Here is a 56,419-nt window from a genome sequence, read left to right on the forward strand (position 1 = left end):
AACGGGAATCAGAATCCCGGCAGCGGTAACGGTAACCAGGGAAATGGTGGCGGTAACCAGGGCAACAACGGGAATCAGAATCCCGGCAGCGGTAACGGTAACCAGGGAAATGGTGGCGGTAACCAGGGCAACAACGGGAATCAGAATCCCGGCAGCGGTAACGGCAATCAGGGAAATGGTGGCGGAAACCAGGGCAGCAACCCGAACCCCGGCAATGCACCCGAACCGCAGGCGCTTGTCCCGAAATCAGCTCCCGAAGCCCCGGCGCCCCGTGCAACCACCGAGTCCGAGAGTGCCCAGCCCGACACCGCCGAACCCGGTGGTGCACCGGGCAGCGACTCGCCGGGCGGTGGCGGCGCCGCACCGCCGACCGGATCAGCTCCCAATGGCGCCGGAGAGTCACCCCGGTCACCGGCCCCCGCCGGAGCAGGGGATCCACCCGCCGTGCCCACACCCGGCGGCGGTGCGGCGGTTCCCGCCCACGAGGTCCGACCCACCAGCGACACGGGGATCCTCCCCGAGCCGAATCTTCTCTCGGTGATCGGTGGCCTCATCGCTTTGGGGCTCGCCGGCGGCGGATCGGCCGTGGTCAGTTTTCAAGGCGCCGCCCAGGCGCAGGCACGTATCGCGGCCGCCCGAGCCGAGTTCTTCGGACCGCGAGCGTGATCGTGGGCATCGCCTTCGGCCCGCTTAATCGGCTGACTCGGTCGCGAGCGGCGGCTGATCTGGACTGAGAGGCGTTGCCGCCGTACCGGATCCGATGCGGACCGCTGCGGTTACTCGAGTTCGCCGATGTTGCCGATCACCCGGTTCAGTTGGACCCTGCCCTCGGACAGGTTGTAGGTGACACACGCGATGGCGAGTTTTCCGGCCTGGATCTTCTCGGCGATCGTGCTCGACCGTTGCGTCAGCAACAGGCCGGTCTCCTCCACGTGCCGTGCTTCGAGTTCGTCGACGGAGCTCAGTCCTTCGCGGCGGCCCAGCAGGATCGACGGGGTGACCCGTTCGACGACGCTTCGAATGAATCCGCCGGGCACGGCGCCGGAATCGAGGGCGTCGATCGTGGCGCGGACCGCACCACAGCTGTCGTGCCCCAGGACGACGATCAATGGCACATCCAGGACCGCGACACCGTATTCGATCGATCCGAGCACGGAGCCGTCGACGACGTGGCCGGCTGTGCGCACGACGAACATGTCGCCGAGGCCGCGGTCGAAGATGATCTCGGCGGCGACTCGGGAGTCGCCGCACCCGAACAGGATCGCGGACGGATGCTGCCCGGTGGTGAGTTCGGTTCGGTTCGCTGCGCCTTGGTTGGGATGCTGCAGTCGTCCTTCGACGAAGCGATCGTTTCCCTCGCGGAGGGTCTTCCAGGCGGCAACAGGACTCGTATGCGGCATATGTCCAGTTCTAACATGCGCTTGGATCGCGACCCGCGGGGTGGTCGGCTCCTTGGCTGTCGGTCGCGGACCGCTCACCCGGCGGACCCCGGTTTGCGACCGAGTAGAGGACGGATCGACGAACGCGCTCCACCGCACCCCGGCAAGGCCATTGCGAGCGGCCGGCCCGACCCCGCAGCGACGTATGCTGGTCGCGATCGGCGCCCAGGGCACCTTCGAGTACTTTCCGCCTCGAACCGGCTACGTGCCCACTGACAAGCGAGAAGGTCGTGTCGAAAAGCCCGAATGTGCGGTGGTTCTGGTCCGTCCTCACGCTCGTGACGTGTGGAGCGCTCTTGTGGGGGTGTGCCGCCTCCGTTGTCATGCCGAAACTGGACAAGGATCTGTCCGCCGAGGAGGCGCGACGGGTCATGGAACGGCGGAGTGTCTGGATACCCGACTCGTTCGAGTTGGTCAGCATGCGGCGGTTCGGGTGCCCGCCATTGGCGGGTATGTGCGGCTACGCAGGCAGCTATGTCGCACCAGCGGAACACTTCCCTGACTATCGGGCGATGTACACCGATTCGACGTATACCCAACCGCTGCAGAAGATTACCTGCGCCGAGCTGACCAAGCGGCTGGGATTCGAGCCGACGACCGAACGCACAGACTGGAACTTCGATTGCGCGAACGCGATCGAATTGTTCGCCAGCTCGCCCTATGGCGACATCAGAGCCGACTACCCCCAGGTGACGATCGTTCGGGACTCTCGGTTCGCCACAATCCACTTCTATTCACGTCCGAGCTGACGTGACCGGGGCTCTGACCAACTCGCCGATCAGATCGCGGGCTGGGCGCCGTCGTCGGTGCGGCCGCGGCGGCTTCCGGTGTAGGCGTTTTCGCGCAGCCAGTTCACCACTCGCGGCATCAATGTGACGTCGGCAGGATGGTTGAGGATCGGATCGAAGAAGTCGGTGCGGTATTCGCCCGGCTCGGCTCGCCGTAGGTCGAGTTCGCCGACGGTTTCGGGTGGGCGGCCGATGCCATCGGCGGTGATCGAGAACCGGATCACCCGGTCGTCGAGGTGATCGTCGAGGGCACGCAGGGACGCGGTATTCGGCAGGTCGTCGGTGTCGAGCGGTTCGGCGAAAAGCCAGACCGGTGGGGCGTCGGCGAATCGGTAGGGCAGCAGCGTGCCGAAACGGGCCGATGCCCAGGTACGAGCGGGGGTGATGACGAACCGGCCCATCGCACTGCGCCCGGTGGTCGCCAGCGCGAAGTCCCAGGGCCGTTCGTCGCGATCGAGTACCCGGAAAGCCAGCCCGAGTACGTCGGGCACGCCGCCGGGGCTGCCGATGCCTTTCGACTGCCGGGCGATGACCGCTCGGTCGCCGGGTCCGAACCAGGGCTCGTAGGCGCTGGTGGCACGGAATCGGCCCGCGAGGCGGACGCCGCGCGGGTGGAACACCCGTGCATGCCGCAACCGGGCCCCGGTCTGAAAGGTGGTGCGGACAACGGTGTTCGGCAGTTCGGCGACACGGTGCATATCGATCATCGGCGCTGGTCTCCTGTCACGGTGGTGGTCGTCGCCCGGGGCGCCGGCAGGCAGCCGCGGGCGATGATGCTCAGTCAGCCGTCCGCGTTGACGGCGTGGTCCATAGGGTGCGCCTACCCCCGGCGACGGAGCCCAATCGCTGTTCGGCGATCGGAAGTCGCCGATCCGCAGAGAAGAGTGTCGTCACCGCCGCGCTTGTTTCGAGCTCCAGCCTCGAACGTCAGCGATAGCTCAGGTATCGCCGGCCGCCACAATCGGGGCACCGGCGGAAACGAAATTCATTGCGGTGAAATCGAAACTGTTGGCATTGTCGACTCCTTAACATCGGCGATTCAGTCTGCTTGAATAGATATATGTGCAGATGGATGGCGTACGCGGGGGAGCCGATTCTCGCGGAAGAATTGTTGTTCACGCCGCGGCACTCGTTGATCGACCAGAGTTTGCATTCCCGACTCGGAGCCACGACGACCAATGGTGACGGTTTCGGCATCGGCTGGTATGGGAAGGGTGCAGAACCCGCGGTGTTCAAGAGTATCGAACCGGCGTGGAACGACCGAAATCTGCGTGAGGTCTCCGGTCAGATCCGCACGCCGTTGTTGTTCGCCCATATCCGCGCGTCGACCGGGACGCCGGTACAGCGCAGTAACTGCCATCCGTTTCGGCACGGTCGGTGGCTGTGGATGCACAACGGAGCACTGCGTGGCTTTCGCGAGGTCCGGCGCGACCTGGTCACCGCGATCGATCCGGCATTGTTTCCCGACCTCGAAGGATCGACGGATTCGGAAACCCTGTTCTATCTGGCGTTGACCTTCGGTCTCACCGAAGATCCACTCGGCGCGGTCGCCCGCGCGGTCGGATTCGTCGAAGACGTAGGCCGTGCGCACCAGGTGGAGAATCCGGTCCAGATGACGGTAGCGACGACCGATGGACAGTCGCTGTGGGTTTTCCGCTACTCCAGTGAACGTCAGTCGAGATCGCTGTTCTTCTCGACGAGGATCGCTCAGCTGCGCGCGCTGTACCCCGAGGTGGAAGTGCTGCACCGCCTCGGCGACCACACCCGTTTCGTGGTTTCCGAACCGTTGCGCGACCTTCCCGGCGCGTGGAGCGAAGTTCCCGAATCGTGTGCCGGAATCGTGCGGGCCGGGGCGGATGAACTCCTGGGGTTCGAGCCCGTTTCACCGGTCTGAGTCGGCGGATCGAGATCCGTGAAACCTCGCTAGATCGTAGCCATCGCCTCGGCGCTGTGCGGGTCCTCGCCGGTGACCTCGATCGGGTAGGCGCCGACAGTTTGCGCAGCGGCCTTCTCGACCAGCAGCGGAACGAAATCGCGGACACGGGCGTCGGCGAAGCGCTCGTGAATACGGCGAACCAGGAGCTCTATCCCCGCCGGTGGCTCTGCCGGAAAACGGGCGATCAAGCGTTCGATCACCTGATCGATCTGTACAGCTTCATTGTCGTCGCGCATCATCCACCCGCCTGCTCGCTCATAACTCGCTGGTCGTTGTCATCTGCTCCGCTGGGAATTGCCGATTTCGCACCCTTCGACGGTCAGTCGTGCGAGCACAGCGAAGACGTTCGCCGGGCCGCCTTCCCGTAGTGCACTGCGTTGCCGGACGGCACCGTTACCGCTGGTGAGCACTGCCGCCAGCGCGTCGCGGGTGAATTCGTAGTCACCGGATTCCTCCAGGGCGGAACGGACATGGCAGAGCAATTGGGCCAGGGCGTGGCGGCTATCCCGCCGACCCGCGATGGTCGTGGGGAATCGAGTGCTGGAGATCCCGTTGCGGGCGGCGTAGCGGCATGCTGAGCGCAGGTGCGTCCGGGTGATCGGATCGGCGAGGTGCCCACGGCCGATGGCGGCGACCGAGGTGATGACCAGGGCCCGCACCAGACTCGCCAACAGTGTCGTTTCCACGACGGTCGCGGGCACGTCGCTGATCCGGATCTCGATCGTCGGCAGGTGAGCCGACAATCGCACATCCCAATAGACCATCGCCGGGTCGAGAATCTGTCCGTCTTCGGCGAGTCCCGCGACGATGTCGTCGTAGTGCGCTGCCGAGCGGAAATACGGTGGTGGGCCCGAACTGGGCCACCGCGCCCACACCGTGTGGCGCCAACTGGCGTGCCCCGTATCGATGCCCTCGGCGATCGGGGAATTCGCTGTCAACGCCAACAGCGCGGGCAGCCAACGACGCAGGTGATTGCTGACCTGCACCGCGAGGTCGCGCTCGGGGACACAGACATGGACATGGCAACCGCAGGTCACCTGGTCGGCCAGTGCCTCGAAGTGTTCGGCTATGCGCTGGTATCTCGGCGTGTCGGTGATGGAACCTGCGGGCGGCCCCCAGATCGGTACCCCCACCGCCAGCGGAAGCGAGCCCGAGCGAGCCGCGGCGTCAACGATGGTGACTCTGGCTCGTCGAACCTCGCGGTGCACCGCCGCGATGCTCGCGCAGACGGGGGTGCAGGTTTCGATCTGGCACTGCGAGAGTTCCAGCTGCAATGCGCTGTCGGTTCCGGCTGCCGCGACGGTGGTGTTGGTCAGGCAAGGGCGCCCGGTGGCGGGGTCGATCAGCACGAACTCTTCCTCGACGCCGACGGTGAACGCACGCAGATCGTTGCGGTGTGACCGATCGCGTCGGTCGATCGACAGGGACGCCATCGTTCCTCCTGGTCGGCGTCGCGCCCACCGGTAGACGAGCTATCGGGGAGAGATCCGACGAGGACTCAGCGTTCGGGTCGCCAGGTGGAGACAGCCCAGATGATCACGACGCTCAGCGCGATGATCACGATGGACCATGCCGGGTAGTACGGCAGGGACATGAAGTTCGCGACGATGACCAGTGCGGCGATTCCCATCGCGCCGTACCGGCCCCACGTCGATCCGATCGCGAGGCCGACGCCACAGATCAAAGCGAGGGCGCCCAGCACGACATGAATCCAGCCCCACGTCGTGGTGTCGAACTCGTAGACGTATTCGATTCCGGCGACATACAACTTGTCGTCCGCGATCGCGGAGATGCCCTGCAGAATGGAGACCGCCGCCAAAATGACAAGCATGAACGCGGCGGCGATGGATATCCCCTCGGCGACCGCCTCGCGCTGGAAGGGCTCTTCCTCTGGGACGTTGTATACCGGTGACGGGTTGCCGGTCATGATCGACTCCTCGGTGATACTGAGGACCGCCCACCCGACGCCGTTGAATGGAAGCAGGTCCTGTCGGAAACTTCTACTTTTCGAATCGTCTGTCCGTGGACCACGCGTGGTGGCTATCATCGCGGTGAGGGGGGCTATTGGTGCGCGACGTTCTGCTCGGTGTCGCGGTGCATCATCGAGGATCGCATGCCCAGCGAAATTGTCTGCGGGAGTGCAGTATCCGCATTCCGTGGGTTGCTCAGAGTTTACCGGAGTGGATTCCTCTTAACAAGATGCGGCTGGACGAGATGCGGCAATCGGCATTCACTCGCAATAATTGCGGTCGCGGGTCAGGCGCGGGGAGCAAGCACTTCGTACGGTCGCTGTCGAACCATGCCAGCAGGGGCCGAACGGACGTCAGACCGCACCCGCCGGCTTGGGTACCTTGACGATGAACAGGCTGATCAGCAGGGCCGCTGCCGTGAAGATCACGGCAGCGATCACCGCGCTGGCCATGCCGTGCGCGAGGATGTCCTTGGTTCCGGTGTTCTCCTGGGCCCGCTCGGCGCGGGAGGACTGATAGATGGTGGTCAGAATGGCCACGCCCAATGAAAGTCCGAGCTGCTGGGTCGCTTGGAGCAGCCCGGACGCGGCGCCCATGTCGCGAGGCTCGAGTCCGCCGAGCACGGTCATGTTCAACGTGACGAAGGCCAGGCTCAGACCGGCGCCGAGCAGGATGAAGGGGCCGAGAACGCCGGTGAAGTAGTTGGTCGACGCATGGGTGGTGGTCAGCCAGATCGCCTCCAGCATCATCAGGACCACCCCGGTGAGCAATACCTGTTTGCGGCCGAATCGGGCGATCAGTCTCGGCGCCGACTTCGCCATGGCGAACTGGACCGAAGCCAGGGGGAGGAAGGCGATTCCGGCGATCAGCGGGCTGAAACCGAGTGCTTCCTGAATGTAGAGCGAGAGCAGGATGTAGGTGCCCGCCATGGCGGCCATCAGCAGGATGAATGTGAGGTAGGCGCCGGCCCGAACCGGATCGGCGAGCAGGCGCAACGGCATGATCGGGTGATCGGCGCGCCGTTCGACGCAGACGAATGCCGCGATGAGCACGATGCCGACAACGGTCGGTATCACGGTGGCCGGCGCGGCCCAGCCCTCGGACCCGCGAGTCAGCCCGTAGACGACGCCGACCATGCCGAGCGTGGACAAGATCGCCCCGAGGAGATCGAATGTGCCTGTGTGGCGCTCGGTTTCGGTCAGGTAGCGCAGCGCGAGAACGATGGTGAGCACGCCGATCGGCACATTGATGAAGAACACCAGACGCCAACTCAGGGTGGTGAGGATGCCGCCGAGGATCAGGCCGAGCGTGATACCGAATCCGGTGACCATGGAGAACACCCCGAGCGCACGCGTGCGCTCGGGCCCATCGGCGAACGTGGCGGCGATCATCGACAGGGCGGCGGGGCTCGCGAAGGCGAAGCCGACGCCTTGCAGTGCACGCGCGGCGATCAGCAAGCTCTCGTCGGGTGCGACGCCGCCGAGAATCGAGGCGGCGACGACAAGGCCGAGTCCCCAGATGAACATCCGGCGCCTGCCGAGAAGGTCGCCGGCCCGGCCGCCCAGAAGCAGCAGGCCACCGTAGGCCAGTGAGTAGGCACTGAACACCCAGGCGAGTGCCGGTCCGGACATGTCGAGTCCGGACCGGATTTCGGGCAGGGCGATATTGACGACATTGCTGTCGACCGCGACCATGAGCTGGCAGGTCACGATAATGCCCAACACGAACGACAGGCGGCGGTTGCGCCTGCCCGCGGTCTGCGTGGTCTCGTCGTGAGCTCGGGTGGCGGGCTGGGTATCTCGGCTGGTCATCGACATCCGTTCGAAGAATTCGGGGGAGAGGTCGAGCTGCTGCGCGGCACTGCGCGTCTGCTCTACGCTTGTAGGCTGAGATCAGCATAGGCACGGCCGCCTATTTCGTCTACAGATGTTGAGCGAGGTTGCGATGACAGGGCAGGAACTCGACGCGGCGACCGCGCCCGTCAGCCGGGCCGAGCGGCGCAGTCAGACCCGGCAGGTGATCCTGGACGCGGCGCGCGAGCTCTTCGCCGAGCGTGGTTACCTCGAGACCACGATTCGGGCCGTCGCGCAGCGCGCCGACGTCGATCCGGCGCTGGTGATGCAGCATTTCGGCGCCAAGAACGCGCTGTTCGATGCGGTCTCGGGCATTCCGATCACCCTCGACGACGCGTTGGAAGGCCCGCCGGAGGAACTCGGTGAACGCCTGCTTCGGCACGCCTTGGCGGATGTGGACCGCAAGGACGACCGAACGATGCCGGTACTGAGGTCGATGCTCACCCATCCGGAGGCGGCCCACGCCGTGCGCTGCGCGATCGTGAATCCGGAGACGAGTCCGTGGACGCGCGTGCTGGTCGGCCCGGATGCTGATCGGCGGTCCGCGCTGATCGGCACGCTGGTGCTCGGCGTGCTGGTCGCGCGTTACATGGTGCACATTCCCGGGGTGTCCGATGCACCGGCGGAGCGGTTGGTCGAGTTGGTCGGACCGTGCCTGCGCCCACTGGTGATGGATGGTGTGCCGCCGGAGCCGAAAGAGCCGTGCACGGCATTGGCGGCGCTGGCCGAAGCGGATGCCACGCGCCGGGCCGCTGCTGAACGGGTCGACGAGTGCGCCAGGATGGCGCTTGCCGCAGGCGCGTCCTACGGTGAGGTGGGTCGGCTGGTCGGGATCAGTCGACAGGCGGCCCGCAAGCGGTGGCCGACCGCCCCGGCCGTTGACAACTAAAGTTGTCACTTCGGCGCGACTTCGGCGAGGTAGGTTCAGTCCTCCCTGGATGACAACTTGAGTTGTCATGGTGGCTGTCCTGGAGGCACTCTGTGCTGGTTGCTCTCCGATGGTGTATCCGAGTCTCACGCACATTGCCGGCCGCCAGGCCCGACTTCTCGGCGTTGTCAGCCCAAACCGTGTTGTGTGCGTGGCGATCCGAAGTGGAGACGACTCGAGACTTGCTCTCTATGGTGGATCGATGGTGTCGGTAAAACAGATCCAGGTCACCTTCGACTGCGCGGAGCCTGAGCGTGTTGCTCGTTTCTGGTCCGAGGTGCTGGGGTACGAGCACAGGGGCTCGGCGTGCGTCGATCCCTCAGGTGTGGGCCCGCGCCTGTATTTCCAGCGCGTGCCCGAGGGGAAGGTCGTGAAGAACAGACTTCACATCGACGTGCGGGTCGGCACCGGGCTCGTGGGTGAGGAGCGCGTCGCCGCACTCGAAGCCGAATGCGCACGGCTGATCCCGCTCGGCGCGGTACGCCTGCGACTACTGCGTGCCGATGGCGTCAATGAATCGTGTCTGGTGATGCAGGACGTCGAGGGCAACGAGTTCTGTCTCGACTGAGTAGCTGAGACCGCCGCTCCCGGCGACTGACGCCTCTCTTCGAATGTCCGCACCGTAGAGCTATGAACGGCAAACGATGGTATCGATGGCAGGACGTCGACTCCCGCGTCAGGCTGGGGTCACAGGTAGGGAGAGCCATGACCGCGATAGCCAGGTTCGGTGCGATCGCCCTCGACAGCCGGGACGCCCGACACCTCGCCCAGTTCTACCGGGCGTTGCTGGATTTCGAAATCCGTTACGAGTCCGACGATTTGGTGGTGCTGCGCGGATCGGGGGTGACGCTGACGATCGAACGAGTGGCGGACCACATACCGCCGGAGTGGCCCGGCAATCGGGTACCCAAGCAGATGCACCTGGATCTGTTCGTGACTGATCTCGATGTCTCCGAGGCTGCGGCGATCGGCTGCGGTGCGGTAAAGGCACAGTTCCAGCCCGCACCGGATCGCTGGCGCGTTCTGCTCGACCCGGCGGGACATCCGTTCTGCCTCACGATGCCGCCCAATCCTGACTAGGCACATCAGCTTGTCCCGCCCGTGTTCTCGCTGATCAGGCCGGGTATCAGTCGGTGCGGAGTCGGGCGTGCAGGTGCATGTCGTGGCGGCCGTCACTGTGGCGGCCGGCGCCACGCAGCGTGCCCTCGAAGGGGAATCCGCATTTGGCTGCGACCCGGCACGATGGCAGATTGTGGACCGAGTGGGTGAGCTCGATCCGGTCGAATCCGACGTCGTGAAAAGCCCAACGGGTCAGCATGTTTGCGGCGCGAGGCGCGATGTGGTGCCCGCGCCGGGCGGGCAGGGTCCAGTAGGCGAGTTCGGTGACGCTCTCGGTGAGGTCCGACTGCCGCAATCCGATGCGTCCGGCGACCTCTCCGTTGCTGGTGACGGCCCATTGACCGTTGCCGCTGGACCAAGCCGAGCGCCATTGGTGAATCCATTGGCGAACCTGCTCGATGGACTCGGCCGTCCGAACATGCCACTGCCGGATCGCGGGGTCTTGGAATGCCGCGTAGACGGTGGGCGCATCGGCGACGGTCCAAGGCCGCAGCGTCAGCCCATCGGCCGCGGTGAGCGTGGGCTGATCGGTGGCGAACGCAGCGGGATCGACCACTGCCGACATCAACTCGGGCATTCCAGCATTGTCCCCGTCGAGTCCGGCGAAGATGGGCTGTTGGAACCAGCCAGGCTGAATCAGTTCTGCCGGTGTAACAATGGCGGCCTCGATGTCGCGAATCCGACTTCGGAACTTCTGTATGACACGAGGCCGACACCGTGCGGCGGAACAGCCCAGCGACCTGTCCTCTGTCGCGCCTTCCGCGAACCATCAGTTTGCTCGGCGGGTGTAGCAGTCAGCGGCTGGCAAGTGCCGAGCGGCCAGGTGGGTTGAGCGTGAGTGTTCCACTGTCGGTGTCGAGTTCGGCGAAAGTACCGAGAGGTATCGCGTGCGGATCTGGTCCGTGACCGAATTCCAGGCCTCCGAGGATCGGTTTGCCGAGGGGGACAAGGCGGTCGCGCAGGACGTCGATGAGGTTCCAGCCGCGGTCGGTGTAGTCCTCGAACCCGTGGAACCTTCCCAGGGCGAACGCTCGGATACCGTCGAAGGCTCCGGATCGGATCAGCTGGGTGAGTTGGCGGTCGATCTGTCCGAGCCCGATTTGGCGTTGGGCTTCGATGAGGACTATGGAGTCGGTGAGGTCGGGCAGGCCTGCACCGACCATGCCTGCCATGGCCGCCAGCGAACCTCCCATCGCGAATCCCTGCGCGCGCCCGGCTGATTCGACCGCGACCGACATCAGTTTCGAGTTGCGCTCGAGCACGTATGGTCGCGGGCTGGTCAATAGATGGTGAACGGTTTCGGTCGATCGGCGGCCTGCGAGGCAGCCATGGACGCCTGGGACGCGGCAGTTCTGCCAGATCGCCAGATGTAGGTAGGTGATGTCGCTGAATCCGACAAGGGGTTTCGGGTCGGCGCGGATAGCGTCGTAGTCGAGTCCGTCGAGGAGACGGTAGGCGCCTGCCCCGCCTCGCGTTGTGATGATCGCTCGAACATCGGGATCGGTGTAGGCGGTGTTGAGGTCTGCGAGTCGGTCGGCGTCTCGCCCTGCCATATAACCGTGCTGGTCCAACGCGTGGTCTCCGACTTCGACCCGAAGACCTCGATCCTGCAGGGTCTGGGTCAGTTGCAGGATCGAGGAAGCTTCGTCGGGGAAACTGGCCGGTGAGACCAGGCGAACGGTGTCACCCGAACGAAGACGCGGCCACGACCGTACGGCGAGTTCGTGCGATCGGCTCATAGGCCAGCGACTGTAGCGCCGCGGTCCGTTCCTTCCGGTCAGAAACGCTCGAGGCCGTAGAGTTCGGTCCCGGACGAATCGAAAACGGAGGCGTGCTCGGCATCTGTGAACTCGACGCGGTATTTCGCTCGATTGGGGCTCTGCGTCACTATCAGCGTGTACCGGCCGTCCGCATCGGGTTTGCTGGAGATCGAGCATGTCATCGGTCCGCCGATGTCGAGCGGTTCGCCGTTGTTGTAGAAGAATCCGTCGCATCGGCCACCGTCGGAACCGAAGGTTTTTGTTCCGGTACCGTCGGATGCTGTCCACGTGCCTGCCATGGCCTCTGCGCCACCACCCGGCTGTGGACCGGAGCTCGGATCGCTCATCAACCGGTCGGCGGAGAAGCCGAGCAGCGCAACCGCACCGACGACGACGAACGTCGCGAGGACCGGGTGGCGCTTGGCCTGATGCACGATCTTGCTCTTCACAGTGACCGGGCCGGTGGCGCTGATATCGCCCATCACACCGGCGAAAGTGCCGGAGTTGTTGTACCGCGACCCGGAACCGGCCGGGGCAGGTGGCGGAGTCGGCGGTGCGGTCAGCCGGTCGAGTTCGGCACTGAAGCCGCTGTCGCCGGCGACCGCTACCGAAAGGGACCGTTCGGCGGCGACCTGCGTGGCCGAGGACACCGCACCACGGGTCGCGCGGGCCTCGTTCAGCAGCTGCTGGACGGCCGGGTCGCCACCGAGTTTGGCAACCACCGCGTTGCGTACTCGATTCACCGCGAGGTCCAGCGCTTCGTCGGTGAGTCCATTGATGGGTTTCCCGACCCGGTTGGCCTTGCCGACCGCCCAAGCGATCAACATGGCGACGGCAATTTCCACGGTCATTGCGTATTCACCTTTCCCGAAATGCGGATCCGGCCGCGGTGGTCCGCGGCCGGCGGGTTCAGCCCCATGTTCCGGAGTCCCAGTCGACGGCGTCGTCGATCGACTCCGCGCCGTTGCGGCCTGCCTTGCCGCCGGTGTCCTTGCTGAATCCGAAGGTGCCGCAGTAGGAATCCACTTCTCTGCGCACACCGATGGTGTTGGCGGTGGACAGAGTCTGCAGATCATGGTCGGCCAGAAGGTCGTCGAGGGTGTCGTTCTGGTCCTCGTAGCTCATCGCGGCGAACTCCGAACAGGTCACATCCTTGGGGTCCTGCCCGCACGAGACGAGTGTCAGAGCCGAGAGGATGCCTGCGGTCACCGGAAGAATGCGTCGGAATGTCATGTGTGGTCCGCTCCCTGTCAACGATTGAGGCCGGCGAAGAGGACGAGCCCACCGACGATGGGGAGCGCGTAGAACCAATCCGTCATGAAATAGCTGCCACGCGAGAACGCGATATATCCGCCGTACCCGACCGATAGCAGACCCAGGGCGATCAGCACGATCGCGCCGGAACCGTAGAAATTGAATCCGGCTACACAGAGCATGATTCCGAAAACCGCTACGAACAATGCGTTGACAAATCGCATTCGATATCCTCTTATCCGTTTTCCGATGGGCGGAGGTGCGCCGATTCGAGCGCACCCCGCCCGGCGCCCGAATCGGCGGGCCTTCTCGTGACGACGCCTTGGGCGTTGCCGAATCGAGGATGCACGGCCGCGGCGGCGTTCCGGCGCGTGGCGTGGAAACGCTGAAAAACGCTGAACGCCACTGGAAAAGGAGAGGTCGGCCTCAGGCGAACAGCGTGGGGTTTCCCCAGGCCAGAGCCGGTAGTTTGCTGGGGCGCCCGACAGCGGCACCCAAGCCTGCCAGCATCGGATTGGCGACCGTGTCAGGCCGATAGGCGACCAGGCGCAACCGCAGGACATCGCTCACGTCGTAGCGAATCCGCGCCGGTTCACCATGGGCCACCTCGACCTGTTTCTGCGCCTCGCCGTCGAGGAAGACCTGGAAGTAGCCGATCTGCCGCGCGTCCACGGCGTCGTCGAGGACGCCGACCACGGTTTCGAACTCCCGAAACGACCGGCGCAGGTTGTACTCGATCGGGCTGCGTGGGTCGCCACAGAAGTTCGCGCAGCGGTGAACAATGCTGTTGCCGTAGTGGATTCCGTTGAGATCGGCTCCGGTGATCTGCAGATCCGGGCCTCGCGTGATCGGGTCGAAAGCGTCGGTCAGCAGCTGTGCCTTGCGTTTACGCGGTGCGTCGGCACCCTGCGGTTCGGTGCGGCGACTACCCCACTGCGGGCCGACCCATGTGCCGCGACGCGGGGCAGGGTGTTCGGTGACTCCGCTGAACGCCGCGAGCAGATCGTTGATGCCCTCGGTGGTGAATTCGCTGATCTCGTAGTGGGTGGTGGAATGGGCGGCCAGGAACACCGGGACATCGTCGACCGAGCGGCCCGGGAGAATGACCGGCAGGATCCGTCGGGTTTCCCCGCGCAGATCTCTGGTGAGGCCGTTGCGGATGATCGCCGCCTCGAACTGCGCGCCTCGACCCTCGTCCGCGGCGGCAGTGCCGTCCGCGCGACGTTTGTAGGCGGGGGAGGCGATGACGAGGACGAAGTCCGCGTTGGTCAGTTGCTCGATGGCCCACAGCGACCAGTCGCGGCGCTCGTAGTCGTCCCAGGCGTCGAGCCGGACGTCGACGCCCGCCTCGCTGCGCAGGAATGTGCTGAACTCGCGCACCAGTTCCTTGTGCTGGGGTGAGTCGTGCGAATAGGAGACGAACACCCGGGGAGCCACGCTGTCGGAAGCCGCCGGGGTGGTCGCGTCCTGCTCGGTACTCACTGGAGCGCGGTAGGCTGCTCAGCAGCCCGTGCCGGTGCCATCGTTGTCCTGTTCTTCATTTCTTCCCTTCTGATAGACGTCCCGAATACGTTCTGCCCGAGCGGAATACGATTCACAGACACCACGATCTCCACCCGTCCGAAACCGGTGACGGCCCAGAATGGTAGGCGACCGGGACCGTGTTCCGGGCCGCATCGCGACAGGAATTCACCACACCGGATCCGGCGCGGCGTGTAGCGCCCGCGCCAACCGGGATTCCGCCGGAACGGTCAGGTCCCAGGTGAGGGGCAGCGGGAGTATGCGGTGGTGTCGGTGGTCGATACCGAAGCGATCCAGCAATGTCGACCTGCCACTGTCGAATTCGTCGGTGCGCTCGGCTAGCACAATCGGCGCCTGTGTCGGATACAGCAGCGGGAACAGCAGCGTCAACTCCAGTCCCGCCGTGCGCATCACCACCGTGACATGGACGACTCCCTCGACATCGACAGTCCTCGGTGTGGAGGCCGAGGTGCCGAGTGCTGTCGCGAGACTGGTGCAGTCGCGACCGACCGGCAGGATCTGAACTCGGGCGGGACGGACCTCGACCGTCCCCAGCGGGGTCGGCACCGAGACGAAGACCGACAGGAGGCCGTTGGGCAGCAGCACCTGGTGGTCGCTCGTGCGCTGATTCTGGTGCGTGACAATCGGAGTGACGTACCTTCCGAGCCAGGGGGTCAGGCGGAGGCAATCGGTGAAGGCCGCCAGGTCGTCGACCGAGGGATGTTCCGCGCCCTTGGCGTGCGAGTGCACGATTCCCTTGAGTTCGAGGTCGGGCTCGGTTTCTTCTATTCGGTTGAGTGCCCGCCGGAACGCGGGCGAGATGCGGAAGGTCGTCGCGGTCGAGATCGCGTCCGGGTCCGGAAGGAACGCCGTGATCACGGGCAGCCCCAACGGGCCGAGCAGTCCGCCGCCACGTTCCGGCGGGTGGGCGGCGACGTGCCGGTCGATCGAGGTGAGGACGGAGTCGACGAGCGAGACGTGGCGAAACACCCCGCTCACGCGCCCCGGTGGACATCGCGCCGGGACCTGTTGCGGTCCACGGGTAGTCGATGTCGCGCCATCGCGGTCGCCGCGTCGAACGTCTCGGTGGTGACCTGCGAGAACTGGCGGTCGAAGAGTTCTTCTGTTCTGTCCACCAGCAGAATTCGCCCGTCGGTGTCCAGCACCAGACCGTACGGATGGGACGGAGCGGCACTCGCCCCCGCCGTGGTGTCGTCGAAGGGGATGTGTTCCAGGGATTTCGGTCGACTCATCGCATCGGACACGGTCGTCTCCTTCGGTAGACTGAGCCGTCATGCCAGCACGATCGAGGTGCGAGGCGCCTGGGGTTCTGGAAAGCTCTCGAAAACCCTGAGCGGTGCTGTGCGGTCCGAGCAGGAGGCTGACGATGGGCGGCAGGGAGAGAACGCCGGAGATGGAACGATTCGCCGGTGAGCTGAAAGCCGCCGCACTGCGAGCCGAGAAGACGCACGGTCGAGTGGAATGCTCGCGAATAGCCAAGCAGCTCAACGTTTCTACGAGCAGTGTGTATGCCTACCTGAAGGGAAACACGCTGCCGAGCACTGGGCGTCTCGACATACTGCTGGCGGCACTGCACATCTCGGGGGCCGATGCCAAGCGGCTGACCGATCTGCGCGACACGCTCGAGATCGAGCGGCGCGGCGAGTCCGGCGATATCACGAGAACCGCCGATGACGGTCGCGAGCCCGAGACCGAGCCCTCGGCACGGGTAGTGAACCATCACACCCACCTGCCACGCGACATCGCGGTTCTGCACGGTCGCGAACGCGAACTCGACCAGGTGATCGCGATAGCGGGTGCCGGTAGCGCGGTCTGTGTGCTGTCGGGTCTCGCAGGTGTGGGCAAGACCGCCCTCGCGGTTCGCGCAGCCCGACGTTTGCTGCCCCGATTCCCCGACGGCTGCCTGTTTCTCGACCTGCACGGTTACGCCGCAGGGCCGGTCGTGGCAGCGGAAGTGGCCGCGGGAGCGCTGCTGCGCCAGCTGGGTCTCGCTCCTGAATCGGTGCCCGCTCAACCGGATTCGCGGATCTCGCTGCTGCGGGAGATGCTCGCCGCGGGGCAGTATCTCGTCCTGCTCGACAATGTTCTGGACGCGGCCCATGTAGCGCCGCTGCTGCCGGGAACGGGCGCCTCCGCGATCCTGGTCACCGGCCGCGGGACGCTCAACGGACTCGACGAGGTGGACCGAGTGCCGATCGGACGGCTGGCGGACGCGGATTCGGTAGCGCTGCTCGATCGCCTCACGGGCGGGCTGCCCGCTGAGCGCACACCGACTCCTCAGCAGAGCGCCGCGATCGCACGGCAGTGCCACGGTCTGCCGGTGGCTGTGCGGATCGCCGCGGCGATCTTGCGTAGCGAGATGTGGCCGACATCCGCGGAAGGGGGCGCCGAGCCCCGGGTCGAACTGGAGATGCTGCACGACGGCGATCGCGATGTCGAGACTTTGTTCGAGTACTCCGTGGCTCGCCTGCCAGCGGATTCGGCGCGCGCGTTCACGGTGCTCGGCCTGCACCCGGGAACGAGTTTCGATCTCGGGAGCGGCGCGGCGCTGATGGGCGTGGAGCCCTCGGCGATGTGGCGGCACCTGCGCCTGCTGGTCGAGGTGAGTCTGCTCGAACCCGACGCGCGCGGGCGATACCGATTCCACGATCTGTTGCGCGACTTCGCGCGTCGTCGCGCCGCCGCGTACTTCGACGATGTCACCACGCGGGCAGCCGTCACTCGCCTCGTCGACCGGTACACCGTGTTCGCCGATGGCATGGACCGGATCCTGACCCCGTCTCGGCACCGCGCGCAGATGGCGCCCAGCTCGCCCTGCGTCGACGCGACGGTGTCGACCTACCCCGAGGCCATGCAGGCGATGACCGCCGAACGCGACAACGTGGCCGCCGTGGCACGTGCCGCGACCCGGCACGGGCTCGACGAGCAGTGCTGGCAGCTCGCCTTCGCGGTGCGTGGGTTCGCGTTCATCACCAAGGACATCGAGTTGTGGACCGAGACCCATCGGCTGGCCGTGGCCGCTGCGGTCCGGGCCGGCAATCACTACGCGGAAGCTGTGACCTGCAACAATCTCGGTCTCGCCGCGATGACCGCCGGTGACGACGTGGCCGCCGCGGCGCTGTACGAGCGAGCCCGGCTGCGGTTCGTGCGTCTCGGTGATCGGCACGGCGAACACACCGCTGTGGCCCACCAGGCATGGGTGCACGTGCGCAGGCGGGATTTCGCGGAGGCGCTGGAGCTCAGCCTCCGCGCACTCGCGTTCGTCGACGTGCACGGCACTCCGCGCAACAGGGCCATCCTGTTGCGTGATACCGCCCTCATAGAGGTGAACCTCGGCCGATTTCTCGACGCCGTGCCGAGGCTGCTGAACGCGTCGGAGATGTTCCGGACGTTCAACCTGTTCGTCGACGAGGCCATGACCTCGAATGTGCTCGGCGACGCCTATCTGGCGCTGGACGATCTCGCGGACGCGTGGGAGGCCTTCGACCGCGCTGTCGCGCTCGGGCGCATGGCGGGCAGTGCCGTCGAGCAGGCTCGTGGCCACGACGGGCTCGGGAAGGTCGCGGTCGCCCGGGGTGAACCGGCGGTCGCGCGACAACACTGGCGCATCGCGATCGATCTGTGCACCCAGGTTCGTGACACTGCTCGGGTCGCGGAGATCGCGGCCCGGGCCGAGAAGCTCGAGTCTCGTTCAGCGGGGGCGACTCCTGTCGAAAGTCGGCTGGAAAACTCTGTAATCGCCTGAACAGCAGCACTATCCCGCTTCGGCCTCGTCGTCACTACGGTGAAATCCGTGAACATGGTCGCCACTCTCATCACGGCCGTGACGACCGTCGCGGTCGCCGGACTCGCCTACCTGCTCAACCAGCGCGGCCAGCTCGCGCAGGAACGCCGACAGGCGCGATTGCTCAGGATCAGCAGGCAGATTCGTGAGCTGTACGGTCCGCTGCACGTCATGGTCGACATCAACGAGCGCATCTGGGAGAAGCTGCGTGAATCGCAGTTGCCCGCCGCGTCCCACCGCCGTCCCGACCTCGCCACCGACAACTGGCGTCGGTGGCGCGACCACGCGTTGATGCCGGTGAACCGGGCAATGCGTGATCTGATCATCGAACACGCCGATCTCGTACCGGATTACCAAGTTCCGGAACCGCTGCTGACGTTCTGTTCGCATGTCGCGTCCGTCGAAGTGCAACTGGCCGCCGAATCCGACGGCGTGCACGTTCGGTCCCTGGTGCCGCACCCGGGTGCGACCTACGTGCGCTATGTGCGCGACACCTACGGACAACTCAAAACCGAACAACAGAAGCTGGTTCGCGCGGTGGATTGACCCGACCGACCGGAATTCAATTCCGAACGGTATCGATTCGGGCGGTCCGATTTCGCCGATCAGGTTGCGGCAGAACAAATAGTGACGTATTTATCTACCCGGTGAGTGTGCTGTCGGCAACGCTGCCGCGAACAGTGCCACCACTGTCATGAATCTGGACTGGAGCATGTCGTGAGTTTCATCAAAGCGAGGCGATCGCGATGGCTGGCCGCCACGACGGTGTCGGCCTTGGCAGTCGCAGCTCTCGCGAATGCCGAAGGCGCGTTGTCGTTTCTGGAGCGACTCACCTCGGCGACCTCGGCATCGCCGGACCCGACGTCGACGGACGAGCGCACTCTGCCCACCGCCGCGCCGACGCTCACCACGTCCGTCACTCCCACGTCGAAACTCGTGTCCCCGACGGTTGCGCCCTCCGCCGGGTGGTACGAGCTGACCTCGTACCGATCCGTTACCTGGAACAACGGATTCGACCCGGTCGATCCTGTTCGGATCGGTTCGGCGAGCTTCCCGAGCAGCATTGTCGGGTACTACCCGTCCACGACGTCGGACCCGATGAACCGCGCGATATGGACGGTGGGCGGCAAGTGCGATCGCTTCTCGGTCTGGATCGGCAAGGACGCCGATTCCGCGTCGTCCGACGGTGTGGGCCGTTTCGTTGTGCAGACCGATGATCGAGAGGCCTTCGCGGGCGAGATGTCGATGGCGGACGCCGCCCGCGAGGTCGACCTCGACATCTCCGGTGTCGTCCGGCTGACGTTGCTCGACACGAGGCGATCCCAGGATGCCAAGAACGCGTGGGGAAAGCCCCGGGTGCACTGCACTGAGCCACCCGGTCGCAAGCGCTGAGCAGGCGTCGGCGAGGTAATTCTTTTCGTCAAAGTTACTACTTCAGCAAACTATCGGCTGAGTGTGGATTTCCCGCACTCCGTACATCGGAAGAGAAAATGACTTCACGGATCGGAACAGTCGAAAAGGATCGCGCTCTGGCGCTTCTCAACGAGCATCAGGCGGCCGGTCGCATCGATCTCCGGGAATTCGATATGCGGGCTCAACAGATCACCTCCGCGGTCACCCAAGCGGACCTGGACGCCATCTTCGCGGACCTGCCGTCGCCCGCGGACGACCGACGCAACCCGTGGCTGGTCGCCACCGTCGCGTTGGGGATCACGTGTGTCCTGCTGATCGGCGCGGTGGTGGTACTGGCCACGCAGCGCTCGTCCGCCACGACGAGCGAAGTAGCGGCGCCTGTTTCCACGACCACGTCGCGGGCGAGTGTCGTTGCCGCCGCTCCGACCTCGTCTCGATCTGCTACGGCCACTTCGACTTCGACGACGACCTCGAGTTCCACTTCGGGCGCCCTGTCGGATGTGAGCACCGATGCGGTGCAGTACGTGATGGATTTCAAAGCACTGTCGGGAGGAAAGTACTCGGATCTCGATGTCGGGCCGAGCCAGGTGTCGGGGACCTCCTACAGTCGCTCTGTCCTGCTCGAGCCCTACCGCGAGCAGCTGGCGTTCGTCGAGTACGACCTGGGACGCAAGTTCACCCGGCTCGACGGAGTGCTGGGCATTCAGGACGATTCGACGCCCAGCGACATCGCTGTTCAGTTCCAGATCTACGCCGACGGAGCGCTGCTCACCGATGTGGTGGTGAAACTGGGTGCCACGGTGCCGGTCCATCTCGAATTCGACAAGCCGCTGCGCCTACGGCTTCAAGTGACCGATACGACCGGCGGTAACTGCGTCGGGGTCTTCGGAGATCTGCGCGCCACCCGATAGTCGTCGTCGGTAGTGTCAGCACTACCGCGTATCGGGGAGTCGGCAGGCTTCTCGTGGCAGGGCGTTCTCCCTAGTTTCATGGGATGCGGATGAAACTTGCGATGCTGGGGATGACGGTCTCGATAGCCACGTCGTGCGGCGTGGACACTTCGCCCGGTGCCACGGAAACGGGCCGGGCGGAGATCACCGCCGTGCTGAACAGCGCGGTGCGCCAAGGCTATCCGGGAGCTCAGGCGGTGATCACCGACAAAAGTCATACCTGGACAGTCACCGCAGGTGTGGCCGACGTGGCCACCGGCAGGTCGTTTTCCGACGATGATCGGCTCCGGATTGCCAGCAACACCAAGCCGTTCGTCGCCACCGTGATGCTGCAGTTGGTGGCCGAGGGCAAGGTCGAGCTGGATGCGCCGGTGGAACGGTATCTGCCGGGCGTGGTGCATGGGCCGGGTATCGACGGCAATCGGATCACGATCCGAAACCTGTTGCAGCACACCAGTGGACTGCCCGAGTATGCGGCCGAGTTCGGGGCGCCGCCCAAGCCTGGCCAGGTCGCGGGCCTCACCGAGCAAGTCCGCTGGGGGATAACGGATATCGCCCAAGTGGTCCGCAACGCGCTCACCGCGCCAGCCGATTTCGAGCCCGGTGCGCAATGGGCATACTCCAACACCAACTACGCCATCGCCGGGATGGTGATCGAGCAGATCACCGGAAACCCGGTAGGCACTGAGGTCACCCGTCGCATCATCGAGCCCCTCGGCTTGCGCAACACCTACTACCCGAGTCCTGATGAAGTCGACATCCGCGGCCCACATCCGAAGGGGTACACCGAGATCGGTGGCGTACAAGTCGACTACACCAGCCAGAACGTCTCGTGGGCCGGCGCGGCCGGTGCGATGGTCGCCTCCGGCGCGGACCTGAACCATTTCTTCCTCGCCCTGTTGGATGGAGAGCTGCTCCCGTCCGCGCAATTGGCGGAGATGAAGAATGTCCGGCCTACCGGAGTGGACAGCACATGGGCCTACGGTCTCGGCCTGGCGCGAATCACGATGTCGTGCGGCAACGAGCTCTGGGGTCATACCGGCGGTCTGTCGGGCACCGTGACCTATGACGGCGTAGTCCTCACCACAGGCCGTGCCGTCACCATCGCCCTCAACCAGGACCTGATGGATGACCGCTACCAGGAAGGTTCGCGCGCTTTGGACGCTGCTGCCTGCTCGGCACCCTAGGGCCTGTGTCGAAGTCCTCTCCGGCCGGGTGCGGGACGGTCTGCTGTGGGCACCGGCACGAGATGCCCACAGCAGCACCATCACTCAGGCATCGACGGACACGGTGGCCGACCGGAGGTCGGGCAGGCCGAGGTTGTCTCGCAGGGTGGTTCCGGTGTACTCGGTGCGGAGGGCGCCGCGGTCTTGGAGCAGCGGGACCACGCGGTCGACGAATTCGTCCAGGCCGGTCGGGACGAGGTGGGAACCGAGGATGAAACCATCGGAGCCGTCGCTGCTGACGAAATCGTCGATCTTCTCCGCGACCCGGGCCGGTGTTCCGACGATCGGACCGCGCTCGAACTGGTCGATCACCGTTTCGCGCAGGGTCAGCTTCTTGGCCTCGGAGACCTCGCGCAACCGTTTGACCGTGGCGAAACGGTCCTGGTGGAGGAAGGCGCGGCCCTGGATGAACGGCGCCGCGTCGGGATCGGGCTCGATATCGGGGATCGGGCCCTCCGGGTCGTAGCCGGACAGGTCCCGGTTCCAGATCTGTTCGAGCAGGATCAGCGCGGTCTGTCCGGTGACCTGTTCGTTGCGGATGGCGTGGTACTTCTCGATCGCCTCGGCTTCGGTGTCGCCGAGGACGAAACTCGCCGACGGCAGGATCTTGATGTCGTCGGGTGAGCGCCCGGCCGCTACCGCGCGAGCCTTGATGTCGCGATAGAAGTCCGCGGCCTCGGGAAGCTTGCCGTAGGGGGAGAAGATGGCGTCGGCATTGGCCGCGGCGAAATCGCGTCCCTGTGGTGAGACGCCGGCTTGCAGGATCACCGGCCTGCCCTGCGGGCTACGCGGCACCGTGAACCGGCCGGAGATGTCGAACTGCCGGCCACGGAACTCGAACGCACCGGCATCGGGCCGGGCCAGGAATCGCCCGCTGTCCTTATCGGCGACGATATCGTCGACGTTCCACGAATCCCACAGGGCTCGAACAGCATTCAATGTCTCCTCGGCCCGCACGTACCGGTCGGCCGGGTCGAGGAAGCCGCCACGCCGGAAGTTCTGTCCGGTGAACGCGTCGAAGGACGTGACCACGTTCCAGGCGGCGCGTCCGCCGGAGAGGTGATCGAGAGTGGCGAACTGCCGAGCGAGTTCGTAGGGCTCGTTGAACGTGGCGTTGATGGTGCCCGCGAGGCCGAGGTGCTCGGTGACCGAGGCGATGGCGGCCAGCACGCCGAAGGTGTCGGGACGGCCGATGATGTCCTGGTCGAAGATCTGGCCCGCACGTTCACGCAGGATGAGACCTTCGGCGAGGAAGAAGAAGTCGAACTTGCCGCGTTCGGCGGTGCGCGCGGTGTGTTCGAAGGAGCTGAAATCGATCTGGCTGCCCGCCTGCGGGTGCCACCAGGCGGTGTGATGGTTGACGCCGCCGAGGTAGGCGCCGAGGATGACCTGCTTGCGGGGTGTACTCATCGGTGGGACCTCACACTCTGGCGTAACGGTTGGGCACGGTGGTCGACAGACCGAGCAGTCCGCGCAGGGAACCCTCGGGATAGCTGGTGCGGAACAATCCGCGATGCTGCAGGGCGGGCACGAGTCGGCCCGCGATCGCGGCCAGGTCATCGACCGCGACACCGGGACGCAGCCGGAACCCGTCGACACCCTGGGCGTCCCAGTCGGCGAGCAGATCGGCGAGCTCCTCGGCGCTGCCGGTGAAAATGGCCGCGTCGGAGGAGAATTCGGCACCGGACTGGTCGTTGAGCCGGGCCAGGCGTTGCGCGCCGGTGTCCTCGTCGGAGTCGAGGAAGACGACCAGGTCGGCGTAGACCCGCAGCGGTTCGCCCACCCTGGTCGCGGCGGCGGTCGCGACCTGTCGCAGAATCTCGGCCGGTCCGTGCTCGCGTGTGGGTGTGACGAAGACGAGATCGGCTGCCGCGGCGGCGAATTCGTAGACGCGGGTGGCGTGGCCGAGTGCTGTGACCACCGGCTGACCTTGCGGTGGGCGCGGGGTGATGGCGGGACCGCGGACGCTGAAGAAGCGGCCTTCGAAGTCGATGTAGTGCAGTTTGTCGCGGTCGATGAAGCGGCGGGCGGCGACGTCGCGGATCTCGGCGCCGTCCTCCCAGCTGTCCCACAGGCGCCGCACCACCTCGACGGCGTCGGTGGCCTCTTCGAACAGTGCTTCGGCGTGTTCGGGGAGCGTGCCGGTCGCGATGATGTCGGCGAACTCGGCGGGCGTGGGGTCGGTGACCTCGCGGCGCCCGAAGTGCTGGGCTTCCTCGGCGCCTGCCGAGACTCGGACCTGCCAGCCCGCGCGGCCGCGGGAGGTGTAGTCGAGGGTGGCGATGGCGGTGGAGACGTGGAACGGCTCGGTGTGGGTGGTCGTCACCGTGGGGATGAGACCGAGGTGGCGGGTGATCGGGGCGAGCGTCGCGGCGATGAGATGCGCGTCGAGCCGGGCGCGGACCTGGTCTACGGCATCGTCGTCGCGGGTGTGCAGCGGACCGGGCACACGCAGGCTGTCCTCGATCGTGACGAAGTCGAGCAGACCACGCTCGGCGGTGCCGACCAGGTCGGCCCAGTATCGGGCGCTGAACAATTCGGTGGGCCGCGAGTTCGGTGCTCGCCAGGCGGCCGGGTGCCAGCCCGCGCCGTCGAGCGCGACACCCAGGTGCAGTGGGTTCGGTGCCATCGTCTGCCATTTCTGTTCGGTGAACGGTGCCTGGTGCAACGCCCGATGCCGGGCACCGGGTTGTCGGCCGGATCCGAGCGGCGCGGTCGCAGTACGGGGCGCAGCGATGTCGGCAACGATCACCGGTGGTCAGCGGGGCGGCTGGGTGAATACGACCCGTCCGCTGCGGCGACGTCAACCATTGAATTCAGCCCGATCGACAGGAAATAGGCTGTCGCCCTGCGGATCGCTGATCGCCGCGCACCGATCGCGCGAGGATGGAGGAATGCCGCATCGTTGCCCGCGGCGGTGTCCACCGGCAGATCCTTGTTTGCTGACGCGTCGCACAGACTTCTCGCTCTGCGGGAATTTATCTCCGCTTGCCTCCTGTCCGCGCAGGTAGAGGCCGGTGCTGCTCGGTACACAGCGGGGGTAGACACAGGCATTCGCTCGCTGTGCGGGTCGATACTTTCGACGTGAACGCAGCGCACGACAACGCGAACGACGAATTCCTCGTCCGAGTGCGCGACTACGCCGAGCAGGTGTTGCGACCCGCCGCACTGTCGACGGACCGCACCGGGGTGCTCGCGGAGCGGATCGACGAACTGGGCGGCCTCGGGCTGCTCAATCATCTCGCGCCCACAGAATTCGGTGGTCTCGCGATCGACCGCGACACCGACCGTCGCGTGCACGAGATCATCGCGGGCGCCTGCTTCAACACCTGGCTGGTCTGGGCACAGCACGCGCCGCTGGCCGGGCGCATCGCCGCGGCAGGTGCCCCGGTATCGGCGCTGGCCGCACAGATTCTGCGCGGTGAGCTGCTGCTCGGTGCCGGAGTCAGCGATGTGCGGCGGTTCCCCGATCACTATGTCGTGGCACGTAAGGCTGCCGATGGCTGGACCTTCGACGGCACCCTGTCCTGGGTCAGCGGGTGGGGCCTCAACTCGGCGCTGACGGTGGCCGCCGTGGAACCCGACACCGAAACCGTGGTCACCGCGCTCGTTCCGGTCGGGCCACGAACCCGCAGCACCGGACCGCTGGCACTCGGTGCGGTCGCGGGCAGCCGAACGGCCCGCGTGCACCTGGACGAAGTCTTCGTCCCCGACGAAAACGTTCTCACCACACTGAGTCTCGACCAAGCGCGCATCGACGACACCGGCACCGCGAGCGACGCGCGCGCCCACCACTTCGGCCTCGCCGAGACGATCCTGACCGAGCTGGAGCGCAGCACGGTGCCGCTGGCCGCCGATGTCGCGGCGACCTGGCGCCCACGCGTCGCCGAAATCCGTTCCACCGCGTACGCGCTCGCTGACGAAGCCACGGCCGCAGGCACCGGACCGCATCGCCTCGATGAGCGCCTGGCCACCAAAGTTGCCAGCGGAGAGGCACTCTCGGCGATCAGCCGCGCGCTGCTCATCGCCAGATCCGGCCGTGGCCTCAGCGGCGACGACACCGCGCAACTACACGCCCGCTCCGTCCTCTTCGTCCTGGTCCAGGGCCAGACCACCGATGTCCGTCGCGCCCAGCTCGCTGCGCTGGCCCGCTGATCACCACCGAACGGAACCACCGAACATGAGTCTCGAATTCCTCTGGTACATCCCCAATCAGGTCACGCCGGGTCACCGCGGCGAGCCCGTGGCCGCCGACCACAACAGCCTGGACACCTTGACCACGCAGGCGAAGGCGCTGGAGGCACACGGTTGGAAGGGCGCGCTGGTCGGTACCGGCTGGGGCCGCCCCGACACGCTCACCGTCGCCGCGGCGCTGGCGGCGCGGACCGAGTCCTTCGAGCCCCTCATCGCGATCCGGCCCGGCTATTGGCGCCCAGCGAACTTCGCCTCCGCCGCGGCCACCCTCGATCACCTCTCCGGTGGTCGGGTGCGGGTGAACATCGTCTCCGGCAAGGACGATCTGGCCGCGTACGGTGACAGCGAGGGCGACCAGGCCGACCGCTACGCCCGCACCAAGGAGTTCCTCCAGCTCGTCCGCAAGCTGTGGACCGAGGAGAACGTCACCTACCGCGGCGAGCACTTCCAGGTCACCGACTCCACGGTGGTGCCCCGCATCGAGCCGCGAGGCGACCGCCGTCATCCGACCCTGTACTTCGGTGGCGCTTCCGAGGCCGCGGAACGGGTCGCCGCGACCGAGGCAGATGTCCAGTTGTTCTGGGGTGAGCCGCTGGAAGGAGTGCGTGAGCGCATCGAACGATTGCGCGCGCTGAGCGCCGAACTGGGCCGGGAGCACGCGCCGCTCGAATTCGGCTTGCGCATCACGACTTTCGTCCGCGACACCACCGAGCAGGCGTGGGCCGATGCCGAGGCGAAGGTCGCGGAGATGGCGAAGAACAGCCAGAGTAGGTCGAATCCGCACCGTCGCACTGCCGTCGGTCAACAGCGTCTGCTCGACCTCGCCGCGCGCGGCGAGGTGCTCGACGACAATCTCTACACCGCGCCGGGCAAATACGGTGGGGGAGGCGCGGGTACCACCTGGTTGGTCGGTTCCGCCGAGGATGTCGCCAAGTCGCTGCGCAAATACCGCGATCTCGGCATCACCCACTTCGTGCTGTCCGACACCCCGTACCTTCGCGAGATCGAGCGTCAGGGTTCCCAGCTGCTGCCGTTGCTCGGGGAGTGAGTGCCGCCGCCGTCCTGACCGTCGACCCGGTGCGCAGTCGACGGTTCCGGCTCATCGCGGTCTTCGCGGTGACCCAGACCGTCGGCTACGGCGCGATGATCCAGGCCTTCACCGTGCTGCTGGTCCCGATGTCGCAGGCCCTGGCGGTCTCACGCACCGAAATCGCGGCCGCTGCCACCATTTCCACGTTGATCGGGGCGTTGGCCGCGGTGCCGGTGGGTAATCTGCTCGACCGCTACGGTGGTCGGGCCTTGATGACGGCGGGCTCGGCACTCGGTGTCGGCGCGGTTCTGCTGTGGTCGCAGGCGCAGAGCCTGGCCCAGCTGTACGCGGCGTTCACACTGATCGGGTTGGCACTGGCCACCTCCACCTACGAGGCCGCGTTCGCCGTTCTCGTGGTGGCCACCGAACCCGAACACCGGGATTCGGCGATCGTCGCGGTGACCACGGTCGTCGGACTGGCCACGAGCCTGTACTACTTCTTCGCGGGCTGGCTCGAAACGCAACTCGGTTGGCGCACAACACTGGTGGTGCTGGCGATCGGTTTCGCGGTGATCGTGGTGCCCGCGCACCTGTGGGCGGTGCCGGGCCGGGCAGCGCACACCAGCCGGGTCGCGCAACGCACCGGCGTCCGCCTCGGTGACGCGCTCCGTGACCGCAAATTCTGGTTGCTGGTGGTCTCTTTCGTCGCCCAGAGCGGGTCCACCTCGGCCTTTCTGCTGATGATGGTCACCTACTTCCGCGACATCGGCTATTCGCCCGTGTCCGCCGCCGCCCTCCCGATCGCCGTCGGCGTCACCCAGATCGCCGCCCGCCTGGCCCTGGCCCCGTTGGCTCGCCGCTTCGGGATGACCAGCGTGACAGGGGTTTCCTTCGCCCTCCAGGGGGCGGGATTGCTGGCTCTACCGCTGGCAGGCACCTCACTGCCGCTCACGCTGGCCTGCATCGTCGCCTTCAGCACCGGCTACGGCACCAGCGTGATCGCGCGCCCGTCGATCGTCGCCGACAGTTTCGGCGTCCCCCAGTTCGCCGGGATCCTGGCCGTGATGACGGTCCCGATCGCGCTGTCGCGTGCGGGCGCTCCCTTGGCCGCCACCTGGCTCGGTGACTGGCGATTCCTGGTAGCCATCGGGCTCGCCGCCCTCCTCGCCGCGATCGCGCTGATTCCGCTGTCGCGCACACCGCCGGTAGACCACCCACCGGTTCCGCCTCAGGACGCGGTCACCGGACCCAACTGCGGTGCGACCCCGTAACGGACCGGCAGCGAAACGGCCGCCCCGCTCGAAGGTGAGTGGGCGGCCGTTGGACTGCAGTGATTACGCGGGCAGGCTTTCCGCCGCGCGGTCCCCCGGGACGGGGAGACCGAAGCGGGCGCGCAATGTCGGTGCGGAGTAATCCTTTTGGAACAGCCCACGCTCCTGAAGGATCGGCACCACCAGGGTCGCGAAATTCTCCAGGTCGACGGCGGTCTCGGCGGGCATGATGGTGAAGCCGTCGGCGGTGCCCGCGTCGAACCAGGACGAGAGATCGTCGGCGACCTGCTCGGCCGAGCCGACCAGGAGGCGGTGGCCGGAGCCGCCGGCGCCCTGCTGGATCAACTCGCGCGGAGTACGCGGTCCCTCCGCGATGAGCGCGCGGGTGGAGATGCTGAACCCCGTCGAGAACGCACCGGCCGGAACGGCATCGGGAAGATCGTCGACGCCGATCGGATCATCGGGGCCGAAAGAGTCCGCGGGCAGGCCGAGGTTACCCAGCAGTGCGGCAGTGAGCCGCTCGATCGGCAGCAGATCGTAGAGCTCCTGCTCGCGCCGACGCGCCTCGTCCTCAGTCGCCGCGACCAGCACCACCACGCCGAGCGAGATCTTCACATCGTCGCGATGACGACCGGCCGCGGCCGCGCGCTGCCGGATGTCGTTGCGGAACGCGACCGCCTTGGCCTTGGTCTGGGCGACGGTGAACACGACATCGGCGAAGTCACCCGCCAACTTGAGTCCGCCCTCGGACCCGCCGGCCTGCACGACCACCGGTCGACCCTGTGGGCCCGGAGCCACCGGCAGCGGCCCGGCGACCGAGAAGAACTCGCCCTCGTGATCGATGCGATGGATCTTGCCGGTGTCGGCGTAGCGACCGGTCGACTTGTCCGCGATCAGCCAGTCCGGCTCCCAGCTGTCCCACAGCCGGGTGACCACGTCGAGGAATTCCCAGGCCCGCCGGTACCTGGTCTCCTTCTCCGGATGATCGGTCAGGCCGAAATTCGCTGCGGCTGCCGGTGTTCCGGTGGTCACGATGTTGACCGCCGCCCGCCCCTTCGTCACGTGATCGAGCGCCTGGAACCGCCGCGCGAGGTTGTAGGGGGAGTTGTAGGTGGTCGACGAGGTGATCACGACACCGAGACGCTCGGTCACCGCCGCGACGCTGCCGAGCAGGACGAGCGGATCGATCCCGGTGCCGGGCGCCTCCTCGATCTCCCCGCGCAGGGCAGGACCGTCACCGAGGAAGACCGCGTCGATCTTGGCGGCCTCGGCGATCTTCGCCAGACGCTGGAAGTAGTCGATGTCGAGGTAGGCGAGCGGGTCGGCATGATCGAGTCGCCAAGCCTGACGGAAGTGTCCCGGTGTCATCAGGGACAGGTTCAAGTGGAATCCGGACATGGTCGGTGCCTTCTGGTGCGGTCGGTGAGACAGGAGACGCCGATGACGTGAGCGGTTCTCGGCCACGTCATCGGCGTCGTGTTCGGGCAGGAATCAGAGCTTCAGGCCGGTGCCGTGGACACCGTGCTCCTCGATGAGGGCGAGCTCCTCGGCGGTGAAGTCGGGGAAGTCCAGTGCGGCGGTGTTGTGGTCGAGCTGGGCCACCGAACTCGCCCCGATCAGTGCCGAGGTGACTTCGGGACGGCGCAGCACCCACTGCAGGGCCAGCTGGGCCAGCGACTGCCCGCGCGCGGCGGCGATCTTGTTCAGCTCGGCGGTGCGCTGCCGGTAGGTCTCGTCGATGACATCGGGGGACAGGAACGTGCTGTTCTGCGCTCGAGCACCCTCGGGAATGGTCTCGAGGTACTTGTCGGTGAGCAGGCCCTGGGCCAGCGGCGAGTAGACGATCACGCCGAACCCGTCCTGGGTCGCGGTGTCGAGCAGACCGTTCTGCTCGGGGCGGCGATCGTAGATCGAGTAGCGGGCCTGGTGGATCAGCAGCGGGACACCGGCGGCGCGCAGCTGCTCGGCGATCTCGTGGGTGCGGTCGGGCAGGTAGTTGGAGATGCCGACGTAGAGCGCCTTGCCCTGCTGAACCGCGCTGACCAGCGCGCCCACGGTCTCCTCGAGCGGAGTGTCGAGGTCGGGGCTGTGGTGGTAGAAGATGTCGACGTAGTCGGTGCCGAGATCGCGCAGGCTGTGCTCGAGGGAGTTCAGGATCGACTTGCGCGAGCCGCCGCGCAGGTACGGGCTCGGCCCGATCGCGTTGCCCGCCTTGGTGGACAGCACGATCTCGTCGCGGTACGGCGCGAGGTCCTTGGCGAGCACCCGGCCGAAGTTCTTCTGGGCGGCGCGGTGCGGTGGGCCGTAGCGGTCGGCGTTGTCGAAGTGGGTGATGCCCAGATCGAAGGCGTGCAGGATGATCTCGCGCTGGGTGGCGAAGGCGTAATCGGTGCCGAACTTCTGCCACAGCCCGAAGGAGAACGCGGGCAGGTCGAGGCCGGAGGTACCGGTTCGCCGGTACGGGACCTTCTCGTAGCGGTCTTCCGCGGCGGTGTAGGTGCGGTCGAAGGGGCCGTAGCTCATCAGGGATCTTTCTCTCGGTGGATCAGAACAGACCGGTGGTCGGGGGTTGTTCGCCCGTCAAGTGAAACGCGCCTGCGACGGCTTGCTTCCATTGGCGGGGGTTGTGGTTGGCGGCGGTGCGGGCATTGCGCCAGTGCCGGTCGAAGCCGAGGGCGCGGTCGGTGATCGACCCGCCACCCACGTCGAAGACGAGTTCGGCTGCGGCGAGCGCGGATTCGATGGCGATCACGCCCGCCTGGGCCACCTCGACCGCCGCCGCCGCACCCGCGGCTCTGGCATCGTCGCCGGTGCGCCCGCGCACGCCCTCGAGGGTTTCGGCGGCCAGCAGGACCACCGCGCGCGCCGCCTGGGCGCGGGCGGCGATCTCGCCGACGGTCTGGCGGACATAGGGATCGTCGAGGCTGCTGGTAGCGGTGCTGTGTTTGATCGGGCGGGCCTTCTCCCGCACGTAGGCGACGGCGTCGTCACGGGCTCGCGCGGCGATACCCGCCTGCACGGCGGCCAGATACAGCTGGGCGTAGGAGCCCTGCCACGGATTGTCGGGTTCGGTCTCCGGCGCCGGGGTGATCTCGTCGGCGCTCACTCGCACCCCGGTGAACCGGGTGGTCCCGCTGGCGGTGAGGCGCTGGCCGACCGCGTCGAAGTCGTCGAGTCGTCGCACCCCCGCGCGATCCACCGGCACGGTGAACCGCAGCACGGTCCCGTCCTCGGTCTGTGCCTGCGTGGAGAACCAGTTCGCGTACAGCCCACCGGTCGAGTAGTACTTCTCGCCGTCGATCACCCAGTCCACGCCGTCAGGGCGGGCGGTCGCGTTGACCTGCCCGCTGGCACCGCCCGTGCGTTCATTGCTGGTACCCGCGAACAGGTCTCGGTCGCGTAGCCGTTGCAGCGTTTGCTCCCGGTGCGGCAGGTCAGGTCTGCCCGCCACCTGGTTCGCGGTCAGAAAACTGCTCCGCAATGCCTGCGCCACACTGGAATCGGCCCGCGCGATCTCGATCACCAGGTCGGTGACCTCGCGCAGCGACCCGCCCGCCCCGCCCTCTGCAGTGGCGATGCCGGTCAAGGCGATCCCTGTCTCGGCGAGCGCGCGCACCTGTGCGAAGGCGTAGTCGCGGTCGATCTCGCGTTGCCGCGCCGTGTCGGCGAGCTGCCGCAGGATCGGCGCCGCGGCGGCTCGGATGCCCGCCACCGTGAGCGGATGGTCGGGCCTTGCCGACGGGGAACGCTGTGGTGTCCCTGCGATTTCGGTATCCGGCGCGGTGCCCTGAGTCGGGCCGATCGGCAGGCTACCGCTGCTGATACCCGGCACGGCGTCGAGTGCCGCGAGAGAGGACGCGGCCGGTGCTGAACCGGTCGCGCCGGGTTCGAACAGGGGTGCCGACTGGTCGACGGCGGTCATCGCGCGCCGTTCTGCGCGGCATCGGCTGCCGCGGTCGCCTCGCCGTTGGTCGCGGCCACAGTGGCGTCCGGTGTGACCACCGAGGGGCGCTGCCGGTAGTAGCCCGGCACCGGCGCGTTGCCGTTGACAAGGAAGTCGCCGAGCACGCGGGGTTTGTAGATGACCGGGTTGTGCGAGGCGAGGGTGCGGGCATTGCGCCAATGCCGGTCCAGATGCACGCTGTTGCGGATCGTGGAGGACCCGCCCGCGTCGAAAGCCCTTGTCGCGGCATCGAGTACGGCCTCGATCACCGCGATCTGCGCGGCGGAGGCATCGAGGTAGGCCCGGGTGTAGGCGGCCTCGTCCCCGGCGGCGTGCGCGGCCTCGAGCTGCTCGGCGGCATGCCGCAGCAGGGTTTCGGCGGTGAGCCTGCGGGCTTCGAGAAGGCCGATCACCGACAGGATGTCGGGATCTTCGGTGGCGTGCTGGGTGAGCGCGTGCAGACTGGTGCGGGTGCGACCGCGCACGATCTCCGCCGTCTCGGCGACGATGCTGCGCGCGATCCCGGTCAGATTCGCCAGGTGCACGATCTGGACGAAGGAATCCAGACCGCGCAAGGACTCCTTGTACCGGCCGATATCGCCGTGCTCCTCGACCGGCACATCCTCGAAATAGGTGGTGCCGCTGCCGGTTTGACGCTGACCGATGCCGTCCCAGTCGTCGGCGTGGGTGACGCCGGGGTGCCGGGCCGTGATCACCACGAAACCGCGGGTGCCCTCATCGTCGACCACGGCCGCGCGGATGTAGTCGGCGAATCGCGCGCCTGTCGAGTAGAACTTGGTGCCCGAGACCACGCGCACGCCGTCCTCGCCCACCCGGGCGCGCGTGGTGGTCACGCCCCAGCCCGCGGATTCGCCCACCGCTTCGGCGACCAGTGCCGAGGGCTCGGACTGCGCGTTGCCGAACACCGCGCCCGCACCGATCGCCCGGAACCAGTGCTCGCGCACCACCGGATCGGTCTCGGCGCGCAGGATCTCGGTGGTGGTGAAATGCCCGCGCCAGATCTGCGGAATATTGGAATCGGCCTGCCCCGCCTCGGCCAGCAGTCCGAACAGCGTCGGCAGGTCGACGTCGAAACCGCCGTACTCCACCGGCACCCGCAATCGGCCGAAGCCCGCGTCGGCCAGCGCCTGGATCAGCGCGTCGGGGTGCTCGAAGGCGAGGTCGCGCTCGCCCGTGCCGGGGACGAACTCGGTCAGGACGGACCGGATGCGGGGGAGTGCCTCGGCCAGGGTGGCGGGCGCGATGGTAGTGGTCATGACAGTCCTCCGATGAGGTCGCGGCCGGCGATCGCGTCGAGCAGACGCACGGTGTAATCGTCGGTGGGAGAGGAGAAGACCTGGTCCACGGTGCCTTGTTCGACGATGCGGCCTTCGCGCATCACCGCGACGCGATCGGAGATCGCGCGCACCACGGCCAGGTCGTGAGAGATGAAGACGTAGGTGAGCCCGCGTTCTTCCTGCAGGCCGCGCAGCAGGTCGAGGATCTGCGCAGCGACCGAGACGTCCAGCGCCGAGATGGGCTCGTCGAGCACGATCACCTTCGGCTCGAGCACCAGCGCGCGAGCGATGGCCACCCGCTGACGTTGCCCGCCCGACAATTCGCGCGGATGCCGGTCGACGAAATCGGCGGGCAGGGCGGCGGCCTCGAGCGCGGCCACCACCCGATCCCGATTCGGCCTGCCGCGGCGCAGCCCACGGCGCGGCTCGAACGAGCGCAGCGGCTCGTCCACCACGTCGTAGACGTCGAAGCGCGGATCGAACGAGGAATACGGGTTCTGGTACACGATCTGCACGTCGCGGCGCAGTGGACGGAACTCCCGGCGGCTCAGCCGGGTGATGTCGGTACCGAGCAGCGCGACGCGACCCGAGTCCGCTTCGGTGAGCCCGGTCAGTACCCGCGCCGTCGTCGACTTCCCGCTGCCGGATTCGCCCACGATGGAAAAGGTTTCGCCGCGTTGCACCCGGAACGAGATGCCGTCGACGGCGGGTATGCCGCCGTAGTCCTTGCGCAGCTCGTCGACCTCGATGACCGTTTCGGTGCCGACCGCGACCGGTGTGCGGTCGCGGACCCACGGCCGCCGCGACGGCACGCTGTCGAGCAGTCGCCGGGTGTAGGCGTGCTGCGGGTCGGCGACCAGCTGCGCGGTCGGCCCGAACTCGACCAGCTCGCCCTGGTGCAGCACGCCGATCAGGTCGGAGCGATCGGCGGCCACGCCGAGATCGTGGGTCACCAGCACCACGCTGGTCCCCGTGCGCAGCCGGACCTCGTCGAGCAGGTCGAGCACCTGCTTCTGCACCGTCGCGTCCAGCGCCGAGGTCGGCTCGTCGGCGATGATCAGATCCGGTTCGGCCGCGACCGCGGCGGCGATGAGCACCCGCTGGCGCATCCCGCCCGAGAGTTCGTGCGGGTACTGGCGATAGCGGCGCTCGACATCGGTGAAGCCGACCAGTTCGAACAGTTCGTGCACGCGTTCGCGGCGAGCGTCGGCATCGAGCTCGGTGTGCAGCCGCAGCACATCCTCGACCTGGTGTCCGACCCGGCGCACCGGGTCGAGCGAGACCGTCGGATCCTGGGGGATCAGGCTGATCGCGCGTCCCCGGATCGAGCGCCAGCCTTTCGCGCTCAGCTCGGTGAGGACTTGGTCGCGGAAGGTGATGGTGCCGCCGGTGACCTCGCCGTTGCCGGGCAGCAGCCCGAGCACGGCGTGGGCGGTGGTGGTCTTGCCCGAACCGGACTCGCCGACCAGCGCCAGCACGGTGCCGGGCGGGACGTCGAAGGAGACGTCGCGCACCACCGGGGAGACCCGGTCGTCCACCCGGTAGCCCACGCGCAGGTTCGCTACGCGCAGCACCGGCCGCACCTCGACTTCTTGTGTAGGCGTTGATAGTTCGTGGACGACGCTCATACGGAGCCCCTCCTGGAGAGATGACGGGACAGGTGATTGGTCGCCAGCACCATCACCACGATGGTGAGCCCCGGCCACAGCGTCAGCCAGCCGCGTGTGGCGATGTAGTTGCGCCCGTCGGAGACCAGCCGGCCCCATTCCGGGTCCGGCGGCTGCGCACCGAGCCCGAGGAAGCTCAGCGAGGCGATCCAGATGATCGCGATGCCGAACTGCACGGTGACCAGCGAGACGGTCGGCGCGATCGAATTGGGGATCACGTGTCGCAGGAGAATCGCGCCGGTCGAGGCCCCGCTGGTGGTGGCCGCCTCGACGTAGGTGCTGGTGCGGGCCTTGACCACCTCCGAGCGGATGAGTCGCGCGAAGGTCGCCGACGAGGTGAGCCCGACCGCGATCCCCGCCTGCCACACTCCGAAACCGAGCAGCACCACGATGGTGATGGCCAGCAGGAAGCCAGGAATCGACAGCACCACGTCGATGAGCCGCATCACCGCGCTGTCGGGGAACCCGGCGAACCAGCCCGCGACCGCGCCGAGCAGGGAGCCGACGAGCACACCGACACCGACGGCGATCGCCGAGCCCAACAGTGAGGCCCGCGCGCCGTAGACGATGCGCGCGTAGAGATCCCGGCCGAGCTGATCGGTGCCGAACCAGTGTTCGCCCGAGGGCGGCTTCAGCTTCTGGGCCGGATTCACCGCGAGCGGGTCGTAGCCGGTGAACAGCTGCGGCACGATCGCCCACGCCAGGATGGTGACGACCACCAGCAATGCCAGCGCGACCGTCCAGTGCCGACGGGTCCATCGCAGCGCGGACCATGCCCGAACCGTAGGTTTCGTCGAATCAGACTGGGCCGGAACAGCTTCGATCTTGTCGAGTGTCGTCATGGCATCGCCACCTCGGCAGGCAGTCGACGCGGCACCGCCGCGACGACCGGAACGGAGACGGTGGCCTGCTTGCGTACTGCCGACCGCGAGCGCGTGACCCGGTGCGTGCGCCCGTCCACCAGCACCCGCGGATCGATGAACGGATAGGCCAGGTCCACCGCGAGATTCACCAGCACATAGGCCAGCGTCGAGAGCAACACCACGCCCTGCACCACCGGCAGGTCCTGGGTGTCGACCGCGCCGACGGTGAGCTGGCCGATGCCCTGGCGCGCGTACACCGACTCGGTCACCACCGCACCGGCGATCAGCTCACCGAAGGCCAGCCCGAGCAGCGTGAGCACCGGCAGCGACGAATTGCGCAGCACATCCTTGCGGAAGATGTAGCCCTCACCCGCGCCCCTGGCCGCCACCACGTGCACGAACGGTCGCTGCCGGGTCGTGCGCACCGAGGTGGCGAACACCTGGGCCAGCGGCGCGGCCACGATCAGCCCCAACGTCGCGGCAGGTGCGATGAGCGCGAGCACCGTGCCGTCGTCGACCGAGGGGATCAGGTGCCAGCGGAACGAAAGATATTGCAGCACCAGCACACCGACCACGAAGGTGGGAACCGAGGCGAACAGCGCGGGCGCGGAATCGAAGACGCCGCGCAGCCACGTCCACGGCGCGTAGTTGGCTGCCACCGCGACGACACCGGCGAAGACCAGCCCGAACACCAGGCCGAGTCCGGTCAGGGTCAGTGTCGAGGGCAGCGCCTCGGTGACCGCGTGCGTCACCGGCCTTCCCGAGGTGAGCGAGAAACCGAGGTCACCGTGCAGCAGGGCCCACAGCGCGTGCAGGTACTGCTCCCAGACCGGCCGGTCGAGCCCGTAGAACTCGAGCATCAACCGGCCCGCCTCCGGCGTGATCTGCGCCTCCGGGTTCTGGATGCGGTTGTTCACCGAATCCCCGGGCAGCGCGCTGAGCAAGATGAACGACAGGGTGTAGGCGGCCCAGAGGACCAGTACCGCCTGTACCAGCCGCCGCAGAACGTAGATGCGCATCGCCGGCTCCTACCCGGTGATCCAGGTGTCGTAGAGCCAGGTGCGGGCCGTGGACTCGGTGGTGAAACCGTGCACGGTCGGCGCCAGGCCGAACACCTGAGTCTCGTCGTAGAGCGGAATGGCGTAGCCCTCGCCGAAGACCCGGTCCTCGACCGCCTGGATGGCCTTCGTCCGCGCGGCCGGGTCGAACTCGAAGGCCTGCGCGCGCACCAACTCGTCGAGCTTCGCGTCCGGCACGGGCGCGAAGAACTCGTTCTGTGCGGTGCTGTCGAACGCGGTGCGCAGGACGTCGGCCTCGGCGCGCGAGGTCTGGCCCTGCACCAGCGCCCAGTTGTCGGGACGGGAATTGCGGATCGACTCGTATTCGGTCTGCGACACGGTGTGGATCACCAGATCGACGCCTGCCTTCTTCCACTGGGACTGCAGTAGTTCCAGCACCGGCTGCGACACCTGGTAGAACGGTGCCACCCAGACCTCGAACTGCAGGCGCTTGCCGTCCTTGGCCCGGATGCCGTCGCCACCCTTCTTCCAGCCCGCGCCCTCGAGCAGCGAGTTGGCCTTGTTCAGGTCGTAGCCGAGGTACTTGCTCGCGTCGCCGCGGTTGGGAGTGTCCTTGACCAGGATGCTGTTCGGGATCGGGTAGCTCGGCGAGAGCACTGTCTCGTTGATCTCCTTGCGATCGGTGGCGGCCTGCAACGCCAGGCGCACGTCCTTCTCCACGATCGGCGTGGCCGAATCCAGTTGCACCGACAGCTTGTTGGTCTGGCCCTGCACTGCGAACGCCTCGATCCGGCCACCGTTGGCGGTCACCGTCTCCTCGTCGTAGGGGCTGATGTTGCGCGCGATGTGCGCCTCACCCGACTGCAGCGCACCGACCCTGGTCCCGGCTTCCGGCACGGTCTTGAAGACCACCCGCTCCAGGTAGGCCTTGCCCTGATGGCCCGAACCCGTCGGCGCCCAGTTGTAGTCCTCGCGCCGCTTCAGGGTGATGCCGGTGTTGCCGGTGACCGACTCCACCACGAACGGACCGGACCCGATCCAGTTCTTGGCCTGACTCTGACCGTTGAGATCCCGCTCCAGGAACGGCTTCGCCAGAATGGACCCGGCCCGGTAGAACGAAGCCACCTGCAGGAAACCGGCATTGGGCTTGGTGAAGGCCACCTCGACGGTCAGCGGATCGATCACGGTCGAGGCCCGGTAGTCGGAGAAGAACCGGTCCGGCGGAATGCCGAGCGCCTTGTCGCCGAGCGCGTGCTGGTCGTAGTTGGCTTTCACGACCGCCGCATCGAGCGGGTCGCCGTTGCTGAACGTGACTCCCGCGCGCAAGCGGAAGGTGTACTTCAGCTTGTCGGGGCTGACCTCCCACGACGTGGCCAGCCAGGGCTTGATCTCCCCGGTGTCGGGATCCTGCCAGGTCAGGCGCTCGGCGAGATTGTTGGCGACCTGACTGTTGGACCAGATCGAGTTGACCGGCGTCCACGCTGTGTACTCGATGGGATCGTAGAAGTTCAGCGTGCCACCGAAAACCGGGTCGCCTGCCGCCTCGTTCTGCGACGACGGCCCACCACACGCGGCCAGCACGGTGGCGAGGGCGATGGCCGCGGTGCCGGTGGCCAGGAGTCGACGGAATCGAATATTCCTCATGTGGTCGTGGGTCTTTCGTCGGAGCGGACTGTGTTGCTTACACTCCGGAGGTTAAGTCCGCGACCGTCACATTCCGCGATTTCGGATCGCCAAGAATGCCTACACCATTATTCAAGTTTCGCTTCACGATCGGGTGGCGTGCTCGATTCACTAAAACTGAACAAATCACGAAGTGCAACTTGGTTGTTCGCGGACTTGTCGTTGTGCAGACTTCGCGAAATGTCATCGAAAAGATTCTCCGCGGCGACGGCGCTCGTGGCCGTCACCCTTGTCGCCTCCGTGCTGACGGGCTGCGCTGCCTCGGGTAACCGGGTCGCGGGCAGCGACGACGCGGGCCCGCCGGTCGCCGGTGGGACCTTGCGTTTCGCCGTGCTCGACGCACCCGCCAACCTCGACCCGCATTCGGGCAGCTCGTATCCGGAGTCGCTCATCACGAGCAACATCACCGACAAATTGACCTACCAGAATCCCGAAACCGGGGCCATCGAACCGTGGCTGGCCAAATCCTGGGATATCAACCCGGAACTGACCGAATTCACCTTCCGGCTCCGCGACGACGTCACCTTCACCGACGGTTCGAAATTCACCGCCGATTCGGTGAAAGAGAATTTCGACCTGCTCGGATTCGGTGACAAGGCGCTGGGCATCGTGCCGGTGACCGCGTACTGGGTCGGCTACACCAGCACCACGGTGCTCGACCCGGCGACGGTCAAGGTCGTCTTCAATCGACCGAACGCCGGGTTCCTCCAGGCACTTTCGCTGTACTTCTCCGGCATCGTCGGTCACTCGACCCTGCAGCTGACCAAAGAGCAGCGCGCGCTGGCGCAGAATCTGGTGACCACGGGTCCGTTCGTCGTCGCCGAGCACGTCTACCAGCAGAAAACGGTGCTGAAGAAGCGTCCCGGATACAACTGGGCGCCCGCCAGCCGCAAACACAACGGCGAGGCGTACCTCGACGCCGTGGAGATCTCGGTGATTCCCGAGGCCGCGGTCCGCACCGGTGCGCTGCGCGCGGGTCAGGTCGACGCGATCCTCGACGTCAACAACACCGACGAGGCGCCGCTGAAAGCCGAGGGCTACCGGATCGTGCCGCAGTTGATTCCCGGGCGCGATATCTCCTTCGACCTCAAGACCGACCGGTTCCCGACCGACGACCGTGCCGTGCGGGAGGCCGTGAAGCTGGGCTGGAACCGCGACGCGCTCGCCAAGACGGTGCTCACCTCGAGCTACAAGGTCTCGAGCTCGGTGATCTCCTCTCGCGTGCCCGGCCACGTCGACTTCTCCGCGGAACTGAAGCAGGACCGGACCAAGGCCGAGCAGATCCTCGAATCAGCGGGGTGGAAGAAGGGCTCCGACGGTATCCGGGTGGACGCGCAGGGCCGCCGACTCGAACTCGCCCTGCTCGGCATCAACAACCTGGTCAACAACAAGCCCGCCTACGAGCTGATCCAGCAGGATCTGCGCAAGATCGGCATCGACCTGAAACTCGACGTGCTGCCGATCCCGGACTACACCGCCGCCGCCACCCAGCAGAAACGCTGGAACATCCAGGTGGCCAACCAGAGTCGCGCCGATGTGGCGGTGCTCGAGCAGGTGTACTCGCCGCAGTACACCAACTCCTCGAAGCTGGCGCCGGAGAACCCGCTCTACCAGCAGGCGATCGACAAGCTCAGCGCGGTGAGCAAGACCCTCGACCCGGGCAAGCGCGCCGAGGCCGCCGAGGCGGCGCAGCGGTTCCTGCTCGTGGATCAGGTGCTCACCGTGCCGGTGTACAACCCGGCGCAGGTGACCGCGGCATCCCCGCGGGTGCACAACGTGGGCTATGAAGCGCAGTCGCGCAACGTCTTCTACGACACCTGGATCGAGCCGAGGTAACCGATGTCGCGCTATGTGCTCGCCAAGCTGGGGCAGGCGGTGTTCGTGGTGTGGGGCGCCTACACCCTCACCTTCGTACTGCTGTTCGTGCTGCCCTACGACGCGGTCGACTTCCTGTTCGACCCGTCGCAGGGCGACTTGATCTCCGAGGAGGACAAACAGAACTCACGGGAGTACTTCGGCCTGGACCAACAGCTGGTAGGGCAGTACACACACCGGCTGTTCGCCGCGCTGACCGGTGATTTCGGGGTCTCGACCCGCACCGGTGAGCAGGTGTGGCCGCTGATCGTGTCGGTACTGCCGCACACTGCCCTGCTGGCGGGCGCCGCGCTGGTCCTCGCCGTCGCGCTGGCCTTCGCCGTCGCCGCCACCGCGGGCTACACCCGCACCAAATGGGTCGCCGATCTGGTCGCGACCCTGCCCGCGGCGGGGGTGTCGGTGCCGGTGTTCCTGGTGGGACTCGCACTGCTGCAGGTGTTCTCGTTCCAGCTGGGCTGGTTCCCGCCGATCGGCAACGAAGGCTTCGGCGCGCTGGTGTTGCCCGCGGTGACGCTGGCGATACCGGTGTCGGCGCCGATCGCGCAGCTGCTGATCAAGAACTTCGACGCCGAACTGCACGCCGGGTATGTCACGGTGTCGGTGGCCAAGGGTGCGACGAGGCTGTGGGTGTTGGTACGGGAGGTATTGAAGAACGCCGCCCTGCCCGCGCTCACGATCGCCGGTGTCACCTTCGGCAACCTGCTCGCCGGCGCGGTGATCGTCGAAACCGTGTTCTCCCGTGCGGGATTGGGCCGCTTGACCGAAACGGCGGTGCGCACCCAGGACGTGCCGCTGGTGCAGGCGGTGGTGGTGTTCGCCGCGCTGGTTTTCGTGACGGTGAACTTCCTCGTCGATCTCGTCTATCCACTGGCGGATCCGCGGCTGCGGTCCCGTGTGCGAGCAAGGACCTCCGCATGACCGTCCTCGACAACGACATCCGTACCGCACCGACGGTTCCCGATCGCGTGCGCACCGCGACCGCGGCGATCACCGCCGCGCCGGGGCTGACCCTGGCGTGGCTGGTGATCGCCACCGTGCTCGCCTGGGCGCTCGTCCCGTCCCTGTTCACGAAGTACTCACCCTTGGAAGGTGATTCGGACGCAAGCTTCAGCGCGCCGAGTCTCGAGCACCTGTTCGGCACCGATCGCCTCGGCCGCGATCTGCTCGCCCGCACCATCTACGGCACCTCGACCACACTCACCGCGACCCTGCTCGCGGTGGCCCTGGGGTTCGTGATCGGGTCGGCGATCGGGCTGCTCAGCGGGTTTCTCGGGGGCCGGGTCGACGCGGTGATCATGCGCTTCGTCGACGTCCTGCTGGCCATCCCGAGCCTGCTGCTGGCCATGACCGTAGTCACCGCGCTGGGCTACGGCACCGTGAATATCGCTGTCGCCGTCGGCATCTCGGCGGTGGCGGCCTTCGCGCGGGTGATGCGCTCGGAGGTGCTCAAGGTCGCGGGCACCGACTACGTCGAGGCCGCCTACGGCTCCGGGGCCGGTTTCGGGCGGGTCGTGGTGCGGCACGTGCTGCCGAACTCGGTCTCGGCGGTGCTGTCACTGGCCGCGCTCGAATGCGGCACGGCGGTGCTGGCCGTGGCGGCGCTGGGCTTCCTCGGCTACGGCGCACCGCCGCCGGACCCGGAATGGGGCCTCGCGGTCTCCGAGGGCAGGGACTTTCTGGCCACCTACCCGTGGATCTCGCTGCTGCCCGGCATCGTGATCGCCGTGGTCGTGCTGTCCACCAATCGAATCGGGCGAGCGTTGGGAGAGAAGCGATGAGCGAGAAGGAAACCCTGCTGCGGATCGAGGACCTGTCCGTGCGCTACCGCGCCCGCGGCGCGGACGGGCAGGCCGCGGTCGACGGTGTGTCGCTGACGGTGGGCCGGGGCGAATTCGTCTCGATCGTGGGCGAATCCGGGTCCGGCAAGAGCACCACCGTCCATGCCGCGCTGCATCTGTTGCCCCCATCGGCGCGGGTCGAGGCCACGGCACTGGCGTTGAACGGGCACGACACCGCGTCCTGGAACGACCGTAAACTCGCCCGATTGCGCGGCCCGTTCGTCGGTTTCGTGCCCCAGGACCCCGGCACCTCGCTGAACCCGGTCAAACGGGTCGGCACCCAGGTGCTCGAGGCCTTGCGACTGCACCGGCGCGTCGAATCCGGGCCGGGGCGCGACCTCGCGGTGGCGAAACTGGCCACGGCGGGATTGCGCGAGCAGGAACGGGTGTACCGGCAGTACCCGCACGAACTGTCCGGCGGCATGAAACAGCGGGTGCTCATCGCTATCGCGCTGGCCAACGACCCCGCGCTGCTGGTGGCCGACGAGCCGACCTCGGCCCTGGACGTCACCGTGCAGAAGGTGATCCTCGATCACCTCGCCCACCTGCGCGACACCCTCGGCCTCGGTGTTCTGCTGGTCACCCACGACCTGGGCGTGGCCGCCGAACGATCCGACCGCCTGATCGTGATGCAGCACGGCCGCATCGTCGAAGAGGGCCCGGCCGGCCGCATCCTGGCCGATCCCCGACACGACTACACGCGCCGACTGGTCGCGGCGGCGCCCACCCAGCAGAGCACCCGCCTGACGAGCACCGAGCCCCGTATCGAACCAGGTGGCCCGTCCGTCTGCGGCCCGGCGTCGGTTCCCGGAGAATCGGTTTCGTCGACAGGGACCGGATCGTCGGCCGTGCGTGCGCGGTCGGCAGCGACGGCCATCAGCTCGTCGCCGCGCCGGGCGACGCCTGTGCCGACAGGGACCAGGCCACTGCTCGAGGTCCGGGAACTGACCAAGACCTTCGCGCACGGTGGTGTGCGCGCGGTCGACAACGTCTCCCTGGCCGTCCGCGCGGGAACAACGCACGCGCTGGTGGGGGAATCAGGGGCGGGCAAGTCGACCGTCGCCCGAATTGCCGCGGGCTTCACTTCACCGGACTCGGGGCAGGTGTGGTTCGACGGCGCCCGCATCGACGGGCTCTCACGCGGGAAACTTCGTCCGATCCGTCGCGAGATCCAGTTCGTATATCAGAACCCGTATTCGTCGCTCGACCCGAAGTTCACCGTGGAGCAGATCATCGCCGAACCGCTCGTCGCACTCGGCCTGCTCCCGCGTGGGCCACGACGCAGCGATCGGGTGCGCGAACTGCTCGACGAGGTCGCTCTGTCGCGAGAACACTTGGCGCGCAAGCCTGCCGAACTCTCGGGTGGTCAGCGTCAACGCGTCGCTGTGGCCCGCGCGCTCGCCGCCGGGCCGCGAGTTCTCGTCCTCGACGAGGCGGTCTCGGCTCTCGATGTCTCGGTGCAGGCGCAGATCCTGCGTTTGCTGGTCGATCTCCAGCACCAGCAGGGTCTGACGTACCTGTTCATCACCCACGACCTGGGTGTGGTGCGGCTGGTCGCGGACGAGGTGACGGTGATGCGCGCGGGTTCGGTGGTCGAATCCGGTGCTGTCACCGATGTTTTCGAGAACCCCACCCAGGACTACACCCGACGGCTGCTCGACGCGGTACCGGTCGGTACGGGCACGCCCGTCGCCGTCGACGCCGTGGTGGCGTGATCGGCGAAGCGCAGCTGTACAGAATCGCTCTGATCGTAAGGATTTCCTGGAATGTCGCTACTGCGGATGATGGGCGAATCCGGACGCCAACCGGTCGAAGCGAGGAATTCATGTACGACATTCGACGCCTTGTCCTGTTGCGCGATCTCGCCGAGCGAACCACCATGACCGCCGTATCGGAATTGCACGGGATCACTACCTCGGCGGTCTCGCAACAGTTGCGCATTCTCGAAGAGGAAGTGGGCGCGGTGCTCACCCGCCGTGAAGGCCGGGTGTTGCGCCTGACCCACGCGGGTCGGGTGCTGGTGGACTACACCTCGCGGATCATCACCGCGCTCGAGGAAGCCGAGAGCGCGGTGGCCGCCACCGCCGAGGCCATCACCGGTGTACTCACCCTGGCCACCTTCCGCACCGCGCAGACCCGGCTCGCGCTGCCCGCCGCGGCGAGACTGATGAACGAGAACCCCGGCCTTCGGGTGCAGGTGGTCGACCTGATTCCGGTGGACGCGGTGCCCGCGGTCCGCCAGCAGGAGGTCGACATCGCGATCACCTATTCGTACTCGTTCCGGGCTCGGGATCTGCCGCTCGGGCTGTCCTCGGAGTACCTGTTCGACGATCCGCTCGTGCTGCTCGCCCCACCCGGCCTGCGGGAACGGGCCCGCCAGCAGGGCTTGTCCGCGGTGCGTGACGCCGACTGGATCGCCGCCCGCGACGGCGCGCCGTCGATCGTGTCGGTGATGTACGCCTGCCGTGAGGCCGGGTTCGCCCCGCGGATCGAGCATCGCAGCGGCACCTTCGCCGGGATGGCCGAGATCGTCGACCACGGGCTGGGCGTGGCGGTGGTACCGGAGATGTCGGTACCACCGGAGTACCGGCACCTGATCGCCTGCACCATCGCCAACGGGTCGCGCCAGGTCGGCGTGACCTACCGGCAAGCCTCCCTGGAAAGGCCCGCTGTCGCCGCGGCCATACGCATGCTGCGCGCCATCGCGGCGCCCGAGCAGTTGGCGTCCTGATCCCGGTCGACGATCGAGAAAAACTGAACGAATCCGGTAGACCGGCTGTCTTGTTCGGTGACATCGGAGGTTCCGATACTGGATTGCGGAGACCGAACGTGGAAAGGAGGTCTCGTGGAATTGCCGAATATCCGGATCGAGGCCGCCGCCACGGCTCCGCCCTGTCGTCGCTGATTTCGACGATCCACTTCATCGCGCCCCGATTCCTTTTCCGGTGAATTCCGGTGCGCCGCACAGATCTGCGTTCGACCGCCGCCGAGCGGTCGTGACGCGACCAGGAGAGTGACACCCGCATGACCGCTGTGGCACCAGCACACACCGTGCACGGTCTCGACGAGGACGCGTTCGCCGACGCGCTCGCACTGATCGCCGATCGCGCCGCCGAACACGACCGGGCGGGGGCCTTTCCGTTCGCCGCCTTCGAGGCGCTGCGCGCGATCGGCGCGCCCGCGCTCACGGTTCCGGTGGAATACGGCGGTCTCGGAGCGGGTCTCGCCGAGGCGGTCGAGGTGATCGAACGCGTCGGCGCCGCCGACCCGTCGGTCGGACTGATCCTGCAGTGGAACTACACCAACCATCTGAGCCTGCTCCGCGACGACAGCCCGTGGCCCGCCGAACTGAAGGAACTGGTGCTGCGCTCGGCCGCGACGGACGGCGCGCTGATCAACGGGCTCGCCGTCGAACGCGAACTGGGCAGCCTCTCCCGAGGCGGCATTCCGGCCACCACCGCCACCCGGCTGCCGTCGGGGGGCTGGCGCATCGACGGTGAGAAGGCCTACGCCACCGGCATTTCCGGGCTGAGCTGGTTCACCGTCACCACCAGCACCGCCGAACCGAGCCCGCGTGTGGCGACCTTCCTGCTCGACCGCACCGCCACCGACTGGCACGTCGAACCGACCTGGAATCACCTGGGCCTGCGCGCTTCCGACACCCAGTCGGTGGTCTTCGACGGCACGGTCGTCGCCGAGGCCAGGCTCGTCGACCTGCGTGACCCCAACGGCGGCACCGCCAAGATTCGCCGAGCCGGGCGCCAATCGCTGCCCCTGCTCCTGGCCGCGAACTACAACGGCGTCGCGATCGCCGCACGGGACTGGCTGGTGCGCTACCTGCACACCAGAGTGCCCACCGCACTGGGTGATTCGCTGGCCACCGTGCCGCGTTTCCACGACCGTGTGGGTGAGATCGAAGCCTGGATCCAGACCAGCCGCGCACTGGTGCGCCAGGGCGTGGCGAGCCTGGCCGACGACGAGCACGGGCGCCTGCCCGCACTGGCCAAACACGTGGCCACCTCGACCGCCATCCGGGTCACCGAATCCGCGCTCGACCTGACCGGTAACCCCGGCCTCGACCGGCGACATCCGCTCGAACGCCACCATCGCGACGCCATGGTCGGGCGAATCCACTTCCCACAGAGCGATTTCGTACTCGCCGACCTCGGTCGCGCCGCGCTGGCGGCGGGCCGTGCCAAGGAGGAACAGCCGTGACCCGCCGACAGGTCCACCTCAACGTCAACATTCTCAACGCCGGCGTGTTCGGCGGCTCGTGGCGCTTCCCCGGCACCGACCCCGCCGCGAGTTTCACCCTCGACCACTACGTGCGCATCGCCCAGCGCGCCGAGGAAGCCAAGTTCGACGCGATCTTCCTCGCCGACGGGCCCGCCATCCGCGAGGACATCCGGTACCGGCCGTTCAACAGCCTCGAACCGACCGTGATCCTGGCCGCCGTCGCCGCGGCCACCGAGCGCGTCGGCCTCATCGCCACCCTGTCGTCGAGCTACAACGACCCCTACGACGTCGCCCGCCGCTTCGCCTCGCTCGACCTGCTCAGCGGCGGTCGCACCGGCTGGAACGTGGTCACCACCGCCGGTGTCGACGCGGCGCGCAACTTCGGCTTCGACGCCGAACCGGCCCACGCCGCCCGCTACGAACGCGCCGCCGAATTCGTCGAGGTGGTGCGCGCGCTCTGGAACAGCTGGGAGCCCGACGCGCTGATCGGCGACAAAGCCACACACCGCTTCGCCGACTACACCCGCATCCACGCCGTCGACCACCACGGCCCGCACTTCGACGTGGCCGGTCCGCTGAATGTTCCGCGCTCGCCGCAGGGCGAACCGGTGGTCGTGCAGGCCGGTGCGTCGAAAGACGGCCGGGCACTGGCCGCCCGGGTCGGCGAGGTGATCTTCACCGCCGCCCAGACCGCGGACGAGGCGGGGGAGTACTACCGCGACGTGAAGGCGCGTGCCGTCGGCTACGGGCGCAGGGCCGAGGACGTGCTGATCCTGCCCGGCCTGTCCACCGTGCTCGGTTCCACCGAAGCCGAGGCCGCCCAGCGCCGTGAACTGCTGGCCGAACTCGTGCCACCGGACTACGCGCTCGATCGGCTCGCCACCCAGCTCGGCGTCGACCGTGACGATCTCACCCTCGACGGCCCGCTCCCGTGGCACCTGCTGGCCGACCCCGACGAGGCGGGCGGGTCACAGACCTTCTACAAGATCGCCGTGGGCCTGGCCCGGCGCGAGAACCTGACGGTGCGTCAGCTGCTGCGGCGCCTCGGCGGCGGCGCGGGCCACCGCATCGTCACCGGCACACCGGAACAGGTCGCCGACGCGATCATCGACTGGGTCGAGGCGGGCATCGCCGACGGCTTCAACCTGATGCCCGATGTGCTGCCCGGCGGCTTCGACGACTTCGTCGACGGTGTCGTGCCGATTCTGCGCGAGCGCGGCGTGTTCCGCACCGACTACGAGGCGACCACCTTGCGCGGTCACCTCGGCCTGCCCGTCCCCACCTACCGGGGCACCATCGCAGAAGGGGCTGCCTGATGGCACGCAGACTGCATTTCCTCGTCAACGTCGGCAGCGCCGGCTATCACCCGGCCGCCTGGCTCGAACCGACCCTGCCCGCCGACGCGTTCATCCAGCTCTCGCACTACCAGCGGGTCGCGGCCGAGGCCGAACGCGGCGGACTCGACGGCCTGCTGTTCCCGGACATCCCGGTGCAGCAGCCCGGCATCGCCCGAGCGCCCGCCGCCACGCTCGATCCGATCCTGCTCAGCTCGGCGCTGGCCGTGACGACCGAGCGCATCGGGCTGATCCCCACCGCGACCACCTCGCTGAACCTGCCCTACAACCTGGCCCGGCGGATCCTCTCGCTCGACCACGTGAGCGGGGGCCGAGCGGGCTGGAATGTGGTCACCACGTTCGAACCGAACGCCGCCCGCAACTTCGGCATCGCCGAGCTGCCCGAGCGCGACGAACGGTACCGGCGTGCCGCCGAGTACGTTTCGCTGACCGAGAAGCTGTGGGACAGTTGGGAATCCGACGCGCTGATCGGCGACCAGGAAGCCGGTGTCTTCGCCGATCCGGATCGGGTACACGCGGTGGATCACCGGGGCGAGTTCTACTCCGTCGCCGGGCCGCTGAATGTGCTGCGCTCCCCGCAGGGCCGCCCGGTTCTCGTGCAGGCCGGAGCCTCCCCGCAGGGCCGGGCCTTCGCGGCCGCCCACGCCGAGGCGATCTACACGACCCAGCTCAGCCTGTCGGCCGCGCGTAGCTTCTCGGCCGAGATCCGCTCGGCAGCGGTGGCTTCCGGCCGCGACGGCGACGCGATCCGGATCCTTCCCGGCCTGGTCCCGGTGATCGGGTCCACCGAAGCCGAGGCCCGCGCACGGTTCGACGAGTTGCAGGGGCGGCTGCATCCCGACAGCGCTCCGGTGCGCCAGTTCGCCCGCTGGCTGGGCTATCCCGACGTCGACCTCGACCTCGACTCCCCGCTGCCGCACCAGCTCACCACGCTGCCCGCCGACCGGATCGGACCGCAGGGCTTCTTCGCCTCCCTCACCGGCTACGCGCTCGAAACCGGCCACACCGTGCGGCAATTGCTCACCGAGTTCCTGGGCGGGCACCGCGTGGTGATCGGGACACCGCAGACGGTCGCCGACCACATCGAGCTGTGGCACCGCAACGCGGGCATCGACGGCTTCACCATCATCCCGGCCGTCCTGCCCGGCTACCTCACCGACTTCGTCGACCAGGTCGTGCCCGAACTGCGCAAGCGCAGGCTCTTCCGTCGCGAGTACGAACACACCACCCTGCGCGGTCACCTCGGCCTGTCCGAACCCGCGAACTCCTTTGCCCGCGAAACCGTTTCCACAACCTGAAAGTGACAACCCACTCCATGACACTGCGACACCTCGGCCGCACCGGCGTACTGGTGAGCCCACTCACGCTGGGCGCCATGAACTTCGGCGCCTGGGCCAACCCCGACCACGACGACGCGGCGACGATCATCCACCGCGCCCTGGACGCGGGCATCAACGTCGTCGACACCGCCGACGTGTACTCCCAGGGGGAGAACGAACAGATCGTCGGGAAGGCCCTGCGTGGGCGCCGCGACGAGGTGGTCCTCGCCAGCAAGTTCCACGGCCAGATCGGCACCGACCCGAACAGTCGCGGCAACTCCCGGCGCTGGATCATCCGTGCCGTCGAGGACTCGCTGCGCCGCCTCGGCACCGACCACCTCGATCTCTACCAGGTACACCGCCCCGACCCCGATGTTCCACTCGAGGAGACGCTGCGGGCGCTGGACGATCTGGTGCGCGCGGGCAAGATTCGCTACTACGGCACCACCACCTTCGAACCGCATCAGCTGGTCGAGGCGCAATGGGTGGCTCAGGACCGCAACCTGGCGCGTCCGGTCACCGAACAGCCGCCGTACTCGATCCTGGCTCGCGGCGCCGAACGCGCCACCATGCCGATCGCCGAACGGCACGGCCTGGGCGTGCTCACCTGGAGTCCGCTCGCGGGCGGCTGGCTCTCCGGCCGCTACCGGGCGGGGGAGACCGCGCCCGAGTCGAGCAGGCTCGCCCGGCAGCCGCACCGGCACGACCCCGAACTGGTCGCCAACCAGCGCAAGCGCGCCGCCGCCGAGGAACTGGCGAAACTCGCCGACGAAGCGGGCATTTCGCTGGTGCATCTGTCGCTGGCGTTCGTGCTCCAGCATCCGGCGGTGAGCACCGTCATCATCGGGCCGCGCACCCTGGCCCACCTCGAGACCCAGCTCGGCGCCGTCGACGTGCGGCTGAGCACCGAGGTGCTCGACCGCATCGACGAGATCGTCGCGCCCGGAACCACACTCAGCCCCGCCGACGAGGGCTACCTGCCGCCCTCACTCACCGACGCGGCCGTCCGCCGCCGCACCACGATCGGAGCCACCCGATGAGCCTGTCCGACCTGCGCCTGCTCGGCCGAACCGGCGTCCGGGTGAGCCCGTATGTGCTCGGCACCATGAACTTCGGTTCCCGTGGCGGCACCACCCACGAAGAATCGATCGCGCTGATCCATCGGGCGCTGGACGCCGGAATCAACATCATCGACACCGCCGACACCTATTCGCGGGGCGAATCCGAGATCATCGTCGGGAAGGCGCTGCGCGACCGTCGCGACCAGGTGATCCTGGCCAGCAAGTTCCACAACGCCGTCGACGACGACCCCACCCACCGGGGCAACTCCCGGCGCTGGATCGTCCGTGCCGTCGAGGACTCGCTGCGTCGCCTCGACACCGACCACCTCGACCTCTACCAGGTGCACCGCCCTGAATCGGTGACCGCACTCGAAGACACCGTCGCCGCTCTCGACGACCTCGTCCGCGCGGGCAAGATCCGCTACTACGGCACCTCGGTCTTCTCGCCCGGCGAACTGGTCGAAGCCCAGTGGATCGCCGACCGGACCAAGGCCAATCGCTCTGCTGCCGAACAGGTTCCGTATTCACCGCTGATTCGCGGCATCGAACGCGAGACCCTGCCGATCGCCCGCAAGTACGGACTCGGCGTCATCACTTACGGCCCGCTCGCCGCGGGGTGGCTCTCCGGTGAGTACCGCCTCGGCGCACCTCAACCGAGTTCGCATCGGGCCGAACTGATCCCGGGTCGATTCGACATCGACGCACCCGCCAACGCGGCCAAACTCGCCGCCGCCGACGCGCTCGCCGTCCTCGCCGAGGAATCAGGGCTCACGCTCATCCAGCTCGCGATCGGTTTCGTGCTCGCCCACCCCGATGTCACCGCAGCCATCATCGGCCCGCGTACCGGCGAACACCTCGATGCCTATCTGGGTGCGGTCGATGTCGTCCTGAGCGAGGAGATCCTCGACCGCATCGACGAGATAGTCCCACCCGGCACGATCTTCGCCGACCGTGACACCGGCAAGATCCCCGACGCGCTGGCCGACCCCGCCCTGCGCAGACGCGCCGCCTAGCCCATCCAGTGATCGCTGAGGGAGACGTAATCCCTCTTCCTCAGCGATTTCCGGGTGGCGGCAGCGACTTCGGTTGATTGTTCGCCGCCCGGCACACGGGATCACCGTCGCGATCCATCGGCGCGGATCGAGGCCGTGCCGGTGTTGTGCTCGCTCCCAACCGGTGTTGTGCTCGCTCCTACGCTCGGCGATGCACCGAGCGGCTGGTCACGCCGACGTACTCGCCGCGTTCGTGAACGTCGGTTTCCAGCCCAGTTCGGGAGCGATCAGGTGCACGGTGTCGTGCAGGATCTGCTCGTAATCCTCACGGTGGAATTCGTAGGGCAGTTCCAGGCGCAGCTCCGAGGTCTGCGCGAGCACCGGGTCAGCTCGCAGCTGTTCCAGGATCTGCTCCGCGGTGCCGACGATGTCCGGCGCGAACAGAATTCGGCGTTCACCTTGCGGGCCGAGAGTGCGATCGTGGCGGCTCGCGGCGTAGGCACGGTAGCGCTCGCGGGTCGCAGGGTCGGCGCTGTCGAACGGCACGATCACACGTCCGACCGCCACGCGGGCGGGTCGAGCCGGGTCGATCAGGCGGCGGTAGTCCGCGATCAGGGTCAGCTGGGAGGTGGTGAAATCGTCACTGGCGTCACCGAAAACGATGTTGCCGCTGAGCAGGTTCAGTCCGTTCTCCGCGGTCCAGTGCACGGATCGGACGCTCCCGCCGCCGTACCACACACGATCGGCGAGGCCGGGGCTGTGCGGCTGCAGACGGGGACGCTGAGTGTTGCCCGGCGAGTGGATGACGGTGTCGGCGTCGCCGAGATAGTCGCCACGCAGGTTCTCGAGCAGACGGGCCACGCGGCCGTAGGACAGGTCGAAGCTGCGCCAGTCGCCATCGAAGACCAGATCACCGATGAGGTCGGCGTGCGGCGGGGTGCCCGCGCTGAAACCGGGCTGTAGTCGGCCCTGTGACAGCACATCGGCCAGCGACAGGTCCTCGGCCAGCCGGAACGGGCTCTCGTAGCCGATCGGAATGACCGCGGCGCCCAGCTCTACTCGGCTGGTGCGCTGGGCGGCGGCGGCCAGGAAGACCGCCGCCGAACCCACGCCGTGCTCGAGATGACGCTGCCGGATCCACGCACCGTCGAAGCCGAGGCGCTCACCGTATTCGAACAGCTGCAGCGTGTCCTCGAGCCCGGTGTACGGATCGTCGTCGAGGTAGTTGCCCGGCGTCAGGAACGCCAGCGTGCTGATCTGCGGTGCGCTCATCCCTGGCGCTCGTACGGGATCTTTTCCCCCGCCTCGACCGCGATCGGGAGCCTGTTCTCGGCGGGCGGCAGCGGGCAGGTCGCGAGATCGGTGTAGGCGCACGGCAGGTTGACCGCCCGATTGAAATCGAGCACGACAGTGCCGTCGGGCGCCGGAGTCGACACCTGCACAATGCGATTCGCGGCGTAGGTGGTGACTCCGGAAGTGGTATCGGTGAACAGCACCGACAGGTCGCCGGGATTCCGGCCGGGGAACGCGGTCAGCCGCAGCGGCTGACCGTCGATGTCGAACTCGACCTGTCCCGGTGCGTCGTAGACATGCTCGAGCCCTTCAACCGAGGCGCCGACGGTGGTCGGTCGCGGCTGCTCGAACCGAACGTAGCGACCCGTCACCACCCACTTCGGGTCCGGCGCGAACGCGGGTGTGCCCCGAAACGCGGTGCGCAACTGGTTGTTCGGATGCCGAGGGCGAACGATGTCGTTGCCACCACGGCGCGCGACCTCGATCACCGCGTCACCCCACACCGCGTTCACCCCGTCGCGCTCGGCGATCGCGCCGAACGCGTAACGGCCGTGCACCGGTGTCCCCTCGACGACCAATTCCTCGCCCTCATCGAGGACCACGACCACACCGTCGGCACCGGTGGACCAGGTGCCGGGCGCGTCGGTGAACCGCTCCGGGGTTTCGGTGAGCCAGTGCAGGTTCGTGATGGCCAGGAATCCGTGCCGGTCAGCCAGTCGCGCCTCCTGTTGACGGTGCCATTGCTGCCATTCGGCGGTGAAGCTGTCTACCTCGGCGACCGGGGTTTCCTGTGTTGCCATGGCATCGATACAACCCGACACCACCGCCCACGAACAGAATTGCGCTCAACCCGAACACAAGTCACCCACAACCCAAAACAGCTCTTCACAATCAGGGGTGTAGCCGCCGTCTGAACCCGCCGGCTCCGAGCAGGGACCTGGCGATGTAGTTGGTGAGGTTGCGGAACCACCCGAGCGCAGAGCCGCGCACGCGCTCGAGCCTGCCGTTGATCGCCTCAGCCGGACCGTTGCTCGTGCCGGGCCGATCGAAGTAGGCGAGCACGTCGTCGGCGCGTTTGGAAAATGTCCGAGAGCGGAAGGGACGCCGACGCTTCCGCGGCATCAAGGAGTCGAAAGAGGGGTGGACCCCGACGATCACTAGGTCAGCGGTGGTTATGGGCTTTGTTGGTCATGAAGTCGGCACAGCGTTTCCGCAGGTTCCCGACTCTTCCCAGGATTTCCCTGTTTCCGCAGGTAGATGACTATCTGGTGGCCCCGAAGCTACCCACCGCTTCCCGGAAGCTCCTGTGCAAACCCGTCTGAAAATCGTAGAAAAATCGTAGAAACACCGGCGATGGAAGCTGGTAGCCCGTTGGCCGGGATGGGAGATTGTTGATCGTCGGCACAGTTGAGATTCTGCCTTGACGCCCCGACATTGCCGTTGGCTGGATCGTCAGGGTCCCGAGCCACGACGGTCTAGGCTAATAACGGGAGTACATGGGTAACTTTATGTACTCACCCGGGCCTATCTTCTAGTTGGTGTCGTTGTCAAGAGCGGGCAGCGTTGGACCTGTTGGCGGTGTTAGGCCATTGATCTGTGGATATGCCGGAATCATGCCAAGCGCGGTGTGTGATATCAGCTACTAGTGTTGGCGTAGTCGAACGTCGTTGGTCGATGTCAGCTATTAAATAGCAGGATTGATGACAAGTGCGGTGCGGTCATCAGCACCTGCTGGGCACGATTCATCCGCTATGCCGCCTCTCGGAGTGTCGTCGTCGCCGTCGTCTCCCCGCTCCCTGTCTGCCGTGCCTTGCGCGGCCGATCCGGCCGCCTCGTCATCTGGTGGTCGTGAGCGGCACCTGGTGGAAAATTGGGTCATGGCAACCTAGTCCGTCAAGGTCGCCGAGGTTCGGCTGGATGACGTCATCCGAGACCCGAGCGGGATGGCTAGTGGCGCAAGGTCCGGGAGGTCGCTTACGGTGCCACGCAACCGGGCCTAGGTTGCTATCGCTGTGGAGCCAAGGAATTCGGAGCCATGGCCCCGCTCCGACGACGGAGTGGCTCGGACCGCTATCACACCGTGCGCCCTCGCTGCGGCCACGGAGCGAGGGGCGTGGCCTCCCGTCACACCTCGCCACTACCACGATCGAACGAGAAGCAGGGCGCCAGCTCTGACCTTCCCGGACCCTAGCTGAGCGCACCGACCCGGGAGGCTCAATTACCTCGACGGATATCGATGTGCAGCCAGTCGTTACCAAGATCTATTAGCGGGTCGTTCTGGGTTATCGACTCGGCGCGCCGCCGATCACTGACGGGGGCTAGGCGCTACGTCGGCTGTGCCAAGCTCGAAGTGCCACGGCGGTGGCGGCTCCCACGGCGGCAATCATTGCGGCACTGGCGTTGCCGTACACCACAAGGGCGACAAGCGCGGTCAAGATGAGCACCAGCGCGAGAAGGTCGACCGTGGCTGCCGTCCAAGACATCGGTACCGGTGCAGGCAAAGTCTGCAAATCCTTCTTGACGGTTTCAGGCTTCGGCTTCTTGGCCTGCGGGGAACGGCGGGACACTGCGACCTCCTGTTTTCGTACCTTGGGTCTGTTTATGTCGCAGGATGGCAGTTGAGTATCCGGCGATCGAGGTGAAACGAGCTTGGCAGCAACGACTTTCCCCAGGCAAACTGTCCTCACGTGGTCTGCTGAACTGGTGTGAGAGAACTGATGTGAAGCAGATGTGAAGTTGAAAACATAGTGATAGGTCATCGATGGCGAAGCGTCGACTCAGGAAGCCCGATGTACCCGCAGGTGCCCGGCTGTCGTTCTTCTTGTACTTGCAGCGATTGGTAACCGAGCGCGGAGACAAGTCCACCAGCGAGCTGGGGAAGTTGGCCGGGTACTCCCATCAGAGCGTCTACAAGGCGCTGACCGGCCCACGGATGCCCTCGCGTGCGATGACCGAGGCGCTGGTCCAGGCACTTGCGGGCCAGCCCGAGGTGGACACGGTCATGGGACTGTGGAGTCTGGGCGTTCACGAAGAGCGCAACTTTCAAGAGGGCCCGGCTGACCATGAGGCACCACCGATCCGCAGGGAGAAGCCACCGGTCGTGCTGCCGACCGGTCCGCCGCCCTCCACCAAGTTGGACCGGACACGCGCTGCGGCGACTGCGCGCAGCCCAGTCGCTGAGCCACCCCAGAAGCCCTACCTCCAGTTCATAGACGCCCTCGACAACAGCGATGTGGCGATCGAGAACTACACCCGGCGTCTCACACTCGCGCACTGCATTTGGTCCTGCGTGCACAGCGCGGGCGTTACCCCGGAAATGTTCGAATCGGAGTCGACACGAACGGGCCTGCCCGGCTGGATGGCAGCCGAGACGATGCCAAATCGCCAGCAGTTGCTGAACTTCGTCTACGAGCTCCGACCAGAGGAAGACGTACGCGACGCTCTCATGGCTGCTTACGCCAACGCTGTCGCCGAACAACAGGAATTCAGAAGGGCGGAGCAGTTCCGGCCTCGTCTGTCG

The 56,419-nt window shown here is 66.9% G+C and carries 52 protein-coding genes and 2 pseudogenes (1 of these 54 cut by a window edge); 25 read left to right on the forward strand and 29 right to left on the reverse strand.

Going from position 1 to position 56,419, the window contains the following annotated elements:
- Positions 1–666: pseudogene (locus ACWDXS_RS03340) on the forward strand (hypothetical protein); the annotation flags it as partial.
- Positions 667–776: 110 nt separating this feature from the next.
- Here ACWDXS_RS03340 and ACWDXS_RS03345 read toward each other — a convergent pair.
- Positions 777–1,400: a carbonic anhydrase gene (locus ACWDXS_RS03345; protein ID WP_378990360.1), complete on the reverse strand. Its 624-nt coding sequence runs from the start codon at positions 1,398–1,400 to the stop codon at positions 777–779.
- 551 nt (positions 1,401–1,951) lie between these two features.
- Here ACWDXS_RS03345 and ACWDXS_RS03350 point away from each other — a divergent pair.
- The gene (locus tag ACWDXS_RS03350) at positions 1,952–2,188 is read left to right on the forward strand and encodes a hypothetical protein (RefSeq protein WP_379317677.1); all 237 of its coding nucleotides are present in this window, start codon (positions 1,952–1,954) and stop codon (positions 2,186–2,188) included.
- 29 nt (positions 2,189–2,217) lie between these two features.
- On the opposite strand, the gene ACWDXS_RS03355 is transcribed toward ACWDXS_RS03350, so the two are convergent.
- Positions 2,218–2,934: a phosphodiesterase gene (locus ACWDXS_RS03355; protein ID WP_378990358.1), complete on the reverse strand. Its 717-nt coding sequence runs from the start codon at positions 2,932–2,934 to the stop codon at positions 2,218–2,220.
- Positions 2,935–3,299: 365 nt separating this feature from the next.
- Between ACWDXS_RS03355 and ACWDXS_RS03360 the strand changes: the two genes are divergently transcribed.
- Positions 3,300–4,121 carry a class II glutamine amidotransferase gene (locus ACWDXS_RS03360; RefSeq protein ID WP_449961488.1) on the forward strand — a complete coding sequence of 274 codons (822 nt, stop codon included), beginning with the start codon at positions 3,300–3,302 and terminating at the stop codon, positions 4,119–4,121.
- Positions 4,122–4,150: 29 nt separating this feature from the next.
- On the opposite strand, the gene ACWDXS_RS03365 is transcribed toward ACWDXS_RS03360, so the two are convergent.
- From ACWDXS_RS03365 to ACWDXS_RS03380, 4 genes are all read right to left on the reverse strand, one after another.
- The gene (locus ACWDXS_RS03365) at positions 4,151–4,402 is read right to left on the reverse strand and encodes a three-helix bundle dimerization domain-containing protein (RefSeq protein ID WP_387448294.1); all 252 of its coding nucleotides are present in this window, start codon (positions 4,400–4,402) and stop codon (positions 4,151–4,153) included.
- A gap of 36 nt (positions 4,403–4,438) precedes the next feature.
- Positions 4,439–5,596 (reverse strand): carboxylate-amine ligase, encoded by a 1,158-nt coding sequence (locus ACWDXS_RS03370; RefSeq protein ID WP_449961492.1) that lies wholly within the window; start codon positions 5,594–5,596, stop codon positions 4,439–4,441.
- A gap of 65 nt (positions 5,597–5,661) precedes the next feature.
- On the reverse strand, positions 5,662–6,090 hold the full coding sequence (locus tag ACWDXS_RS03375; protein ID WP_378990354.1) for a DUF7144 family membrane protein: 429 nt from the start codon (positions 6,088–6,090) through the stop codon (positions 5,662–5,664).
- A 396-nt stretch (positions 6,091–6,486) separates the two neighbouring features.
- The gene (locus ACWDXS_RS03380; protein ID WP_449961496.1) at positions 6,487–7,944 is read right to left on the reverse strand and encodes an MFS transporter; all 1,458 of its coding nucleotides are present in this window, start codon (positions 7,942–7,944) and stop codon (positions 6,487–6,489) included.
- Positions 7,945–8,059: 115 nt separating this feature from the next.
- Between ACWDXS_RS03380 and ACWDXS_RS03385 the strand changes: the two genes are divergently transcribed.
- The 3 genes from ACWDXS_RS03385 to ACWDXS_RS03395 all read left to right on the forward strand — a co-directional run bounded on the left by ACWDXS_RS03385 (position 8,060) and on the right by ACWDXS_RS03395 (position 9,994).
- On the forward strand, positions 8,060–8,875 hold the full coding sequence (locus ACWDXS_RS03385; protein ID WP_449961499.1) for a TetR/AcrR family transcriptional regulator: 816 nt from the start codon (positions 8,060–8,062) through the stop codon (positions 8,873–8,875).
- A 241-nt stretch (positions 8,876–9,116) separates the two neighbouring features.
- The gene (locus ACWDXS_RS03390) at positions 9,117–9,482 is read left to right on the forward strand and encodes a VOC family protein (protein ID WP_378990351.1); all 366 of its coding nucleotides are present in this window, start codon (positions 9,117–9,119) and stop codon (positions 9,480–9,482) included.
- Positions 9,483–9,619: 137 nt separating this feature from the next.
- Entirely contained in the window at positions 9,620–9,994 is a 375-nt protein-coding gene (locus ACWDXS_RS03395; RefSeq protein ID WP_387448282.1) for a VOC family protein, read from the forward strand.
- Positions 9,995–10,040: 46 nt separating this feature from the next.
- Here ACWDXS_RS03395 and ACWDXS_RS03400 read toward each other — a convergent pair whose 3' ends face one another.
- The 8 genes from ACWDXS_RS03400 to ACWDXS_RS03435 form a co-directional block, all read right to left on the reverse strand.
- Complete coding sequence (locus ACWDXS_RS03400; protein WP_449961503.1) at positions 10,041–10,610, reverse strand: GNAT family N-acetyltransferase; 570 nt, start codon at positions 10,608–10,610, stop codon at positions 10,041–10,043.
- A gap of 217 nt (positions 10,611–10,827) precedes the next feature.
- On the reverse strand, positions 10,828–11,772 hold the full coding sequence (locus ACWDXS_RS03405) for a S66 peptidase family protein (RefSeq protein ID WP_449961506.1): 945 nt from the start codon (positions 11,770–11,772) through the stop codon (positions 10,828–10,830).
- A 38-nt stretch (positions 11,773–11,810) separates the two neighbouring features.
- On the reverse strand, positions 11,811–12,644 hold the full coding sequence (locus ACWDXS_RS03410; RefSeq protein WP_449961508.1) for a hypothetical protein: 834 nt from the start codon (positions 12,642–12,644) through the stop codon (positions 11,811–11,813).
- A 58-nt stretch (positions 12,645–12,702) separates the two neighbouring features.
- Positions 12,703–13,026: a hypothetical protein gene (locus ACWDXS_RS03415; protein ID WP_387448270.1), complete on the reverse strand. Its 324-nt coding sequence runs from the start codon at positions 13,024–13,026 to the stop codon at positions 12,703–12,705.
- Positions 13,027–13,043: 17 nt separating this feature from the next.
- Positions 13,044–13,271 (reverse strand): hypothetical protein, encoded by a 228-nt coding sequence (locus tag ACWDXS_RS03420; RefSeq protein WP_378653145.1) that lies wholly within the window; start codon positions 13,269–13,271, stop codon positions 13,044–13,046.
- 202 nt (positions 13,272–13,473) lie between these two features.
- Complete coding sequence (locus tag ACWDXS_RS03425; protein WP_449961513.1) at positions 13,474–14,529, reverse strand: SEFIR domain-containing protein; 1,056 nt, start codon at positions 14,527–14,529, stop codon at positions 13,474–13,476.
- Positions 14,530–14,736: 207 nt separating this feature from the next.
- The gene (locus ACWDXS_RS03430; RefSeq protein WP_449961515.1) at positions 14,737–15,567 is read right to left on the reverse strand and encodes a Mov34/MPN/PAD-1 family protein; all 831 of its coding nucleotides are present in this window, start codon (positions 15,565–15,567) and stop codon (positions 14,737–14,739) included.
- Positions 15,564–15,833, reverse strand: coding sequence for a hypothetical protein (locus tag ACWDXS_RS03435; protein ID WP_449961518.1), 270 nt, complete (start codon positions 15,831–15,833; stop codon positions 15,564–15,566). Before ACWDXS_RS03435 ends, ACWDXS_RS03430 begins: the two co-directional genes overlap by 4 nt.
- Positions 15,834–15,955: 122 nt before the next feature.
- Here ACWDXS_RS03435 and ACWDXS_RS03440 point away from each other — a divergent pair, with 122 nt between their 5' ends.
- The 5 genes from ACWDXS_RS03440 to ACWDXS_RS03460 all read left to right on the forward strand — a co-directional run bounded on the left by ACWDXS_RS03440 (position 15,956) and on the right by ACWDXS_RS03460 (position 21,923).
- Positions 15,956–18,334 (forward strand): NB-ARC domain-containing protein, encoded by a 2,379-nt coding sequence (locus ACWDXS_RS03440; RefSeq protein WP_449961521.1) that lies wholly within the window; start codon positions 15,956–15,958, stop codon positions 18,332–18,334.
- Between the two features lie 48 nt (positions 18,335–18,382).
- Positions 18,383–18,919, forward strand: coding sequence for a hypothetical protein (locus ACWDXS_RS03445; RefSeq protein WP_378990338.1), 537 nt, complete (start codon positions 18,383–18,385; stop codon positions 18,917–18,919).
- Positions 18,920–19,090: 171 nt separating this feature from the next.
- Complete coding sequence (locus ACWDXS_RS03450) at positions 19,091–19,765, forward strand: NPCBM/NEW2 domain-containing protein (protein WP_449961524.1); 675 nt, start codon at positions 19,091–19,093, stop codon at positions 19,763–19,765.
- 98 nt (positions 19,766–19,863) lie between these two features.
- Complete coding sequence (locus tag ACWDXS_RS03455; RefSeq protein ID WP_449961527.1) at positions 19,864–20,697, forward strand: DUF1707 domain-containing protein; 834 nt, start codon at positions 19,864–19,866, stop codon at positions 20,695–20,697.
- 83 nt (positions 20,698–20,780) lie between these two features.
- A complete protein-coding gene (locus tag ACWDXS_RS03460; protein WP_449961530.1) occupies positions 20,781–21,923 on the forward strand; it encodes a serine hydrolase domain-containing protein in 1,143 nt (380 codons plus the stop codon).
- 84 nt (positions 21,924–22,007) lie between these two features.
- Here the strand turns inward: ACWDXS_RS03460 and ACWDXS_RS03465 are convergent, their stop codons facing one another.
- The 3 genes from ACWDXS_RS03465 to ACWDXS_RS03475 form a co-directional block, all read right to left on the reverse strand.
- Positions 22,008–23,372, reverse strand: a complete 1,365-nt coding sequence (locus ACWDXS_RS03465) for an NtaA/DmoA family FMN-dependent monooxygenase (RefSeq protein WP_378990333.1) — start codon at positions 23,370–23,372, stop codon at positions 22,008–22,010.
- Positions 23,373–23,382: 10 nt separating this feature from the next.
- On the reverse strand, positions 23,383–24,591 hold the full coding sequence (locus ACWDXS_RS03470; RefSeq protein ID WP_449961533.1) for an LLM class flavin-dependent oxidoreductase: 1,209 nt from the start codon (positions 24,589–24,591) through the stop codon (positions 23,383–23,385).
- A 119-nt stretch (positions 24,592–24,710) separates the two neighbouring features.
- Entirely contained in the window at positions 24,711–24,887 is a 177-nt protein-coding gene (locus ACWDXS_RS03475) for a hypothetical protein (RefSeq protein ID WP_449961536.1), read from the reverse strand.
- A 159-nt stretch (positions 24,888–25,046) separates the two neighbouring features.
- On the opposite strand from ACWDXS_RS03475, the gene ACWDXS_RS03480 reads away from it, so the two are divergent.
- Genes ACWDXS_RS03480 through ACWDXS_RS03490 form a run of 3 tightly spaced genes read left to right on the forward strand, consistent with a single transcriptional unit; the run spans position 25,047 to position 28,457 of the window.
- Positions 25,047–26,117: an acyl-CoA dehydrogenase family protein gene (locus ACWDXS_RS03480; RefSeq protein ID WP_449961538.1), complete on the forward strand. Its 1,071-nt coding sequence runs from the start codon at positions 25,047–25,049 to the stop codon at positions 26,115–26,117.
- Positions 26,118–26,142: 25 nt separating this feature from the next.
- Positions 26,143–27,204, forward strand: coding sequence for an LLM class flavin-dependent oxidoreductase (locus ACWDXS_RS03485; protein ID WP_449961541.1), 1,062 nt, complete (start codon positions 26,143–26,145; stop codon positions 27,202–27,204).
- Positions 27,201–28,457 (forward strand): MFS transporter, encoded by a 1,257-nt coding sequence (locus ACWDXS_RS03490; RefSeq protein WP_378628597.1) that lies wholly within the window; start codon positions 27,201–27,203, stop codon positions 28,455–28,457. The genes ACWDXS_RS03485 and ACWDXS_RS03490 overlap by 4 nt, the downstream gene beginning before the upstream one ends.
- Before the next feature lie 63 nt (positions 28,458–28,520).
- Here the strand turns inward: ACWDXS_RS03490 and ACWDXS_RS03495 are convergent, their stop codons facing one another.
- From ACWDXS_RS03495 to ACWDXS_RS03530, 8 genes are all read right to left on the reverse strand, one after another.
- Positions 28,521–29,855: an NtaA/DmoA family FMN-dependent monooxygenase gene (locus ACWDXS_RS03495; protein ID WP_449961544.1), complete on the reverse strand. Its 1,335-nt coding sequence runs from the start codon at positions 29,853–29,855 to the stop codon at positions 28,521–28,523.
- 93 nt (positions 29,856–29,948) lie between these two features.
- A complete protein-coding gene (locus ACWDXS_RS03500; protein ID WP_449961547.1) occupies positions 29,949–30,980 on the reverse strand; it encodes an aldo/keto reductase in 1,032 nt (343 codons plus the stop codon).
- Between the two features lie 22 nt (positions 30,981–31,002).
- Positions 31,003–32,379 (reverse strand): acyl-CoA dehydrogenase family protein, encoded by a 1,377-nt coding sequence (locus ACWDXS_RS03505; protein WP_449961550.1) that lies wholly within the window; start codon positions 32,377–32,379, stop codon positions 31,003–31,005.
- Positions 32,376–33,677 carry an acyl-CoA dehydrogenase family protein gene (locus tag ACWDXS_RS03510; protein ID WP_449961553.1) on the reverse strand — a complete coding sequence of 434 codons (1,302 nt, stop codon included), beginning with the start codon at positions 33,675–33,677 and terminating at the stop codon, positions 32,376–32,378. Before ACWDXS_RS03510 ends, ACWDXS_RS03505 begins: the two co-directional genes overlap by 4 nt.
- Positions 33,674–35,326: a dipeptide ABC transporter ATP-binding protein gene (locus ACWDXS_RS03515; RefSeq protein ID WP_449961556.1), complete on the reverse strand. Its 1,653-nt coding sequence runs from the start codon at positions 35,324–35,326 to the stop codon at positions 33,674–33,676. The genes ACWDXS_RS03510 and ACWDXS_RS03515 overlap by 4 nt, the downstream gene beginning before the upstream one ends.
- Positions 35,323–36,207 carry an ABC transporter permease gene (locus ACWDXS_RS03520; protein ID WP_449961559.1) on the reverse strand — a complete coding sequence of 295 codons (885 nt, stop codon included), beginning with the start codon at positions 36,205–36,207 and terminating at the stop codon, positions 35,323–35,325. Before ACWDXS_RS03520 ends, ACWDXS_RS03515 begins: the two co-directional genes overlap by 4 nt.
- Positions 36,204–37,247 (reverse strand): ABC transporter permease, encoded by a 1,044-nt coding sequence (locus tag ACWDXS_RS03525; protein ID WP_449961562.1) that lies wholly within the window; start codon positions 37,245–37,247, stop codon positions 36,204–36,206. Before ACWDXS_RS03525 ends, ACWDXS_RS03520 begins: the two co-directional genes overlap by 4 nt.
- Before the next feature lie 9 nt (positions 37,248–37,256).
- Positions 37,257–38,891 carry an ABC transporter substrate-binding protein gene (locus ACWDXS_RS03530; RefSeq protein ID WP_449961565.1) on the reverse strand — a complete coding sequence of 545 codons (1,635 nt, stop codon included), beginning with the start codon at positions 38,889–38,891 and terminating at the stop codon, positions 37,257–37,259.
- 219 nt (positions 38,892–39,110) lie between these two features.
- On the opposite strand from ACWDXS_RS03530, the gene ACWDXS_RS03535 reads away from it, so the two are divergent.
- The 10 genes from ACWDXS_RS03535 to ACWDXS_RS03580 all read left to right on the forward strand — a co-directional run bounded on the left by ACWDXS_RS03535 (position 39,111) and on the right by ACWDXS_RS03580 (position 51,627).
- On the forward strand, positions 39,111–40,766 hold the full coding sequence (locus ACWDXS_RS03535) for an ABC transporter substrate-binding protein (RefSeq protein WP_449961568.1): 1,656 nt from the start codon (positions 39,111–39,113) through the stop codon (positions 40,764–40,766).
- A gap of 3 nt (positions 40,767–40,769) precedes the next feature.
- Positions 40,770–41,723 carry an ABC transporter permease gene (locus ACWDXS_RS03540; RefSeq protein WP_378628609.1) on the forward strand — a complete coding sequence of 318 codons (954 nt, stop codon included), beginning with the start codon at positions 40,770–40,772 and terminating at the stop codon, positions 41,721–41,723.
- On the forward strand, positions 41,720–42,583 hold the full coding sequence (locus tag ACWDXS_RS03545; protein WP_379316196.1) for an ABC transporter permease: 864 nt from the start codon (positions 41,720–41,722) through the stop codon (positions 42,581–42,583). The genes ACWDXS_RS03540 and ACWDXS_RS03545 overlap by 4 nt, the downstream gene beginning before the upstream one ends.
- Positions 42,580–44,358: a dipeptide ABC transporter ATP-binding protein gene (locus tag ACWDXS_RS03550; protein ID WP_449961573.1), complete on the forward strand. Its 1,779-nt coding sequence runs from the start codon at positions 42,580–42,582 to the stop codon at positions 44,356–44,358. Before ACWDXS_RS03545 ends, ACWDXS_RS03550 begins: the two co-directional genes overlap by 4 nt.
- A 110-nt stretch (positions 44,359–44,468) precedes the next feature.
- On the forward strand, positions 44,469–45,374 hold the full coding sequence (locus ACWDXS_RS03555; RefSeq protein WP_387448226.1) for a LysR family transcriptional regulator: 906 nt from the start codon (positions 44,469–44,471) through the stop codon (positions 45,372–45,374).
- Between the two features lie 293 nt (positions 45,375–45,667).
- Positions 45,668–46,858, forward strand: coding sequence for an acyl-CoA dehydrogenase family protein (locus tag ACWDXS_RS03560; protein ID WP_449961577.1), 1,191 nt, complete (start codon positions 45,668–45,670; stop codon positions 46,856–46,858).
- Entirely contained in the window at positions 46,855–48,195 is a 1,341-nt protein-coding gene (locus ACWDXS_RS03565; RefSeq protein WP_449961580.1) for an LLM class flavin-dependent oxidoreductase, read from the forward strand. Before ACWDXS_RS03560 ends, ACWDXS_RS03565 begins: the two co-directional genes overlap by 4 nt.
- Positions 48,195–49,532 (forward strand): NtaA/DmoA family FMN-dependent monooxygenase, encoded by a 1,338-nt coding sequence (locus tag ACWDXS_RS03570; protein ID WP_449961583.1) that lies wholly within the window; start codon positions 48,195–48,197, stop codon positions 49,530–49,532. Before ACWDXS_RS03565 ends, ACWDXS_RS03570 begins: the two co-directional genes overlap by 1 nt.
- Before the next feature lie 17 nt (positions 49,533–49,549).
- Positions 49,550–50,593 (forward strand): aldo/keto reductase, encoded by a 1,044-nt coding sequence (locus tag ACWDXS_RS03575; RefSeq protein WP_449961586.1) that lies wholly within the window; start codon positions 49,550–49,552, stop codon positions 50,591–50,593.
- Positions 50,590–51,627, forward strand: coding sequence for an aldo/keto reductase (locus tag ACWDXS_RS03580; RefSeq protein WP_449961589.1), 1,038 nt, complete (start codon positions 50,590–50,592; stop codon positions 51,625–51,627). Before ACWDXS_RS03575 ends, ACWDXS_RS03580 begins: the two co-directional genes overlap by 4 nt.
- Positions 51,628–51,834: 207 nt before the next feature.
- Here ACWDXS_RS03580 and ACWDXS_RS03585 read toward each other — a convergent pair whose 3' ends face one another.
- The 4 genes and pseudogenes from ACWDXS_RS03585 to ACWDXS_RS03600 form a co-directional block, all read right to left on the reverse strand.
- Complete coding sequence (locus ACWDXS_RS03585) at positions 51,835–52,878, reverse strand: LLM class flavin-dependent oxidoreductase (protein WP_449961592.1); 1,044 nt, start codon at positions 52,876–52,878, stop codon at positions 51,835–51,837.
- Positions 52,875–53,699, reverse strand: a complete 825-nt coding sequence (locus ACWDXS_RS03590) for a DUF1684 domain-containing protein (protein ID WP_449961595.1) — start codon at positions 53,697–53,699, stop codon at positions 52,875–52,877. The genes ACWDXS_RS03585 and ACWDXS_RS03590 overlap by 4 nt, the downstream gene beginning before the upstream one ends.
- Positions 53,700–53,790: 91 nt before the next feature.
- Positions 53,791–53,988: pseudogene (locus tag ACWDXS_RS03595) on the reverse strand (transposase); the annotation flags it as partial.
- Positions 53,989–55,217: 1,229 nt separating this feature from the next.
- Positions 55,218–55,658 carry a hypothetical protein gene (locus ACWDXS_RS03600; RefSeq protein WP_449961598.1) on the reverse strand — a complete coding sequence of 147 codons (441 nt, stop codon included), beginning with the start codon at positions 55,656–55,658 and terminating at the stop codon, positions 55,218–55,220.
- A 2-nt stretch (positions 55,659–55,660) separates the two neighbouring features.
- Here ACWDXS_RS03600 and ACWDXS_RS03605 point away from each other — a divergent pair, with 2 nt between their 5' ends.
- Positions 55,661–56,419, forward strand: the 5' portion of a protein-coding gene (locus ACWDXS_RS03605) for a hypothetical protein (RefSeq protein WP_449961601.1). Its footprint extends 96 nt past the window's final position; 759 of the gene's 855 nt are visible here — the first part of the coding sequence; the start codon lies at positions 55,661–55,663; its stop codon lies beyond the right edge, outside the window.

The organism is Nocardia sp. NPDC003183 (assembly GCF_053590715.1).

Excerpts from the sequence above, each read along its gene's own strand:
- ACWDXS_RS03530 (WP_449961565.1), bottom strand. The coding sequence starts at position 38,891 with ATGAGGAATATTCGATTCCGTCGACTCCTGGCCACCGGCACCGCGGCC.
- ACWDXS_RS03550 (WP_449961573.1), top strand. The coding sequence starts at position 42,580 with ATGAGCGAGAAGGAAACCCTGCTGCGGATCGAGGACCTGTCCGTGCGC.
- ACWDXS_RS03460 (WP_449961530.1), top strand. The coding sequence starts at position 20,781 with ATGCGGATGAAACTTGCGATGCTGGGGATGACGGTCTCGATAGCCACG.
- ACWDXS_RS03600 (WP_449961598.1), bottom strand. The coding sequence starts at position 55,658 with ATGACCTATCACTATGTTTTCAACTTCACATCTGCTTCACATCAGTTC.
- ACWDXS_RS03360 (WP_449961488.1), top strand. The coding sequence starts at position 3,300 with ATGGCGTACGCGGGGGAGCCGATTCTCGCGGAAGAATTGTTGTTCACG.
- ACWDXS_RS03395 (WP_387448282.1), top strand. The coding sequence starts at position 9,620 with ATGACCGCGATAGCCAGGTTCGGTGCGATCGCCCTCGACAGCCGGGAC.
- ACWDXS_RS03580 (WP_449961589.1), top strand. The coding sequence starts at position 50,590 with ATGAGCCTGTCCGACCTGCGCCTGCTCGGCCGAACCGGCGTCCGGGTG.
- ACWDXS_RS03385 (WP_449961499.1), top strand. The coding sequence starts at position 8,060 with ATGTTGAGCGAGGTTGCGATGACAGGGCAGGAACTCGACGCGGCGACC.
- ACWDXS_RS03485 (WP_449961541.1), top strand. The coding sequence starts at position 26,143 with ATGAGTCTCGAATTCCTCTGGTACATCCCCAATCAGGTCACGCCGGGT.
- ACWDXS_RS03575 (WP_449961586.1), top strand. The coding sequence starts at position 49,550 with ATGACACTGCGACACCTCGGCCGCACCGGCGTACTGGTGAGCCCACTC.
- ACWDXS_RS03370 (WP_449961492.1), bottom strand. The coding sequence starts at position 5,596 with ATGGCGTCCCTGTCGATCGACCGACGCGATCGGTCACACCGCAACGAT.
- ACWDXS_RS03405 (WP_449961506.1), bottom strand. The coding sequence starts at position 11,772 with ATGAGCCGATCGCACGAACTCGCCGTACGGTCGTGGCCGCGTCTTCGT.
- ACWDXS_RS03520 (WP_449961559.1), bottom strand. The coding sequence starts at position 36,207 with ATGACGACACTCGACAAGATCGAAGCTGTTCCGGCCCAGTCTGATTCG.
- ACWDXS_RS03540 (WP_378628609.1), top strand. The coding sequence starts at position 40,770 with ATGTCGCGCTATGTGCTCGCCAAGCTGGGGCAGGCGGTGTTCGTGGTG.
- ACWDXS_RS03555 (WP_387448226.1), top strand. The coding sequence starts at position 44,469 with ATGTACGACATTCGACGCCTTGTCCTGTTGCGCGATCTCGCCGAGCGA.
- ACWDXS_RS03560 (WP_449961577.1), top strand. The coding sequence starts at position 45,668 with ATGACCGCTGTGGCACCAGCACACACCGTGCACGGTCTCGACGAGGAC.
- ACWDXS_RS03470 (WP_449961533.1), bottom strand. The coding sequence starts at position 24,591 with ATGGCACCGAACCCACTGCACCTGGGTGTCGCGCTCGACGGCGCGGGC.
- ACWDXS_RS03590 (WP_449961595.1), bottom strand. The coding sequence starts at position 53,699 with ATGGCAACACAGGAAACCCCGGTCGCCGAGGTAGACAGCTTCACCGCC.
- ACWDXS_RS03355 (WP_378990358.1), bottom strand. The coding sequence starts at position 2,934 with ATGATCGATATGCACCGTGTCGCCGAACTGCCGAACACCGTTGTCCGC.
- ACWDXS_RS03420 (WP_378653145.1), bottom strand. The coding sequence starts at position 13,271 with ATGCGATTTGTCAACGCATTGTTCGTAGCGGTTTTCGGAATCATGCTC.
- ACWDXS_RS03415 (WP_387448270.1), bottom strand. The coding sequence starts at position 13,026 with ATGACATTCCGACGCATTCTTCCGGTGACCGCAGGCATCCTCTCGGCT.
- ACWDXS_RS03585 (WP_449961592.1), bottom strand. The coding sequence starts at position 52,878 with ATGAGCGCACCGCAGATCAGCACGCTGGCGTTCCTGACGCCGGGCAAC.
- ACWDXS_RS03345 (WP_378990360.1), bottom strand. The coding sequence starts at position 1,400 with ATGCCGCATACGAGTCCTGTTGCCGCCTGGAAGACCCTCCGCGAGGGA.
- ACWDXS_RS03570 (WP_449961583.1), top strand. The coding sequence starts at position 48,195 with ATGGCACGCAGACTGCATTTCCTCGTCAACGTCGGCAGCGCCGGCTAT.
- ACWDXS_RS03535 (WP_449961568.1), top strand. The coding sequence starts at position 39,111 with ATGTCATCGAAAAGATTCTCCGCGGCGACGGCGCTCGTGGCCGTCACC.
- ACWDXS_RS03500 (WP_449961547.1), bottom strand. The coding sequence starts at position 30,980 with ATGAGCTACGGCCCCTTCGACCGCACCTACACCGCCGCGGAAGACCGC.
- ACWDXS_RS03440 (WP_449961521.1), top strand. The coding sequence starts at position 15,956 with ATGGGCGGCAGGGAGAGAACGCCGGAGATGGAACGATTCGCCGGTGAG.
- ACWDXS_RS03465 (WP_378990333.1), bottom strand. The coding sequence starts at position 23,372 with ATGAGTACACCCCGCAAGCAGGTCATCCTCGGCGCCTACCTCGGCGGC.
- ACWDXS_RS03365 (WP_387448294.1), bottom strand. The coding sequence starts at position 4,402 with ATGATGCGCGACGACAATGAAGCTGTACAGATCGATCAGGTGATCGAA.
- ACWDXS_RS03525 (WP_449961562.1), bottom strand. The coding sequence starts at position 37,247 with ATGCGCATCTACGTTCTGCGGCGGCTGGTACAGGCGGTACTGGTCCTC.
- ACWDXS_RS03510 (WP_449961553.1), bottom strand. The coding sequence starts at position 33,677 with ATGACCACTACCATCGCGCCCGCCACCCTGGCCGAGGCACTCCCCCGC.
- ACWDXS_RS03515 (WP_449961556.1), bottom strand. The coding sequence starts at position 35,326 with ATGAGCGTCGTCCACGAACTATCAACGCCTACACAAGAAGTCGAGGTG.
- ACWDXS_RS03380 (WP_449961496.1), bottom strand. The coding sequence starts at position 7,944 with ATGACCAGCCGAGATACCCAGCCCGCCACCCGAGCTCACGACGAGACC.
- ACWDXS_RS03400 (WP_449961503.1), bottom strand. The coding sequence starts at position 10,610 with ATGCCCGAGTTGATGTCGGCAGTGGTCGATCCCGCTGCGTTCGCCACC.
- ACWDXS_RS03505 (WP_449961550.1), bottom strand. The coding sequence starts at position 32,379 with ATGACCGCCGTCGACCAGTCGGCACCCCTGTTCGAACCCGGCGCGACC.
- ACWDXS_RS03390 (WP_378990351.1), top strand. The coding sequence starts at position 9,117 with ATGGTGTCGGTAAAACAGATCCAGGTCACCTTCGACTGCGCGGAGCCT.
- ACWDXS_RS03350 (WP_379317677.1), top strand. The coding sequence starts at position 1,952 with ATGTACACCGATTCGACGTATACCCAACCGCTGCAGAAGATTACCTGC.
- ACWDXS_RS03545 (WP_379316196.1), top strand. The coding sequence starts at position 41,720 with ATGACCGTCCTCGACAACGACATCCGTACCGCACCGACGGTTCCCGAT.
- ACWDXS_RS03410 (WP_449961508.1), bottom strand. The coding sequence starts at position 12,644 with ATGACCGTGGAAATTGCCGTCGCCATGTTGATCGCTTGGGCGGTCGGC.
- ACWDXS_RS03495 (WP_449961544.1), bottom strand. The coding sequence starts at position 29,855 with ATGTCCGGATTCCACTTGAACCTGTCCCTGATGACACCGGGACACTTC.
- ACWDXS_RS03375 (WP_378990354.1), bottom strand. The coding sequence starts at position 6,090 with ATGACCGGCAACCCGTCACCGGTATACAACGTCCCAGAGGAAGAGCCC.
- ACWDXS_RS03455 (WP_449961527.1), top strand. The coding sequence starts at position 19,864 with ATGACTTCACGGATCGGAACAGTCGAAAAGGATCGCGCTCTGGCGCTT.